Raw genomic sequence first — 55,261 nt, 5'->3', positions numbered from 1 at the left:
TGTCGTCGGCAGCGGGCTGGAGGTCGACCCAGGCCTGGTTCGGGTCGGCGGCGGGCAGGCCGGCGCAGCCGGTCAGAGCCAGCACAGCGCTGGCGGCAAGCATCGTACGCATGGCAAAACTCCGGGCAGGCAGGATAGTCTTGGGCCGATGAGCACTTGAGCGAGACATCCCTGCACATGGTTCGAATTTTTTTCTGGTTGCGCTCAAGCCCCGGGGCACTCGACCGCGTTTTCCGCGGGTTGGTTCCCGTGCTGCTGCTCGGGCTGCTCAACGGTTGCACCAGCCTCGGCTACTACAGCCAGCTGGCCAGCGGGCAATGGCAGCTGCTGCGCGCGCGCGAGCCGGTGGCGGTGCTGGTGGCCGACCCGGCCACCCCCCCTGCCCTGCGCCAGCACCTGGCGAAAGCGCAGCAGGCACGCGCTTTTGCCAGCAGCCACCTTAAGCTGCCGGACAACCGCAGCTACCGGGTGTACGCCGATATCGGGCGCCCGTTCGTGGTGTGGAACGTGTTCGCCACCCCGGAGTTTTCGCTGGAACCGCATACCTACTGCTTTCCCATCGCCGGTTGCGTGGCCTATCGCGGCTACTACAGCCAGGGTGCGGCGCGCGGGGCGGCGGCGTTGCAGAAGGCGCAGGGGCAGGATGTGTATGTGGGCGGGGTGGAGGCCTATTCGACCCTGGGCTGGTTCGACGACCCGATTCTCAATTCGATGCTGGGCTGGGGCGACGAGCGCCTGGCCACGGTGATCTTCCACGAACTTGCGCACCAGCGCGTGTACGTGAAGGACGACACGGCGTTCAACGAGTCGTTTGCCACCTTTGTGGAGCAGGAAGGTTCGCGCCAGTGGCGCGCGGCCCGCGGGCTGGCGCCCTTGCCGCAGGGTGGAGCGCGCCAGCGTGACGAGTTCGTGGGGCTGGTGCTGGCCAGCCGCGAGCGGCTCAAGACATTGTATGCACAGCCGCTGGACGAGGCAGCGATGCGCGCGGGCAAGCAGGCCGAGTTCGAGCGCCTGCGCAGCGAGTACCGGGTGCTGCGCGATACAAGGTGGCAGGGCGACAAGCGCTATGACGCGTGGATCAACGCGCCGATGAACAACGCCAAGCTGCTGCCGTTCGGGCTGTATGATCAGTGGGTGCCTGCGTTTGCAGCGTTGTTCCGGGAGGTTGGCGGAGATTGGGCGGTGTTCTACCAGCGGGTCGAGGCCTGGGGGCGGTTGCCGTTCGAGCAGCGCCAGCAGGCCCTGGAAAGCTCCGCCGGCAAGGCCGGCTCCTACAACGCTTCGCACCCCCTGTAGGAGCCGGCATTGCCGGCGAAAAGGCCCTCAGGACCGCATGAAGGCCCGATGCAGCTCGCCCAGCGTGTCGAAATGATACGCCGGCTGCTCTGCGGTCAATTCCTCGCGGCTGCCAAACCCGTAGCCCACCGCCACTGCTTCCAGCCCGTTGCTGCGCGCGCCGATCAGGTCGTGCTTGCGATCGCCGATCATCAGCGTCTGCGCCGGGTCCAGGTTTTCTTCGGCCAGCAGGTGCGCAATCAGCTCCACCTTGTTGGTGCGCGTACCGTCCAGCTCGCTGCCGTAGATGACCTTGAAATGCCGGGCAAAATCGAAGTGCCGGGCAATCTCGCGGGCGAACTCCCAGGGCTTGGAGGTGGCGATGTACAGCGTGCGCCCCTGCGCCTGCAGCCCTTCGAGCAGCTCGCTCACGCCTTCGAACACGCGGTTCTCGTACAACCCGGTGACCTTGAAGCGCTCACGGTAGAAGTTCACCGCCTGCCATGCCTTGGCCTCGTCGAAGCCGTAGAACTGCATGAACGCCTGCAGCAAGGGCGGGCCGATGAAGTGTTCCAGGCGGGCCAGGTCCGGCTCGTCGATGTCCAGCTTGGCCAGGGCGTACTGGATGGAGCGCGTGATGCCTTCACGGGGGTCGGTGAGTGTACCGTCGAGGTCGAACAGAATGGTTTGCTGGTGCATGACAGTCTCGAAAAAAGGGGGCTGTGGATAACTCACTCGGGCTGGTCGAAGCCTTCGGCCAGGTGCAGGTCCTTGAGCTTCACGTAGTTGGCGGCGCTGTAGGGGAAGAACGCGCGTTCCTTGTCGGTCAGCGCCCGTGCCTGCTTCACCGGGCTGCCCACGTACAGGAAACCGCTCTCCAGCGTCTTGCCCGGCGGTACCAGGCTGCCGGCACCGATGATCACCTCGTCCTCGACCACCGCGCCGTCCATGATGGTGCTGCCCATGCCGACCAGAATGCGGTTGCCCAGGGTGCAGCCATGCAGCATGACCTTGTGGCCAATGGTCACGTCATCGCCGATCAGCAGCGGGTAGCCGTCGGGATTGAACGGCCCGGCATGGGTGATGTGCAGCACGCTGGCGTCCTGCACGCTGGTGCGCGCGCCGATGCGGATGCGGTGCATGTCGCCGCGGATCACCGTTAGAGGCCATACCGAGCTGTCCTCGCCGATCTCGACATCACCCAGCACCACTGCGCTGCGGTCGACGAAGGCGCGGGCGCCGAGACGCGGAATGTGTTGCTGGAAGCTGCGGATGGCCATGAATAGTGTCTCTCTGTAAGGCTGATAGCTGCGGTCAGCGTCGATTGTAATTAAGATGGAGCGGTGTTTCTTCTGCCAAGGTGTTTAACCGTGAGTGCGAACAACCCGCTTCTGCAGTCTTATGACCTGCCGCCCTTCTCGGCGATCCGTGCCGAGCATGTGCTGCCGGCGATCGAACAGATCCTGGCCGACAACCGCAGCGCCATCGCCTCGATCCTGAAAACCCAGGGCCAGAACCCCACCTGGGCCGGCCTGGTGCTGGCCATGGACGAACTCAACGACCGACTGGGTGCCGCCTGGAGCCCGGTCAGCCACCTCAACGCGGTGTGCAACAGCGCCGAGCTGCGCGAGGCCTACGAGGCCTGCCTGCCGGCCCTGAGCGCCTACGCCACCGAAATGGGCCAGAACCGCGAGCTGTTCCAGGCCTATGAAGCGTTGATCGCCAGCCCCGAAGCCGCCGGCTTCGATGTGGCGCAGAAAACCATCCTCGAACATGCCCTGCGTGACTTCCGCCTGTCGGGTATCGACCTGCCGGCCGACCAGCAGAAGCGATATGCCGAGGTGCAGAGCAAGCTCTCGGAGCTGGGCAGCCGTTTCTCCAACCAGCTGCTCGACGCCACCCAGGCCTGGACCAAGCACGTCACCGACGAGGCCGCACTGGCCGGCCTGACCGAATCGGCCAAGGCGCAGATGGCGGCCGCCGCGCAGGCCAAGGGCCTGGATGGCTGGCTGATCAGCCTGGAATTCCCCAGCTACTACGCCGTGATGACCTACGCCCACGACCGTGCCCTGCGCGAAGAACTGTACGCGGCCTACTGCACCCGCGCCTCGGACCAGGGCCCCAACGCCGGCCAGTTCGACAACGGCCCGGTGATGCGCGAGATCCTCGACCTGCGTCAGGAGCTGGCCGAGCTGCTGGGTTATGCCAACTTCGCCGAGCTGAGCCTGGCCACCAAGATGGCCGAGTCCAGCGACCAGGTGCTGAGCTTCCTGCGTGACCTGGCCAAGCGCAGCAAACCCTTCGCCGCCCAGGACCTGGCCCAGCTCAAGGCCTACGCCGCCGAGCAGGGCTGCCCGGACCTGCAGAGCTGGGACAGCGGTTTCTATGGCGAGAAGCTGCGCGAACAGCGTTACAGCGTGTCGCAGGAAGCCCTGCGTGCCTACTTCCCGATCGACAAGGTGCTGTCGGGCCTGTTCACCATCGTGCAGCGCCTGTACGGCATCGAGATCGCCGAGGTGAAAGGCTTCGATACCTGGCACCCGGACGTGCGCCTGTTCGAGATCAAGGAAAACGGCCAGCACGTGGGGCGCTTCTTCTTCGACCTGTACGCCCGCGCCAACAAGCGCGGCGGTGCCTGGATGGACGGCGCCCGCGACCGTCGCCGCACGGCCGATGGCAGCCTGCAGAGCCCGGTGGCCAACCTGGTGTGCAACTTCACCCCGGCCGCCCCGGGTAAGCCGGCACTACTGACCCACGATGAAGTCACCACCCTGTTCCACGAGTTTGGCCACGGCCTGCATCACCTGCTGACCCGCATCGAGCATGCCGGGGTATCCGGCATCAATGGCGTGGCCTGGGACGCGGTCGAGCTGCCGAGCCAGTTCATGGAGAACTGGTGCTGGGAGCCCGAAGGCCTGGCGTTGATCTCCGGTCATTACGAAAGTGGCGCTGCCCTGCCGCAGGACCTGCTGGAGAAGATGCTGGCGGCGAAGAACTTCCAGTCGGGCCTGATGATGGTGCGCCAGCTGGAGTTCTCGCTGTTCGACTTCGAACTGCACGCCAGCCACGGCGATGGCCGCAGCGTGCTGGAGGTGCTCGAAGGGGTGCGCGACGAGGTTTCGGTGATGCGCCCGCCGGCGTACAACCGCTTCCCCAACAGCTTTGCGCACATCTTCGCCGGCGGCTACGCGGCCGGTTACTACAGCTACAAGTGGGCTGAAGTGCTGTCGGCCGATGCCTTCTCGCGCTTCGAGGAAGAGGGTGTGCTCAACGCCGAAACCGGTCGCGCCTTCCGCGAGGCGATTCTGGCCCGTGGCGGCTCGCAGGCGCCGATGCGCCTGTTCGTCGACTTCCGTGGCCGTGAGCCGTCGATCGATGCGCTGTTGCGCCACAGTGGCCTGAGCGAGGACCTGGCGGCATGAGCAAGACCAAGAAACGCTTCATTGCCGGGGCCGTATGCCCGGCGTGCAGCGAGCCGGACAAGCTGATGATGTGGAGCGAAGACGGCGTGCCACACCGCGAGTGCGTGGCCTGCGGGTTCTCCGACACGCTCAACGAACAGGGCCTGTCGGTGCCCAAGGAACTGGGCACCCGCGTCAACCAGGCCGAGGCCAAGGCGCCCCAGCCTGCGGTGCAGACGGTGCAGTTCTTCCCCAATCCGAAGCTGAAGAAGCCCTAGCGGGCCGTGTGGCTGGTGCAGGGGCATACATAGTTAGCCCCTGGCGCACCGGCAACCCTTGAAAGTGACGGGACCTTCCCGTCACTCAAGGAGCTGCCCATGACCAGCAATCCCCTGCTCGCCCCCCTCGATCCGCCAGCCTACGCCGACATCCGCCTGGAACACCTGACGGCGGGCATCGACCAGATCATCCTCGACAACCACAACGCTCTGGCCCGCATCATCCTGGCCCAGCGTGGCCTGCCCACCTGGGACGACCTGGTGATGGCCATCGATGCACTGGATGCACGCCTCAACAACGCCGTTCGCCTGATCGTGCCCCTGTACACCCGCGGCGAGGCCTGGAAGGCCGCCGTGGACGAGTGCTGGCTCAAGACCCAGGCCTATCATCAGGCAAAGCTGCAGAACGCCACGTTGCTGGCGCTCTATCAGCGTCTGGCCGACAGCGCCCACGGTGCGCTGTTCAGTCACGAACGCAGGATGTCGCTGCAGCAGTCGATCAAGGCCTTTCGCCTGAGCGGCGCCGAGCTCGGTGAAACCGAGCGTGCCCGCCTGATGGCCCTGCAAACCAGCATCAGTGCCCAGCGCAACCTGTTCCTCGACAACCTGGCACACGCCACCGGCGCCTGGACCCTGCACATCACCGATGCCCGGCGCCTGCAGGGGGTCGACGCGCTGGAGACCGCCGCCATGGCGCGCAAGGCCCAGGCCAAGGGCCTCGAGGGCTGGCTGGTGACCTTGGAAGAGGCCCCGTGCCTGGCCATCCTGCAGCAGGCCACAGACCGCAGCCTGCGTGAAACCGTGTATCGGGCCTACCATGGCCGCGCGTCGGAGCTGGACGCAGGCCCCGACAACGGCCCGGTGCTGCTGGAGTTGCGACGACTGCGCCATGAGCAGGCGCAACTGCTGGGGTTTGCCAGCTTTGCCGAACTCAGCCTGCAGACCAAGACGGCAGAATCGACGCAACAGGTCACGCGGTTTCTGCAGGACCTGAGCACCCACAGCGCCGCCTGGCGTAGCGCCGAAACCGCGCGGTTGCGGGCCTTCGACCAGCAGGCGCGCCTGGGTGGCCTGCAACCCTGGGACATCGCCTTTTACGCGCAGCGCGCGCATCGGCACCCGCTGGCGCTGTCTGGCGAGGAAATGCGTGGCTACTTCCCGCTGGAGCAGGTGGTGCTGGCCATGACGCAGCTGGCCGATACCCTGTTCGGCGTGCAGATCACACCGTCCAGCACGTTGCAGGCCTGGCATGCGGATGTGCGGTGCTTCGAGGTAACCCAGGGCCATGCGCTGGTGGGGTACCTGTACATGGATGCGATCACCCGCCCGGGCAAGGAGGACTACGCCTGGAGCCTGCGGGTATGGAACCGCCACGTGGATGCCGAGGGTCGTTTTCACAAGGGCGCGGCGGCGCTGTTCTGCGCAGTCGAGCGGGGCGACGGGGTTGCCCCACCGTTGCTGACCCACCTGGACCTGCGCAAGCTGTACCACGAGTTCGGTCACTGCCTGCACCAGCTGCTGGTGGCCACCACCGATTACCGCCTGTCCGATATCGACAGCCTGGGGCCGGACGGGATCGAGTTCTTCAGTGAGCTGCTGGAGCGCTGGTGCTGGTCGGCCGAGTACCTGGCCGGTATCTCCCATCACTACCAGACAGGCAAGGCACTGCCGCAGTCCACGGTGCAGGCGTTTCTCGACCAGCAGAAACAGCAGCAAGGGCTCACGTTTGCCCGAGACCTGGCAATGGCGCGCCTGGACCTGCACCTGCATGGCGAGACCTACCCGGCTGCTGCGCAAAGCCTGCAGCAGCAGGTGGTGGAACAGTTCGACGCAGTGCTGCCCTGGCCGCTGGGCGATTTCGAGCGTCCGGCCCAGGCCTTCGATCACCTGGCCAGCGGCTACGAGGCGGGCTATTACAGCTACCTGTGGTCACGGGTCTACGCGATCGATGCCTTCGCCCGGTTCGAAGCCGAAGGCGTGCTCAACCCGGCCACCGGGCGTGCCCTGCTCGAGGCCATTGTTGCCCCGGGGGCCGGGCGCTCGATCACGGCAGGGTTCAAGGTGTTTCGCGGGCGTGACGTGAGCCCCCTGCCGTTTCTGCAGTGGCATGGCCTTAACCCGTAGCCACGTCGGGCGCCGAGCGGTGCTGGAGGTTCTGGTGGCGATGCAGTACTGTATATAAAAACAGTACAGGGGCTCGCCATGTTCACTCCAGCGCCTGTGCGTGGCCGCGGTACCGCGCACAACCCGCACAACCGCTTCGCCCCTGCCCGCTCTGTGGCCGAGGATGATGGCTGGTACCAGGAGGTGCCGCTGACCCAGGGCACCGAAGTCCGCATCGAGACGGCCAAAACCATCATCACCCGTAACACCTCGCCCGACCTGCCCTTCGACCGCTCGATCAACCCCTACCGAGGTTGCGAGCATGGTTGCATCTATTGCTATGCCCGCCCCAGCCACGCCTACTGGGACCTGTCGCCGGGGCTCGATTTCGAGACCAAGCTGATCGCCAAGACCAACGCGGCGGCGGTGCTGGAACAACAGCTGTCGAAGAAAGGCTACGTGTGCGCCCCGATCAACCTGGGGTCCAACACCGACCCGTACCAGCCCATCGAGCGCGAACAGCAGCTGACCCGGCGCCTGCTCGAAGTGCTGCTGCGCTATCGTCACCCGGTCACCATCGTGACCAAGGGCTCGCTGATCCTGCGCGACCTCGACCTGCTGGCCGAACTGGCACAGCAGCGCCTGGTGTCGGTGATGATCAGCCTGACCACCCTCGACGACGAGCTCAAGCGCACCCTGGAACCGCGTGCCGCCGCGCCCAAGGCGCGGTTGCGGGCGATTCGGGTGATGCGCGAGGCGGGTGTACCGGTAGGTGTGCTGTGTTCGCCGATGATCCCGATGATCAACGACAGCGAACTGGAGCACCTGCTGGAGGCGGCCAAGCAGGCCGGCGCGCTGCACGCGGCCTACATGCTGCTGCGCCTGCCGCTGGAGGTGGCGCCGCTGTTCGAGCAATGGCTGCAGGATCATTACCCACAACGTGCGACCCATGTGCTGAGCCTGATCCGTCAGAGCCGTGGCGGCGAGCTGTACGACAGCCGTTTTGGCGCACGCATGCGGGGCGAAGGCGTGTTTGCCGACTTGCTGGCGCAGCGTTTCGACAAGGCCATGCGCCGCCTGGGACTGAACCGGCGTGAAGGCCATGCGCTCGATTGCAGCGCGTTCTGCCCGCCCGGTGGGCAGTTGTCGCTGCTGTAATGCATTAATGGGTAGTTGCCATTAATGCTTTTTTGCTAGTATTCGAGGCCCGCCCTTTTGTTCTGGAACGCCCGTTCTAGAGCCTCCAAATTCAGTTTGAGTTAAGTTTTTCCGCGTAGCGTGAAACGCCAGGCAGCCGCACTGTGCTTTATTGAGCGTGAGCGACATCCAAGCTTCATTGCGTTGTCTGAATCTTGAACCGGTAAAATGGACTTACCTTCAAACCGTCAAAGAGGATCAACAATGAAAGACCAGGACCCCTCTCAAAACGGCCCGGCTGATCAAGCCGAAAGCGCCGATGCCGCACTGAAGCATATCGTCGACGGCTTTTTGCATTTTCATCATGAAGTCTTCCCGCAACAGGAAGAGCTCTTCAAGAAACTCGCCACTGCGCAGAAGCCGCGGGCGATGTTCATTACCTGCGCCGACTCGCGCATCGTGCCCGAACTGATTACCCACAGCTCCCCAGGCGACCTGTTCGTGACCCGCAATGTGGGTAACGTGGTGCCGCCCTACGGGCAGATGAACGGTGGTGTATCCACGGCCATCGAGTACGCGGTGATGGCCCTGGGCGTGCAGCACATCATCGTGTGCGGGCATTCCGATTGCGGGGCCATGCGTGCCGTGCTCAACCCGCAGAGCCTGGAGAAGATGCCCACGGTAAAGGCCTGGTTGCGGCATGCCGAGGTGGCGCGCACGGTGGTCGAAGACAATTGCCATTGCCACAACGAACACGAAAGCATGCAGGTGCTGACCAAGGAAAACGTCATCGCGCAGTTGCAGCACCTGCGTACCCACCCTTCGGTCGCCTCGCGCCTGGCGGCCGGCCAGTTGTACATCCACGGCTGGATCTACGACATCGAAACCAGCGAAATCACCGCCTATGACGCGGTAAGCGACCGCTTCCTGCCCCTGCAGAGCGGCCAGCCGATTCCCTGCGCCACCCCGCGCGGGCGCTACTAGCCACACCTCATTCGCAACAGGGTGACTGAAGGCTGCACGTTCGCGTGCAGCCCAGGTAGTCGGCTGCCTTGAATTTCCATGAATGCCTTGCCGGCCTGCCGGCGGCTTGCGGCTGCCCGCGTGGCGGCGTTACTGCGGCGTGCGGGCCAGCGGAATGGCCCGGCGTGATCGATAGAGGGAGAATCAAGGTGAACATGACGCAATTGAAAGCGGCCATGCCGCGTGAACTGCTGGCTTCGGTGGTGGTGTTTCTGGTGGCGCTGCCGCTGTGCATGGGCATCGCCATCGCTTCCGGCATGCCCCCGGCCAAGGGTCTGATCACCGGCATCGTCGGTGGCCTGGTGGTGGGGTTCATCGCCGGCTCGCCATTGCAGGTCAGCGGCCCGGCAGCGGGCCTGGCGGTGCTGGTGTTCGAGCTGGTACGCCAGCATGGCATGGCCATGCTCGGGCCGATCCTGCTGCTGGCGGGCCTGCTGCAACTGCTGGCCGGGCGTCTGCGTCTGGGCTGCTGGTTCCGGGTCACGGCGCCGGCGGTGGTGTACGGCATGCTCGCCGGTATCGGCGTGCTGATCGTACTGTCGCAGGCGCATGTGATGTTCGACGCCAGCCCGCAGCCTTCCGGGCTGGCCAACCTGACGGCGTTCCCGCAGACCGTACTGCAGGCGCTGACCCCGGAAGGCCCCGGCAATGCCTGGCAGGCGGGTGCGTTGGGCCTGGGCACCATCGCGATCATGTGGGGCTGGGAGCGCCTGCGCCCGCAGCGTCTGCGCTTCGTGCCGGGGGCCTTGCTCGGGGTGGCGCTGATGACCCTGCTGAGCCTGTGGCTGGCGTTGCCGGTGAACCGCGTGGTGGTGCCCGCCAACCTGGCCGAGGCCATCGACTGGCTGCGCCCCGCCGACCTGCTGCAACTGGCCAACCCGCACCTGCTGGTGGCGGCGCTCGCCCTGGCATTCATCGCCAGTGCCGAGACGCTGCTGTCGGCGGCGGCGGTGGACCGCATGCACAGTGGCCAGCGTTCGGACTTCGACCGTGAACTGTCGGCCCAGGGGGTGGGCAACATGCTCTGTGGCGTGCTGGGGGCGTTGCCGATGACGGGGGTGATCGTACGCAGTTCGGCCAACGTGCAGGCCGGTGCGCAGACGCGGCTGTCGGCTATTCTGCATGGGGCATGGCTGCTGGCGTTCGTGGTGGTGCTGAGCAGTGTGCTGCAGCAGATCCCGGTGGCGAGCCTGGCAGGTGTACTGGTGTACACCGGCTTCAAGCTGGTGGACTTCAAGGCGTTCCGCGGGTTGGGGCGCTATGGGCGCATGCCGATGGTCACCTACGCGGCGACCGCACTGGCGATCATCTTCACCGACCTGTTGACCGGCGTACTGCTGGGTTTCGCCCTGACTTTGCTCAAGCTTGCGCTGAAGGCGGCGCGGTTGAAGATCAGCGTCAGCCACCTGGATACGCCGGGGCACCTGGAGCTTCGCTTGAGCGGTGCGGCGACGTTTCTCAAGGTCCCGGCACTCGCCCGGGCGCTGGATAACGTACCGGTATGTACCACGTTGCATGTACCGCTGGCCCAACTCAGCTACATCGACCACGCGTGTCTCGAGCTGCTGGAGGACTGGGGCCGGGCGAATGCGGGCAATGGATCGGTGCTGGTGATCGAGCCGCGCGGGTTGAAGCGGCGCACCGAGGGGCGGGCGCGTATGGCGGCAGGGCTTGGCGCCTGAACGAATCGCCAGCAAGGCTGGCTCCTACACGGGGTGTAATCCTGTAGGAGCCAGCGTTGCTGGCGAAGGCTGCGCCGCCGAGCCGGTCAGGCCGACTGATCCAGCTCCAGCCCCACGCCCAGCTGGCGCGACAGGCACGGCCAGCGCTTCCACGCCGCGCCGGTGTCCGGGCTGCTCAGCTTGTCGCGGTAGGCCTCTACCGATTCAAGCGCGAAGCTTTCGTCGTTGAGCATTTCGTCCACCGAGTGGTGCACCACCTCATCAAGCTGGTTGGCGAATGCCTCGCCGATCAGCTGATGCGCGATCAGGTTGGCCACGGTGGTATCCAGCGGGATCAGTGGCTGCTTGAAATGCTTGATGTACAGGTCGTTCACTTCCTCCACCAGGCGGTGCGCCAGGTAGGCCTCATCCAGCAGGCAGCCCAGGCCGACCTGGCCTTGCATGATCGCCGGCGGCTGCAGGAAATAGGCTTCGGCAATTTTCAGTACCGGTTTGATCTGCGACTCGATGCCCGCCTCGCGCGCCACCGCATTGGCGGCCTCCAGCAATTCGGGTACCTGATCGATGTACGCATCGACAAACCCCACAAGCGCCGCATGCGGGTCTTGCTCAGGCAGGTTGATCGAGGGATGCAGGTGGGGCAGTTGCACTTCAAGTTGCTTTTTCAACTGGCCGGTTTGGACCTCATGTTGACGGGCACGGGTGATCTGCTCGCGCAAAGCGGCGATGTTCATGACAACTCCAGGGACAAGGGAAACACACGGATGACATAAGGTAGCTCGGTTCGAAAAAGAGTTAAGACGGATTTGTCATAAACGATGTGCGTTTATGTCGCTGTAAGGCATATCAAATGGCCATCAACCCCCTCTCGGCGATTTTTTGCGCGGTCCGGGCGGCTGTCTATACTCCGCTTTGAAAGTGATTGGTTGATGAGGCCCGCCTGCTGTCCAGCAGGGGCTCGCCGTCGAAGTTCGCCGTCTTGACGCCGTACCCTTAGCCGTAGGCCCTGCCTCCGGGATAACAAGAATCATAAGGGGAACCCGCAATGATGCGACATCCACATGCCTGGATGGGCCTGCTGTTGTGGTCACTGTTCACGCCGGCACACGCCGCCTGGACCGTGAATATGGCGCCGGGGGCGACTGAAGTCAGCAACGCCGTGTTCGACCTGCACATGACCATCTTCTGGATCTGCGTGGTGATCGGCATCGTGGTGTTCGGCGCGATGTTCTGGTCGATGATGGTGCACCGTCGCTCCACCGGCCAGCAGCCGGCGCATTTTCATGAGCACACCTGGGTCGAGATCATGTGGACGGTGGTGCCGTTCCTGATCCTGGTGGCCATGGCCATCCCCGCCACCAAGACCCTGGTGGACATCTACGATGCCAGCGAGTCGGACGTGGATATCCAGGTCACCGGCTACCAGTGGAAGTGGCACTACAAGTACCTGGGCCAGGACGTGGAGTTCTTCAGCAACCTGGCCACCCCCGCCGATCAGATCCACAACAAGGCACCCAAGGACGAGCACTACCTGCTGGAGGTCGATCAGCCGCTGGTGATCCCGGTGGGTGCCAAGGTGCGCTTTCTGGTGACTGCCGCCGACGTCATCCATTCCTGGTGGGTGCCGGCGTTCGCGGTCAAGCGCGATGCCATCCCCGGTTTCGTCAACGAGGCCTGGACCCGTGTCGAGAAGCCGGGCATCTACCGCGGCCAGTGCACCGAACTGTGCGGCAAGGACCACGGCTTCATGCCGGTGGTGGTGGAGGTCAAGTCCAGGGCCGACTACGACACCTGGCTGGCCGAACGCAAGGCCGAGTCGGCCAAGCTCAAGGAGCTGACCAGCAAGGAGTGGACCCTGCAGGAGCTCAGCGAGCGCGGCGACAAGGTCTACCACACCACCTGCGTGGCCTGTCACCAGGCCGAAGGCCAGGGCCTGCCGCCGATGTTCCCGGCGCTCAAGGGTTCGAAGATCGCCACCGGCCCGATCAAGGATCACCTGAACATCGTCTTCCACGGCAAGGCCGGCACGGCCATGGCGGCGTTCGGCAAGCAGCTCTCGGAAGTGGATATCGCCGCCGTGATCACCTACGAGCGCAACGCCTGGGGCAACAACAAGGGCGACATGGTCACGCCGAAGGATGTGCTGGCGCTCAAGCAGGCCGACAGCCAATGAACCGGGGAGACAGGACATGAGTACAGTCATCGACGACCACGGTCATGCCGCCCATGACCACGCCCACGGCCCGGCCAAGGGCCTGATGCGCTGGGTGCTGACCACCAACCACAAGGACATCGGCACGATGTACCTGTGGTTCGCCTTCGCCATGTTCCTGCTCGGCGGCTCGTTCGCCATGGTGATCCGCGCCGAGCTGTTCCAGCCCGGCCTGCAGATCGTGAAGCCGGCATTCTTCAACCAGATGACCACCATGCACGGCCTGATCATGGTGTTCGGTGCGGTGATGCCGGCCTTCGTCGGCCTGGCCAACTGGATGATCCCGCTGATGATCGGCGCGCCGGACATGGCCCTGCCGCGCATGAACAACTTCAGCTTCTGGCTGCTGCCGGCAGCGTTCCTGCTGCTGGTATCGACCCTGTTCAGCCCCGGTGGCGGGCCGAATTTCGGCTGGACCTTCTATGCCCCGCTGTCGACCACCTACGCACCGGCCAGCGTGACCTTCTTCATCTTCGCCATCCACCTGATGGGCATCAGCTCGATCATGGGCGCGATCAACGTGATCGCCACCATCCTCAACCTGCGCGCACCCGGCATGACCCTGATGAAGATGCCGCTGTTCGTCTGGACCTGGCTGATCACCGCGTTCCTGTTGATCGCGGTGATGCCGGTGCTGGCCGGGGTGGTGACCATGATGCTGATGGACATCCATTTCGGCACCAGCTTCTTCAGCGCCGCCGGTGGTGGCGACCCGGTACTGTTCCAGCACGTGTTCTGGTTCTTCGGTCACCCCGAGGTGTACATCATGATCCTGCCAGCGTTCGGCGCGGTCAGCTCGATCATCCCGGCGTTCTCGCGCAAGCCGCTGTTCGGCTACACCTCGATGGTCTACGCCACCGGGGCCATCGCCTTCCTGTCGTTCATCGTGTGGGCGCACCACATGTTCGTGGTCGGCATCCCGGTGGTGGGCGAACTGTTCTTCATGTACGCCACCATGCTCATCGCGGTGCCCACCGGGGTGAAGGTGTTCAACTGGGTGAGCACCATGTGGGAAGGTTCGCTGACCTTCGAGACGCCGATGCTGTTCGCCATCGCCTTCGTCATCCTGTTCACCATCGGCGGTTTTTCGGGGTTGATGCTGGCCATCGCCCCGGCCGACTTCCAATACCACGACACCTACTTCGTGGTGGCGCACTTCCACTACGTGCTGGTGCCGGGGGCGATCTTCGGCATCTTCGCCTCCGCCTACTACTGGCTGCCCAAGTGGACCGGGCACATGTACGACGAAACCCTCGGCAAGCTGCACTTCTGGCTGTCGTTCATCGGCATGAACATGGCGTTCTTCCCGATGCACTTCGTTGGCCTGGCGGGCATGCCGCGCCGGGTGCCGGACTACAACCTGCAGTTCGCCGACTTCAACATGGTGTCGTCGATCGGCGCGTTCACCTTCGGCGTCACGCAGATCTTCTTCCTGTTCATCGTGATCAAGTGCATCCGTGGCGGCAAGCCGGCCCCGGCCAAGCCATGGGATGGCGCCGAAGGGCTGGAATGGTCGGTGCCCTCGCCCGCGCCCTACCACACCTTCCAGACCCCGCCGGAAGTGAAATGAGGGTGCTGCCATGAACGAGCGCACGTCGCTGCGGCGACTGGTGACGCGGCTGATGCTGCTGACCGTGGTGATGTTCGCCTTCGGCTTTGCCCTGGTGCCGATCTACGACGTGATGTGCAAGGCCTTCGGCATCAACGGCAAGACCGGCGGGCAGTACGCAGGCAGCCAGGTCAGCGACCCCACGCGCTCGGTGAAGGTGCAGTTCCTGTCGACCAATGCCAGCGACATGGTCTGGGACTTCTACTCCACCGCCGACCAGATCGACGTCAACCCGGGCGCGGTGAACCAGATGATCTTCGTGGCGCGCAACCCCACCGACAAGCCGATGACCGCCCAGGCCATCCCCAGCATCAGCCCGGCGGAGGCGGCCGCGTACTTTCACAAGACCGAATGCTTCTGCTTCAGCCAGCAGGTGCTGCAGCCGGGTGAGCGCATCGAGATGCCGGTGCGCTTCATCGTCGACCGCGACCTGCCCAAGGATGTGAAACACCTGACGCTTGCCTACACGCTGTTCGATATCACCGCTCGCCAGCCGCCGGTGGCCCACGTGGCCACCCAGACCGTACAGAGCGCCCGATAAGGAGAACGATCCATGGCTGCTCATCAGCACTACTACGTACCGGCGCAGAGCAAGTGGCCGATCATCGCCACCCTCGGCATGCTGATCACGGTGTTCGGCCTGGGCACCTGGTTCAACGACATGAAGGCCGGCCACGAGGACTCCCATGGCCCGCTGATCTTCTTCGTCGGCGCACTGTGCCTGGCCTACATGCTGTTCGGCTGGTTCGGCGCGGTGATCAAGGAAAGCCGCGCCGGGCTCTACAGCCCGCAGCTGGACCGCTCGTTCCGCTGGGGCATGTCGTGGTTCATCTTTTCGGAGGTGATGTTCTTCGTGGCCTTCTTCGGTGCGCTGTTCTACGTGCGCCACCTGGCAGGCCCGGCGCTGGGTGGGGAAGGTGCCAAGGGCGTGGCGCACATGCTGTGGCCGAACTTCCAGTTCGCCTGGCCGCTGCTGCATACCCCCGACCCCAAGCTGTTCCCACCGCCCAGCGATGTGATCGACCCGTGGCACCTGCCGCTGATCAACACCATTCTGCTGGTCAGCTCCAGCGTGACCATCACCATCGCCCACCATGCCCTGCGCAAGGATCACCGCGGTGCGCTGAAATTCTGGCTGGCGCTGACCATCGTGCTGGGCTTGGCGTTTCTCATCCTGCAGGCCTACGAGTACCACGAGGCCTACACCGAACTGGGCCTGACCCTGCATTCGGGGATCTACGGCGCCACCTTCTTCATGCTCACCGGGTTCCACGGGGCCCACGTGACTATGGGCACGATCATCCTGTTCGTGATGCTGATGCGCATCCTGCGCGGGCATTTCAGCGCAGACAAGCACTTCGGCTTCGAGGCGGCCAGCTGGTACTGGCACTTCGTGGATGTGGTGTGGGTGGGGTTGTTCATCTTCGTGTATGTGCTGTAGCCGCGCCTAGAACGGCGCGTGGGACACCAGTTGGCCGCTGTAGAAACCCCAGGCGACCAGCGCCAGGGTGATGGCGGCCAGGCTGACACGGATTTTCAGGGCGGTGAGCAGGCGGGTCGAGTTGTCATCGTCCTTGACCAGAAAGAACAGGCCGCTGAACAGGCTGATCACGGTCGCCAGCAGCATCAGGACAATCGCGGCTTTGAGCATGGCGGTACTCCGGGGGATGCGATGACTACAACAAGTATAGCGACAGCCGTTGCGGGGCCCCGATGAGGCCGTTCCGCCCCGGCCGGGTGCCGACCCTGGTGGTGATGTTGCTGCTGCCGGGGCTGATTGCGCTGGGCTGCTGGCAGTTGGGGCGCGCCGCCGAAAAGCGCGAGTTGCTGGCCACCTATGCAGAGCGCCGGGTGGCAGCGCCCCTGGCCAGCGAGCAGCTGGCGCAGGCGAGCGACCCGGCCTATCGCCGGGTGCACCTGTATGGCCGTTTCGACCGCACCCACAGTGTGCTGCTCGACAACCGCCTGCGCGACGGCCAGGCCGGGGTCGAGCTGCTGCAACCCTTTCACGACCAGGCCAGCGGCCTGTGGCTGCTGGTCAATCGCGGCTGGCTGCCCTGGCCCGACCGGCGTGTGGCGGTGCAGTTCAGCACCCCCGAGACACCGCTTGCCCTGCAGGCCTGGGTCTATGTGGCGCCGGGCAGCACCTTCCAGTTGCACGCCGACCCGCAAGGGGGCCGCTGGCCGCACCTGCTCACGGCGGTGGATGCCGCGCAGCTGTGGCCGCAGCTGGGCCGCGAGGGCTTTGCCCATGAACTGCGCCTGGAACCGGGACCGGCCAGCTACCGGCTGGACTGGCCAGTGGTGGCGATGGGCCCGGAGAAACACCTGGGCTACGCCGTGCAATGGTTTGCCCTGGCCGCGGCGCTGGTTGCGCTGTACCTCTATTTCGGCTGGCACAACGACAAGGAGAACCACCATGGGCGCCGTCATGCATCCATCCGGCACGTCTGAAGTGCCGCGCCGTCGTTGGCGCGGTCGGTTGCAGCTGATTCTGATCCTGCTGGTGGTGGTGGGGCCGATGATGCTCGCCACCGGCATGTACAAGCTGCAGTTCTGGGTGCCGGAAAGCCGCAGCTACCACGGCGAACTGATCGGCAACGGCCAGGGCCGCGCCGAGCTGGGGGTCGCGACCGACGAGGCGCGCTGGCAACTGCTGGTCAGCACCCCTGGTGACTGTGACGCAGACTGCCAGCAACTGGTGTACCTGGCGCGTCAGGTACAGATCGGCCTTGGCCGCGACGCCGCCCGTGCCAGCCACGCGCTGGCCGCCGGGCAACCGTTGAGCGAGGCGTATCAGGCCAGGCTTGCGCGCGAGTACCCGCAACTGCAGCGCTATGCGCTGGAGCTGGCGCAGTACAGCAGGGCCGCCGGGAGCCTGAAGGGCGCGCAGCTGTGGATCGTCGACCCCCACGGCAACCTGGTGTTGCGCTACAACGCACGGGTCAAGGGCAAGGACCTGCTCAACGACCTGCGCCATCTGCTCAAGCTGTCCAACATCGGCTAGGAGGCACGCACCATGGCCAGACCCGGATACCGCCTCGCCGTGTCCGCCACCTTCCTCGCGCTGGTGGTGGTGCTGCTGGGGGCCTATACCCGCCTGACCCACGCCGGCCTGGGCTGCCCCGACTGGCCGGGCTGCTACGGCTTCATCAGCGTGCCCAAGACCGAGGCGCAACTGGCACATGCCGAACGCCACTACCCGGACACGCCGGTCGAGGCCCACAAGGGCCGCAACGAGATGGTGCACCGTTACTTTGCCGGCACCCTGGCGCTGGTGATCGCCATGCTGGCGGTGCAGGCGCTGCGTCGGCACGGGCACAACGGCCAGCCGTACCGCCTGCCGCTGCTGCTGTTGGCGGTGGTGTTCTTCCAGGCCGCGTTCGGCATGTGGACGGTCACCCTCAAGCTGTGGCCGCAGGTGGTCACGGCGCACTTGCTGGGCGGCTTTGCCACCCTGAGCCTGCTGTTTCTGCTGAGCCTGCGCCTGTCGCGCGCGTTCATGCCCCTGCCCGGCCTGCCGCTGCGGCTAAGGCGCCTGGCGGCACTGGCGTTGCTGCTGGTGATCGGGCAAGTCGCCCTGGGCGGCTGGGTGAGCGCCAACTATGCCGCGGTGGCCTGCGTCGACCTGCCGACCTGTCACGGCCAGTGGTGGCCCGAGGCGGATTTTGCCAACGGCTTTCACCTCACCCAGCACATCGGCCCCAACTACCTGGGCGGACAGCTCGACAGCGAGGCGCGTACCGCCATCCATATCACCCACCGCCTGGGGGCGCTGCTGGTCACGCTGGTGTTGCTGACCCTGGCCTGGCAGCTGCACGCTATCGGCCTGCGGCGCCTGGCCAGGCTGGTGCTGCTGGCGCTGGCGGTGCAGGTGGGGCTGGGCATCAGCAATGTGGCGTTCGGGCTGCCGCTGGCGGTGGCGGTGGCGCACAACGCCGGTGGCGCGGCGCTGCTGCTGACGCTGGTGCTGGTCAACTACCGCACGCGCCTGGCCACGCAGCCCAAGGCGCGCAGGGTCAGCCAGGGCTGGCGCCTGACGCCGCTGCGCCCGGTGGGCGTGGTGCATTATCTGGGAGAGAACCCATGGCAACGCTTCTGAACCCCGCGCGCCAGCAGGCGCTGTGGCGCGACTACCTGGAGCTGACCAAGCCCAAGGTGGTGGTGCTGATGCTCATCACCTCGCTGGTGGGGATGTTCCTGGCCACCCGCGCGGGCGTGCCATGGACGGTGCTGGTGTTCGGCAACCTGGGCATCGGCCTGTGTGCGGGTGCCGCGGCGGCGGTCAACCATGTGGTGGACCGGCGCATCGACGCACTGATGGCGCGCACCCACAAGCGGCCGCTGGCCGAGGGGCGCGTCGCACCGCTGGCGGCGCTGGCGTTCGCCTTGCTGCTGGCGGTGCTGGGCATGGTGCTGCTGCTGAGCTTCACCAACGCACTGACCGCCTGGCTGACCCTGGCCTCGCTGCTGGGCTATGCGGTGCTCTACACCGGCTTTCTCAAGCGGGCCACGCCGCAGAACATCGTGATCGGCGGGCTGGCCGGGGCGGCGCCGCCGCTGCTGGGCTGGGTGGCGGTGACCGGGCATGTGGGCGCCGAGCCCCTGTTGCTGGTGCTGATCATTTTCGCCTGGACCCCGCCGCACTTCTGGGCCCTGGCCATCCATCGCAAGGAGGAGTACGCCAAGGCCGATATCCCGATGCTGCCGGTGACCCACGGCGAGCACTACACCAAGCTGCACATTCTGCTGTACACCGCCGCCCTGCTGGCGGTGAGCCTGTTGCCTTACGTGATCCACATGAGCGGGCCGCTGTACCTGGCCTGCGCCGTGGTGCTGGGCGGGCGCTTCCTGCACTGGGCCTGGGTGTTGTACCGTGGCAGTCGGCCGCACGCGGCGATCAGGACCTTCAAGTACTCTATCGCGTACCTGTTCCTGCTGTTCATCGCGCTGCTTGTTGACCATTACCTACTGTTGAACCTATGACTCGAACCCAGAAAACCGTTTTCATCCTCGTTGCCCTGGTCGCACTGATTCTCGGGCTTACCATCAACAAGGTGCTGAGCAATCGCAGCCAGGGCGACCCCACGGCGCTGATCGATGCCGGGATCATCCTGCTGCCGCAGAGCCGCCAGGTGCCGGCGCTGCAGATGACCGACGAGAACGGCCAGCCGGTGGTGCTGGACCAGCTCAAGGGCAAGTGGTCGCTGCTGTTCTTCGGCTACACTTTCTGCCCGGACATCTGCCCGACCACGCTGGCGCAACTGCGGCAGGTCAAGAGCGAGCTGCCCAAGGAGGCGGTGGACCGTTTGCAGGTGGTGCTGGTGAGCGTCGACCCGAACCGGGATACACCGGCGCAGTTGAAGACGTACCTGGGCTACTTCGACAAGGATTTTCGCGGGGTGACGGGGTCGCTGGAGGATACGCAGAAGCTGGCCAATGCGGTGAGCATCCCGTTCATTCCGGCCGATACCAGCAAGCCGAACTACACGGTCGATCACAGTGGCAACCTGGCGCTGCTCGGGCCGGATGGTACCCAGCGCGGGTTCATTCGGGCGCCGTTCAACAACCAGAAGCTGGTGGCGCAGTTGCCGGGGCTGGTCAAGCGCGACTGAAAGCTTCGCGGGTCAAGCCCGCTCCCACAGGTACAACCCTGGTTTCAAGGGCGGTGGAGAACTTGTGGGAGCGGGCTTGACCCGCGATGGGCTGCGTAGCAGCCCTTGGCATTTCTGAATCAGAACGCTGGCTTGACCGCGCCCTTGTACTTCTCTTCGATGAACTTCTTCACTTCAGGCGTGTGCAGTGCTGCTACCAGCTTCTTCACCGCGTCCGAATCCTTGTTGTCCTCGCGGGTCACCAGGATGTTCACATAAGGCGAATCGCTGCCTTCGATGACCAGTGCGTCCTTTTCAGGGTTGAGCTTGGCTTCCAGCGCATAGTTGGTGTTGATCAGCGCCAGGTCGACCTGGGTCAGCACGCGCGGAATGGTGGCAGCTTCCAGCTCACGGAATTTCAGGCCCTTGTCGTTGCCGGTGATGTCCTTCACGGTCGACAGGATGTTGGTGTTGTCCTTGAGCTTGATCACGCCAGCCTTGTCCAGCAGCAGCAAGGCACGGCCGCCGTTGGTGGCGTCGTTGGGGATGACCACGGTGGCGCCCGATGGCAGTTCGTCGAGCTTCTTGAGCTTGTTCGAATAGGCGCCCAGCGGCTCCAGGTGCACGCCGGCAACGCTGACCAGGTGAGTGCCCTTGGCCTTGTTGAACTCGTCCAGGTACGGCTGGTGCTGGAAGAAGTTGGCATCCAGGCGCTTCTCGGCCACCTGCACGTTGGGCTGGACGTAGTCGGTGAACACCTTCACCTTCAGGTCCACGCCTTCCTTGGCCAGCGCCGGTTTGACGAACTCGAGGATCTCGGCGTGCGGTACCGGGGTGGCGGCAACAGTCAGGGTCTCGGCCGCGTGGGCAGAGAAGGCCGCGACGGCGGCAACAGCAGCAAGCAGTCTTTTCATCTAATCGCTCCTTGTGAGGGCCGTTCCGGCCCCCGGCGCGTCGGCGTGGCCGACCCTTGGTTACTTACGGGAAAAATGCACAACCAGTTTGTCGCCGACACTCTGCAGAACTTGAACCAGCACCAGCAGCAGTACCACGGTGACTACCATCACGTCGGTCTGAAAGCGCTGGTAGCCGAAGCGGATGGCCAGGTCACCCAGCCCGCCGGCACCCACCACACCCGCCATCGCGGTGTACGACACCAGGGTGATGGCCGTCACGGTGATGGCTGCGAAGATGCCCGGCCGCGCTTCGGGCAGCAGGGCGTTCATGATGATCTGGCGCGTGGTGGCCCCCATCGACTGGGTGGCCTCGATGATGCCGCGGTCGACCTCGCGCAGGGCGGTTTCCACCAGTCGCGCGAAGAACGGCGTGGCACCGACCACCAGTGGCGGGATGGCCCCGGCCACGCCCAGCGAGGTGCCGGTGATGAGCACGGTGAACGGGATCATCACGATCAGCAGGATGATGAACGGCAGCGAACGCAGCACGTTGACCACCAGCGACAGCAGCGCATACACACGCTTTTCTTCGAACAGCTGGCGCGGGCCGCACAGAAACAGCAGCACGCCCAGTGGCAGGCCCAGCAGTACGGTGAACAGCAGCGAGCCGAACAGCATGATCATGGTATCGATCGTGGCCAGCCAGATTTCGGCCCAGTCGATGTTGGCAAAGAAACTCAGGGCGTCCATCAGCGCAGTACCTCCATATGAACATCTGCCGCAATGAAGCGGGCAAATGCCGCCTCGATGTCGCCACCGGTGATGGCCAGGGTCAGTTGACCGTAGGGGGTGTCCTTGATGCGGTCGATACGCCCGGCGAGGATGCTGTAGTCCACCCCGGTTTCACGGGCCACGGTGCCCAGCAGCGGCGCATAGGTGGCGTCGCCCTGGAAGGTCAGGCGCACGATGCGCCCCGGTACATGGGCAAAGTCGTCGCGCTGTTCGCTTTCGTCGACCTGCTCGTCTTCCTGCACGAAACGCTTGGTGGTCGGGTGCTTGGGGTGCAGGAACACCTGCGCCACCGGGCCCTGCTCGACGATCTGCCCGGCGTCCATCACTGCCACCTGGTCGCACACCCGGCGGATCACGTCCATCTCGTGGGTGATGAGCACGATGGTCAGCTTCAGCTCGCGGTTGATCTCGGCCAGCAATTGCAGCACCGAGGCGGTGGTTTGCGGGTCCAGGGCGCTGGTGGCTTCGTCGCACAGCAGGATCTTGGGCTTGGTGGCCAGGGCGCGGGCGATGCCGACGCGCTGCTTCTGGCCGCCGGACAGCTGTGCCGGGTACTTCCTGGCATGCTCGCTCAGCCCTACCCGGGCCAGCAGCTCGCCGACGCGCTGGTCGATCTCGGTGCGTGACATGCGCCCGGCCAGGGTCAGCGGCAGCGCCACGTTGTCGGCCACGGTCTTGGAGGCCAGCAGGTTGAAGTGCTGGAAGATCATCCCGACCTGCTGGCGGAAGCGGCGCAGGTCGTTGGCGTTGAACGCCGTGACGTCTTCGCCGTCGACGATGATCTTGCCGCCGCTGGGGGCCTCGAGGCGGTTGATCAGGCGCAGCAGGGTACTTTTGCCGGCACCGGAATGGCCGATCAGACCAAACACCTGGCCGTCTTCGACGCGCAGGCTGGTCGGGTGCAGCGCGGGGATGTCCCTACCGGCGACGCGGTAGGTTTTATGGACTTGTTGAAACTCGATCACGTAGCGAACCTTGTGGGGCGCATGAAATAGGGTCAGCTGTTAGCCGGGGGGCGCATTTTAGCCTGTTCGTATATAGGTTCTTAGCATTTATTTCGTGTTTGACCAACGCTTGAGGAATAACGCGATCAGTGGTTGCTCGCTGGTCATTCGAAAGGAACGCCCGGCACTCCTGTCAGTCACTACCTGAAGAGCCCCATCCAGGGGCCCCGCGTACGATGATGAGGAGTTGCAGACCCATGCCCAGCAAGAAGAATGCGCCCCAGGAAAGTCAACTCGCCGGCGCCCAGACGCCCGACAAGGCCAATACCAACGCCAAGCTGCAGAGCCTGGAGCCGTTTCGCAGCGATGCCACCGGCCAGGCGCTGCGCACCAACCAGGGGGTCAAGGTTGCCGACAACCAGAACACCCTCAAGGCCGGTGACCGCGGCCCCTCGCTGCTTGAAGACTTCATCATGCGCGAGAAGATCACGCATTTCGACCATGAGCGCATTCCCGAGCGCATCGTGCATGCCCGCGGCACCGGCGCGCATGGCTACTTCCAGGCTTACGAGTCGCATGCCGCACTGACCAAGGCCGGCTTCTTGCAGGACCCGGACAAGATCACCCCGGTGTTCGTGCGCTTCTCCACCGTGCAGGGGCCGCGTGGCTCGGGCGACACGGTGCGCGACGTGCGCGGCTTTGCCGTCAAGTTCTTTACCGATGAGGGCAACTTCGACCTGGTTGGCAACAACATGCCGGTGTTCTTCATTCAGGACGCGATCAAGTTTCCCGACTTCGTGCATGCGGTCAAACCCGAGCCGCACAACGAGATCCCCACCGGCGGTTCTGCCCACGACACCTTCTGGGACTTCGTCTCGCTGGTGCCCGAGTCGGCGCACATGGTGATCTGGGCGATGTCCGACCGCGCGATACCGAAAAGTCTGCGCACCATGCAGGGCTTTGGCGTGCACACCTTCCGCCTGATCAACGCCGAAGGCGTGGCCAGTTTCGTCAAGTTCCACTGGAAGCCCAAGCAAGGTGTGCATTCGCTGCTGTGGGACGAGGCGCAGAAGCTGGCGGGCAAGGACACGGACTATCACCGCCGCGACCTGTGGGAAGCGATCGAGACCGGCAACTACCCGGAATGGGAACTGGGCGTGCAGATCGTGCCCGAGGCCGACGAGCATAAGTTCGAGTTCGACCTGCTCGACCCGACCAAGATCATCCCCGAAGAGCTGGTGCCGGTGACGCCGCTTGGCAAGATGGTGCTCAACCGCAACCCGGACAACTTCTTTGCCGAAATCGAGCAGGTGGCGTTCTGCCCCGGTCATATCGTGCCGGGCATCGACTTTTCCAACGACCCGCTGCTGCAGGGCCGGCTGTTCTCCTACACCGACACGCAGATCAGCCGCCTGGGTGGCCCGAACTTCCACGAGATCCCGATCAACCGGCCCGTGGCACCCAACCACAACGGCCAGCGCGATGCCCAGCACCGTACCACCGTGCACAAGGGCCGGGCGTCCTACGAGCCCAACTCCATCGATGGCGGCTGGCCGAAGGAAACCCCGCCGGCGGCGCAAGATGGCGGCTTCGAGACCTACCCCGAGCGCATCGAGGCGCACAAGGTGCGCCAGCGCAGCCCCTCGTTCGGCGATCACTTCTCCCAGGCGCGGCTGTTCTTCCAGAGCATGAGCCCGACCGAGCAGGAGCACATCATCAGTGCCTACAGCTTCGAGCTGGGCAAGGTGGAGCGCGAGCATATCCGTGCCCGTGAGGTGAACGAGATTCTCGCCAACATCGACCTCAAGCTGGCGGCGCGGGTAGCGCAGAACCTTGGCCTGCCGGCGCCCAAGACCGGCACCGTGGACGTCAAGCCTCAGTCGCTCAAGGCTTCGCCGGCGCTGAGCCAGATGAACCTGCTGGGCGAAGGCATCAAGGGGCGCAAGGTGGCGATTCTGGTGGCCGATGGCGTGGATGCCACGCTGGTGGACCCGCTGGTGAAGGCGTTGCAGGCCGAGAGCGCCCAAGGCGTGCTGCTGGGGCCGACCTCGGCGCCGGTGAAAACCGCTGCCGGCAAGACCCTGGCAGTAGATGCCTCGATGGAAGGCATGCCGTCGGTGGTGTTCGATGCGGTATGGATCGCCGGTGGCAAGGCCAGCCTGCAGGCCCTGAGCGGCGATGGCGTGGCGCTGCACTTCGTGCTGGAGGCCTACAAGCACCTCAAGCCGCTGGGTACCGACAGCGATGCCAAGGCCGTGCTCGACAAGCTGGGCCTCAAGGCGGATGAAGGCATGGTGGTGGGCAGCGATCAGAAGGCCTACAAGGCGTTGATCGCGGCGATTGCCAAGCACCGGGTGTGGTCGCGGGAAGCGGCCGCCAAGGCCATTCCGGCGTAGTCAAAAAGGCCGGCTCCTGCAGGAGCCGGCCTTGCCGGCGAAGAACGCACCGCCGACATCACTCGGCGCGCCGCGGCGTAAGCACCACCTGCGCCGGCTGGTTGCGATGAATCTCGTGGGCCTGCTGCAAGGCGAAGCTCGCATCGCGCTTGCTTACCCGCTTGGCCAGCAAGGTCTGTAGCCACGGCGCGTCATCACGGCGCGGCACCTGGAACACCACGTCACACTGGTAATTCACCACATCGGTGGCGATGTCATCCAGTTGTCGGCGAAGTTCTTCTATTTTCGTGATTTTCAACGCCACTACGGTGCTCGGCGCCGTGGGGTCGATGACTTTTGCCGGCGGCTTGGCTTCCGCCGCCTTGAGCGCGGCCTCGGCCTTGTCCAGCTCGGCCTTGCGCGCCTGGGTGATGGCGCCATTCACGCCGCCGGTCAGCGCCGGGGCCTTGGGCATCAGCGCACGGGCACGTGCCAGCGCGGTGGCTGCGGCATTCACATCGCCCTTCTGCAGCACGATCTGGCTGCGCTGCAGGTAGGCTTCGGCCAGCTGGCGCTGCATGGGTTCGAGGCGTGCATCGTCCGGCGACTGGGCCTGCAAGGTGGCCAGCTGGTCTTCGGCGGTGGCCAGCTCGCTGCTGGCGATGTTCTGCTCCAGCAGCTGCCAGGCATCGGGCTGCGCGGGCGGCGGCGGATCGACCGGCGCGCTGGAACAGGCGGCCAGCAGCACGGAAAACGCGGCAAGGAGCAGATAACGGGAGGCGAACGGCTTCATTCCTGCGACTCTCTATTTGCGCAAAAAGCGAGCAAGTCTACACCCAGCGCGCTGGCGCGAAAATAACTCTTCAGGATGTAGCGGCGATTAAAATGTCGCAGGGCGCGACCCTGTCGGCCGCACCCTGCCCATGGGGCTGCGCGCTCAGCGCCGGGGCAGCGCCAGGCTCACCAAGAATAGCACTGCCGCACACACCACGATGGATGGGCCGGCCGGGGTGTCCTTGAACCACGACAGGGCCAGCCCGCCACACACCGCCACTACGCCGATCAGGCTGGCGCCCAGCGCCATCTGTTCCGGCGAGCGCGCATGCCGCTGTGCGGCTGCGGCGGGGATGATCAGCAGCGAGGTGATCAGCAGCACGCCGACGATCTTCATCGCCACCGCGATCACCACCGCGATCAGCAGCATCAGCGCCAGGCGCAGCGCAGCCACCGGCAGGCCTTCGACCCGGGCCAGTTCCTCGTGCACGGTCACCGCCAGCAGCGGACGCCACAGCGCCACGATCAGCAACAGGACCAGCGCACTGCCGCCCAGGATCCACGCCAGGTCGCCCGGGCTGATCGCCAGCAGGTCGCCGAACAGGTAGGCCATCAGGTCGATGCGCACATCGTGCATGAAGCTCAGCACCACCAGGCCCAGCGACAGCGTGCTCGGCGCGAGAATCCCCAGCAGGGTGTCGGAGGCCAGCGGCTGGCGCTGCTGCAGGGTTACCAGCAACAGCGCCAGCAACAGGCAGCCGACGGTCACCGCCAGCGTCGGGCTGACGTCCAGCACGAAGCCCAGGGCCACGCCCAGCAGCGCCGCGTGGGACAGCGTGTCGCCGAAATACGCCATGCGCCGCCACACCACGAACGAGCCCAGCGGGCCCGCCACCAGCGCCAGGGCCAGGCCTGCAAGCAGGGCATACAACAGAAAATCAGCCATGCTTGCAGTGGTCTCCGTGTACATGCCCACCAGGGGCCGGGGTGACCACCGACCCGTGCAGGTCGTGGGCGTGGTCGTGATGATGGTGGTAGATCGCCAGGCTTGGCGCGTTGTTGCCGAACAGCTCGACGAAGGCCGGGTCGCCGCTGACCTGCTCCGGGTGGCCCGAGCAGCACACGTGGCGGTTGAGGCACACCACCTGATCGGTGGTGCTCATCACCAGGTGCAAGTCGTGGGAAACCATCAGCACGCCGCAGCCGTAGCGGTCGCGCAGGCGCGTGATCAGGCTGTAGAGCTCGGCCTGACCGGCCACGTCGACGCCCTGTACCGGCTCGTCGAGCACCAGCAGTTCTGGCTTGCGCAGCAGCGCGCGGGCCAGCAGCACCCGCTGCATCTCACCGCCGGACACGGTCTGGATGGGGCTGTCGATGACGTGTTCGGCGCCCACTTCGTTGAGGGCCGCCAGTGCTGTCTTACGGTCAACGCCCGGCACCAGGCGCAGAAAGCGCAGTACCGACAGCGGCAAGGTGGCGTCCACCTGGATCTTCTGCGGCATGTAGCCGATGCGCAGTCGCGGCTTGCGCCATACGCTGCCGGTATGCGGCGCCAGCAGGCCGAGTACGGCGCGCACCAGGGTGGTCTTGCCGGCGCCGTTGGGGCCGATCAGGGTCACGATCTGCCCGGGCTCCACGCACAGGTCGATGCTGTCGAGCACGGCCTGGCCGCCGAAGGTGACGCCCACCTGCTCGAGGCGGATCAACGCGTTGCTCATCAGGCGCTCCGGCAGGTGCCGCACAGACCGACCACTTCGACGGTCTGGGTCTCGACACTGAAACCCACATCATTGGCGCTGGCCACGATGGCGTCGCTGATGGAGGCTTGCTCCAGTTCGATTGCCACGTGGCATTGGCGGCAGATCAGGAACTGGCCCTGGTGGGCATGCTCGGGGTGGCTGCAGCCCATGAAGGCATTGAGCGACGCAATGCGGTGCACCAGGCTGTTTTCCAGCAGGAAATCCAGTGCGCGGTACACGGTGGGCGGTGCGGCGCGGCGGCCGTCCTGCTCGCTGAGCACGGCAAGGATGTCGTAGGCGCCCAGCGGCTTGTGGCTTTGCCATACCAGCTCCAGCACGCGGCGGCGCAGGGCGGTCAGGCGCAGGCCCTGACGCGCGCACAGCGCATCGGCCTCGGCCAGCGCGCTGTGCACGCAGTGGGAGTGGTCGTGGGGACGGTTGGCCAGCGGGGTATTGGGCATGGGCAGCGACGGTTCTGTTGAGAGACGTTATTATGTTACCCGTTCCTGCCCCGATGAGTGCCTATCGTGTCCCGATTTTTTGCCCTTTTTGTCGCTTTTGTCACAAGCAGCCTGTTGATGACCCCGGCGCAGGCCGAGGTTCAGGTGCTGACCAGCATCAAGCCGCTGCAGCTGATCGCCGCAGCGGTGCAGGACGGTGTCGGTACGCCGGATGTGCTGCTGCCACCGGGCGCTTCGCCGCACCATTACGCCTTGCGCCCTTCCGATGTGCGCAAGGTGGGCCAGGTGGACTTGCTGTACTGGATCGGCCCGGACATGGAGGGTTTTCTGCCCCGTGTGCTGGGTAGCCGCAGCAAGCCGACGGTGGCGGTGCAGAACCTGCCGGGCCTGACCTTGCGCCATTTTGGCGAGGACAGCCATTCCCACGCGCAAGACGCCGACGAGCACGACCATGACCACCGCCCAGGCAGCCTGGATGCGCACCTGTGGTTGTCGTCGGTGAACGCGCGGGTGATTGCGGCGAAGATGGCGGCGGACCTGGGCGCGGCCGATCCGCAGAACCAGGCGCGCTACACCGCCAACGCCAAGGCATTCGGCGAGCGCCTGGATGCACTGGATGCGCGGCTCAAGGCGCGGGTGAGCGCTGTTGCGGGCAAGCCGTACTTTGTCTTCCATGAAGCCTTCGATTACTTCGAGGCGGCCTACGGGCTCAAGCACACCGGCGTGTTCAGTGTGGCGGCGGAGGTGCAGCCGGGCGCGCAGCACGTGGCCGCGATGCGCAAGCGCCTGCAGGAAGTGGGCAAGACCTGTGTATTCAGCGAGCCGCCGCTGCGCCCGCGGCTGGCCGAAACGCTGACAGCGGGGTTGCCGGTGACGCTGGCCGAGCTGGATGCGCTGGGCGGCACGATGCCAGCGGATGCCAATGGCTATGAGCGGTTGCTGGAGAACCTGGGGAATGGGTTGGCGGGGTGCCTGGAAAAGCTCTGACCCACTGATCTGTAGGAGCCGGCCTTGCCGGCGAAGGGCTGCGCTGCAGCCCAACGGCTCCGCCGGCAAGGCCGGCTCCTGCCTAGAGAGGCGTGGCTCAGTTACAACGCGAACGGCAGGGCGATGTCCACCTGCCGACGCGCCGCCAGGCGCACCTCGAAATCCGCCGGGTCGTGAATCAGCACGTCCATCCCGGCAAACGACTCGGCCGCAATCAGCCGCGACAGCCAGAACCGCACGCAGGCCACCCGCAACATCACCGGCCACAGGTGTGCCTCGGCTGCGGTGAACGGGCGCAGCGCGGCATACGCACCGAGCAACGCCCGCGCCCGCGGCGGGTCGATCTGCCCGGCATCGTCGCAGCACCAGTCGTTCAGGGTGATCGCCAGGTCATACAGCATCGGCCCGGAGCACGCATTGTAGAAATCGATCAGCCCGGTCAGGTGGGTGCCTTCGAACAAGGCGTTGTCGCGGAACAGGTCGGCGTGCAGGTTGGCCCGCGGCAGCGCCATGATCTGGCCCTGGTGCGCGACGATCTCGTCCAGGCAGCCCTGCAGCAGCGCCTGTTGCGTCGGGTTCAGGCGCGGCATCAGTTCGGCGCCGGTCGCCAGCATCCAGTCCAGGCCACGGTCGGTCTTGCGCTCCAGCACCTTGTGCTGGGTCGCGGTGTGCAGGTGGCCGAGCAGTTCGCCCACCTGTACGCAATGCTGGTTGTTCGCCACCTTGATGTGCTTGCCCGGCAGGCGCGGCTGCAGCAGCGCCGGCTTGCCGGCCAGCTCGCGCAGGGCCACGCCGTCGCGGGTGCGCAGCGCGTAGGGCACCGGCAGGTCGGCCTCGTGCAGCACGTCGAGCAGTTCGATGAAGAACGGCAGGTCCTGGATCGGCCCGCGTTCGACCAGTGTCAGCACGAACTCACCCTGTTCGAGGCTGACGAAGAAGTTGCTGTTCTCGGTGCCGGCGGCAATTCCCTGGAAGTCCCGCAGGCGACCCAGTCCATAGGGCGCCAGAAAGGTTTCCAGCTCGGGCCGGGTCAGTGGGGTGAAGACAGACATGGTCAAAAACTGCTCATTCGGGCACTTCCCGCAGGAAGTGCCAGGTGGATGGTAGGGGCCCGCATTACCACTCGAAGATTTTCCAGGAAGGAATCAGCATGTCGGGTTGGTCGGAACGGATGAAGTTGCCTTCCGAGCCGTCTGCGCGCACCAGAAAGTAAGGCTTGCCCCCTTTGGGGGTGACCTTGATGGCATACAGGAAACCGTTCTGGCGGTATTCCTGGATGGTCTTGTCGCCTTCCGTGCGAATGGTTACATCCGGATCGGCCGAAGGCGCTTCATCCGCCGCATTGGCTACCAGTGGAGCGGCAGCCAACACACCGAGCAGCAACAGGCGATTTAGTCTACGCATGATAACCTTGTCCCTTTGTCGTCAATGTTCCGGACATTCTAGCGCCGGGCCCGTTGAAAAGGTTGATTCTGCTCATGAGCCAAGCTCCCCTCGTCCTGGTGGACGGTTCGTCCTACCTGTACCGCGCGTTCCACGCGCTGCCACCGCTGACCAACTCCAAGGGCATGCCCACCGGCGCGGTGAAGGGTGTGCTGAACATGCTCAGGAGCCTGCGCAAGCAGTACCCGGACAGCCCCTTCGCGGTGGTGTTCGACGCCAAGGGCGGCACCTTTCGCGATGAGATGTACGCCGAGTACAAGGCCAACCGGCCGAGCATGCCCGACGACATGCGTGTGCAGATCGAGCCGCTGCACGCCAGCGTCAAGGCGCTGGGCTTCCCGCTGCTGTGCGTGGAGGGGGTCGAGGCCGACGACGTGATCGGCACCCTGGCCCGCAGCAGCGCCGCGGCGACCCGCCCGGTGGTGATCTCCACCGGTGACAAGGACATGGCCCAGCTGGTGGATGCGCACATTACCCTGGTCAATACCATGTCGGGCTCGTCGATGGACATCGAGGGCGTGAAGGAGAAGTTCGGCGTCGCACCCGAGCAGATCATCGACCTGCTGGCGCTGATGGGCGACTCATCCGACAACATCCCCGGGGTCAAGGGCGTGGGCGAGAAGACCGCCGTCGGCCTGCTGGTGGGCGTCAATGGCGGTATCAAGGAGCTGTACGAGAATCTCGACCTGGTGCCGAGCCTGCCGATCCGCGGGGCCAAGACCCTGCCGGCCAAGCTGCTGGAGCACAAGGAGCTGGCGTTCCTGTCGTACCAGCTGGCCACGATCAAGGTCGACGTGCCGCTGGAGGTCGGGCTGGACGACCTGCACCTGGGCGAACCTGACCGCGAAACGCTGCTGCAGCTGTACACCGAACTCGAGTTCAAGGGCTGGATCGACGAAGTTCAGCGCGAGAACAAGCGCCTGGAGCTCGCCCCGCCCCCTGCCGCCACACCCGACGCCGAGGCGCCCCCGGTGGCCGTTGCCGAGCCGGTAGCCCCTGTCGAGGCCGCCTATGAAACCATTCTGGACAAGGCACGTTTCGACGTGTGGCTGCAAAAGCTCAAGGACGCCGAGCTGTTCGCATTCGATACCGAAACCACCGGGGTCGATGCACAGCAGGCCCAGCTGGTCGGCCTGTCGTTTGCGGTCAAGCCCCATGAGGCCGCCTACATCCCGCTGGCACACGACTACGAAGGCGCCCCGCAGCAGCTGGACCGCGAGCTGGTGCTGAACGCGCTCAAGCCGCTGCTGGAAGACCCGAACAAGGCCAAGGTCGGGCAGCACGCCAAGTACGACATCAACATCCTGGCCAACTGCGCGGGCATCACCGTGCGTGGGGTGGCCTTCGACACCATGCTCGAATCCTATGTGCTGAATTCCACGGCCACCCGCCACGACATGGACAGCCTGGCCAAGAAGTACCTGGACCACACCACCATCGGCTTCACCGACATTGCCGGCAAGGGTGCCAAGCAGCTGACCTTCAACCAGATCCACCTGGACAAGGCCGGCCCCTACGCCGCCGAAGATGCCGACATCACCCTGCGCCTGCACCACAAGCTGCACGCCGAGCTGGCGGCGCTGCCAAGCCTGGCCAGCGTGCTGAGCGATATCGAGATGCCGCTGGTGCCGGTGCTGGCGCGTATCGAGCGCGAGGGCGCGCTGGTGGATGCCGACCTGCTCAGGATCCAGAGCGGCGAGCTGGGCGACAAGATGGACGCGCTGGAGCGCGAGGCCATCGAGCTGGCGGGCGAGCCGTTCAACCTGGGTTCGCCCAGGCAGCTGGGCGCCATCCTTTATGACAAGTTCGGCCTGCCGGTACTGAAGAAGACCCCCAAGGGCCAGCCGTCGACGGCTGAAGAAGCCCTCGAGGCGCTGGCCGAGGAAGGCTTCCCGCTGCCCAAGGTGCTGATGCAGTACCGCTCCATGAGCAAGCTCAAGAGCACCTACACCGACCGCCTGCCCGAGCAGATCAACCCGCGTACCGGGCGCATCCACACTTCCTACCAGCAGGCGGTGGCTGCCACCGGCCGCCTGTCGTCCAGCGACCCGAACCTGCAGAACATCCCGGTGCGTACCGCCGAGGGCCGGCGCATTCGCCAGGCCTTCATCGCGGCGCCCGGCTACAAATTGCTGGCGGCGGACTACTCGCAGATCGAGCTGCGCATCATGGCCCACCTGGCCAAGGACGAGGGCCTGCTCAGCGCCTTCCGCAACGGCCTGGACGTGCACACTGCCACCGCGGCCGAAGTGTTCAAGGTGGAGCTTGGCGACGTGACCTCCGACCAGCGGCGCAGCGCCAAGGCGATCAACTTCGGCCTGATCTACGGCATGGGCGCAAAGAAGCTGGGCAAGGATATCGGCGTCGACAGCAAGACGGCCAAGGCCTACATCGACGTGTACTTTGCCCGCTACCCGGGCGTGCGCGACTACATGGAGCGCACCCGCAAGCAGGCGGCCGACCAGGGCTACGTGGAAACGCTGTTCGGGCGGCGCCTGTACCTGCCGACCATTCACTCCAACCGTCCGCAGGAGCGCGCTGGCGCCGAGCGTACCGCGATCAACGCGCCGATGCAGGGCACCGCAGCTGACATCATCAAGCGCGCCATGGTCACGGTGGACAACTGGCTGGCGAGCACTGCGCTGGATGCCCGGGTGATCCTGCAGGTGCACGACGAACTGGTGCTGGAAGTGCGCGAGGACCTGGTGGAACAGGTGGCGCAGGAGATTCGCGTGCACATGAGCGGTGCCGCGCAGCTGGATGTACCGCTGGTGGTGGATGTGGGCGTGGGGGCGAACTGGGACGAGGCGCACTGAAAAGCGTGCTTGGCGCCTACCAGAAACAGAAATTTGCTGCGGCATAAGGTCGCGGCAATTTCTGCTTTTTCGGCCTATGGAAAATAGTTTCCCGCGCCGAGGAACTAAACCGGTGAACCACGACTCAGAGTAACTGAATGGCTGGTGAAGCCCTTCGATGCTCCTATGTTGTGTTAAGTGTTGGCAGATATCTGGACCCCGCCCTAGCGGTCCGGAACTTGAACCCCGAACTTCCCCCTCCCCATACGAAGTCCGGGGTTTTTTTTGCCCGGCATTTGCCGGGCAGCCCTTATTCTGCGGGCTTGTCCGGCAGTTGCAGCCAGCGAGCCAGTACCGTGTAGGCCTCTTCCAGCCCCTGGCGCTTGGGCGCCGAGAACAGCTGGATGGTCACGCTGTCGCCCCAACCCTTGCGGATTTCGGCCTGTACCTTGAGCAGCGTGCCCTTGGCCGCGCCGAAGGTCAGCTTGTCGGCCTTGGTCAGCAGGATGTGCATCGGCATGCCGCTGGCCACGGCCCAGTCGAGCATCATCTTGTCGAAGTCGGTCATGGGATGGCGCACGTCCATCATCAGGATCAGGCCCTTGAGGCTCTCCCGGCTGCCCAGGTAGGCCTCCAGGTGGCGCTGCCAGTGCTGCTTGAGCGGGATCGGCACCTTTGCATAACCGTAGCCCGGCAGGTCGACCAGACGCCGATCGTCGTCCAGACTGAAGAAATTCAACAGCTGGGTACGCCCCGGGGTTTTCGAGGTGCGCGCCAGGCTCGCGTGGGTCAGGGTGTTGAGGGCGCTGGACTTGCCGGCGTTGGAGCGGCCGGCAAAGGCCACTTCGAAACCTTCGTCGTCCGGGCACTGGTCGACTTTGGCGGCACTGAGGGCGAATTTGGCCTGCTGGCAGAGTCCGAGGATGGGGTTTTTGACTTGCATGGTATTTCCGATTGGGCGTTGCTCGAGGGGGTCTCGGCAAGCGGTGTCGTTTCCGTTTCAGGCACGGGAGTATATAATGCCCCAGTTTTTGTGTGCGCATTATCCCAGCGTAGGAGGATGTGCACGGGAGCTGCTTGACCAAGCTTGCGCAGTAGACGCAGTGCAGCCCCAACCCTGAAAGGGTCGTATTCGGCGCTCAGGCTACACAGGATCCCTACAGCGTGGAAGTCACGCCTGACATAAGGGACCGCAGAGGCTGTCGAAGCAGCTCCCCAGGGTTTCAAGGCTATGCCGCCGCGTGGTTTGTGCATGGACTGCAGTAACGAGGACGATCAGGCCACCCTGACCGGGTGAGTCAACAAGACAGGTTGCCTCGATACATAACTCTTTCACCCTTAGCCGTAGTTGGATTAGCTGATGAACAAACTATTCGTGAGTCTGCTGTTGACCTTAGGCATCACCGGGGCTGCCAACGCTGCCGGCAATATCGTTGGGGATGCTGCTGCCGGTCAGGCAAAAACCGCTATATGTGGCGCGTGTCACAACCCCGACGGCAACAGCATGGCGCCGAATTTCCCGAAACTGGCCGGCCAGGGCGAGAAATACCTGGAGAAGCAACTGCACGACATCAAGTCGGGCAAACGTACCGTGCTGGAAATGACCGGCATGCTGGCCGCGTTCAACGATCAGGACCTGGCCGATATCGCGGCCTATTTCGCCAGCCAGAAAGGCAGCGTGGGCGCCGCCGACCCGGCGCTGGTCGAGCGTGGTCGCGCACTGTTCAACGGCGGTGATCTGGAAAAAGGCCTGCCGGCCTGCACCGGTTGCCACTCGCCCAACGGCGCAGGCATTGCCGCCGCCGGCTTCCCGCACCTGGGTGGTCAGCACGCAAGCTACGTGGCCAAGCAGCTGACGGACTTCCGTGAAGGCAACCGCACCAACGATGGCGATGCCACCACCATGCGCACCATCGCCAGCAAGCTGAGCAACAAGGACATCGACGCGTTGTCCAGCTACATCCAGGGCCTGCACTGAGCCCCGGTTTAACGCTGGGTTAATACAGCGGCGCAAAAATGAAAAGGGTGGCCCGGGCCACCCTTTTTTGTGCCCGCTGCCGTTACACTAACGAACTCGGGCCTGCCCCGGCCTGTCTGAACCCAGGTCGCGACGAGGCGACACATCACTGCTCAGGAGTAACGCATGCGTAATCTGATTCTCGGCGCCGCGCTGGTCGCCGCCAGCGCCTTCGGTATGACGGTCCAGGCCGCAGACCCTGTGATCGCCGGCAAGGAATATGTCGAGCTGAGCAACCCGGTACCGGTGTCCCAGCCTGGCAAGATCGAAGTGGTCGAGCTGTTCTGGTATGGCTGCCCGCATTGCTACAGCTTTGAACCGACGATCAACCCGTGGGTCGAAAAGCTGCCTGACGACGTGAACTTCAAACGTATTCCCGCCATGTTCGGCGGCCCATGGGACGCCCACGGGCAGATGTTCCTGACCCTGGAAGCCATGGGCGTGGAGCACAAGGTGCATGCGGCCGTGTTCGATGCCATCCAGAACCAGCGCAAGCACCTGACCAAGCCTGAAGAGATGGCCGACTTCCTGGCCACCCAGGGTGTGGACAAGGACAAGTTCCTGGCCACCTTCAACTCGTTCGCCATCAAGGGACAGGTCAACCAGGCCAAGGAACTTGCCAAGCAGTACAACATCAAGGGCGTTCCGAGCATGGTCGTCAACGGCAAGTACACCTTCGACCTGGGCACCGCAGGTGGCCCGAACGGCGTACTGAACGTTGCTGACCAACTGATTGCCAAGGAACGCGCCGCCAAATAAGAGGCGAAACTATGCGCCGCTGGAAATCCGAGCGCCTCGTCGGCCTGCACGAACCGCAGGTCAACGAGCACCATATCGATGCAAGTGGTCTACCGTCCGACGGTCGCTTGCGTCTGCTCAGCTTCAACATCCAGGTAGGCATCAGCACCGAGCGTTACCGGCACTACCTGACCCGCAGCTGGCAGCACCTGCTGCCGCACATGGGGCGTGCCGGCAACCTGCAGAAGATCGGCAACCTGCTGGGCGACTTCGACCTGGTGGCCCTGCAGGAAGCCGACGGCGGCAGCCTGCGCTCGGGCTACGTCAACCAGGTTGAACACCTGGCGCAACTGGGTGCTTTCCCCTACTGGTACCAGCAGCTCAACCGCAACCTCGGGCGCCTGGGCCAGCACAGCAACGGCGTGCTCAGCCGCCTCAAGCCGCAACTGCTCGAAGACCACCCGCTGCCCGGCCCGGCCGGCCGCGGTGCGATCCTGGTGCGGTTCGGTGAAGGCGAGGATGCGCTGGTGGTGGTGATGATGCACCTGGCGCTTGGCGCGCGAACCCGTGCGTTGCAGCTGGGCTACATCCGCGAGCTGATCGGCGGCTATCGTCACCAGGTGCTGATGGGCGACATGAACACCCATGCCACCGACCTGTTGCAGCACTCCCCGCTGCGCGACCTGGGCCTGATTGCGCCGCAGGTCGAAGCGACCTTCCCCAGCTGGCGACCACAGCGTTGCCTTGATCATATTCTGCTCAGCCCGAGCCTCACCCTGGAACGGGTCGAGGTGCTGTCCCAGCCGATTTCCGACCATCTCCCCGTGGCGGTCGAGATTCGTTTGCCTGATGCCCTGACTGTCGATACCCTTCCGGCCTTGCGTTAGTCCCCTTATCTGCGGACCTTGGCATGACCGACGAAGCTCAACGCTGGAAAGAAAAATACCTCAAGAGCATCGAGCAGCAGGAAAAGCTCGAACGCCGGTGGGACGCCCGTCTCGACCTGCTGCGCCGCGGCCTGGTGCGCAGCACCCTGGCGGCCGAAGGCAGCGACCGCGCGGTAGACCAGTGCATGAAGGAAATGCGCGAGGTCATCCGTACCGACAACATGGACGCCGCCCTGGCCGGGTTGATCCCGCGTCTGGAAAAGGCCGTGCTCGATTCCGAGCAGCGCCGTGAAACCCGGATCGCCCAGGTAGGCACCGCGCTCAACGCGCTGGTGGCCCAGTTGCAGAAGCTGCCGTTGCCCAGCGAGGTCAGCCGACCGCTGAAGAAATTTGCCAAGCAGCTGGATGCGCGGGCCAGCCAGTCACGCGAGATGCCGTTGCTGCTGAGCGAGCTCAGTGGCTTGCAGGGCAAGGCGCTGGCGGTGCTGGAGCACCCTGAAGAGGCGAGCAAGCCGGGGTTTCTGCAGCGCTTGTTTGGCGGGCGTGAAGAAGAGACGCAGGTCGCTCAACCCGAAACGCAGGCCCTGGAGCCGGTGGCGCAAGCAGCGGTCGAACCTGTGCATGAGCAGCCTGCGCCGGCTGCGGCGGATGTGGATGAACTGCAGCCGTTGCCCGAGCCCCAAGCCTTGGTCGACACAGAGGACGCCGAGGCTGCTGCGCAGCCCATCGCCGGCAATGCCGGCTCCTACACTGTAGGCGCCAGCCTTGCTGGCGAAGAGGCCCCAGCGCTCACACCACCACCCACGCCTGCCCCGGTGCTGACCGAGCACGCGGACGCTGTCGAAGTCGATGGGGCACCCGAACCCACCCCCGAAGAACTCCTCTACGCCCTCCCCGACGGCACCGAGCCTTCCTATAGCTCCGTCGCCACCCATATCGAGCAGACCCTGCTCGGTTTGCTCGACGACCTGACCCTGCCCGAACGCCACAAGCCCCAGGCCCTGGCGGTGCGTCAGCGCCTGGAGCACGGGCTGAACTGGTACGAGCTGCTGCCGGTGCTGGATGACCTGGCGGTACTGATGCTGGCCATCACCGACAGCGGCCAGCATGAATTCGAAGCCTACCTGCAACAGCTCAACGAGCGCCTCGAGACGTTCCAGAGCCACCTGCAGGAGGCCAGCGAAGGGCATGCCGACAACAGCTCCGTCGCCCGCGACCTCAATACCCAGCTGCGCGAACAGGTCGATGGCCTGCAAAGCAGCGTGCAGGGCGCTGCCGACCTCGACAGTCTCAAGCACATCCTCGAGAACCGCCTCGAGGGCCTGCTCGGCACCATGGACGAGCACCAGCATCAGCGTGACCTGCGCGAGCAGGAACTGGCCAGCCGCCTGCAAGGCCTGGCCGAGCGGGTCGCGAGCATGGAGCAGGAAGCCCTGGGCTACCGCGAGCACCTTGAAGAACAGCGCCAGAAGGCCCTGATCGACCCGCTCACCGGCTTGCCCAACCGCGCCGCCTGGGCCGAGCGCCTGGAGCAGGAAATGCTCGCCTGGCAGGAAAACGGCGGCCACCTGCTGATGGCCATGCTCGACCTCGACCACTTCAAGCGCATCAACGACAGCTACGGCCACCAGGCCGGCGACAAGGTGCTCAAGATCGTTGCCAACGAGCTGCGCAAGCGTCTGCGCAGCCGCGATTTCATCGCCCGCTTCGGCGGCGAGGAGTTCGTCCTGCTGGTGCCGCAGACCGCGCTGGGTAGCGGCATCGAGCTGGCCGAGACGCTGCGCGGCGCCATCGAAGCCTGCCCGTTCCACTTCAAGGGCGAACGGGTGACCATCACCCTGTCCATCGGCATCACCGCGTTCCGCTCCGGCGAGCGCAGCGACGCAGTGCTCAAGCGCGCCGACGAGGCGCTGTACCGCGCCAAGCACCTGGGTCGCAACCGCGTCGAACAGGGGTGAACGGGTTTGCGCAGGATACGTTATGCTATTGCATTACCGACTGCCCAGGCCCTGCCCCATTTCCATGAAAGCCTTCCTTACCGCGCTTGTGATGCTGACATTGGCCGGTTGCGCCACTGGCCTGAAGATCGACCGTAGCCACCCCTCGGTCAACCAGGACAACCGCATCCAGTTCGTGGTGCTGCATTACACCAATGCCAACCTCGAGCGCTCGCTGGCCCTGCTGACCCACGGTGAGGTCAGCAGCCATTACCTGATCGGCGACAACCCGGCGACCATCTATCAGCTGGTGGATGAAAGTCGTCGCGCCTGGCATGCCGGCGACAGCCAGTGGGAGGGCCGGACCTGGCTCAACTCCACTTCCATCGGCATCGAGATCGTCAACCCGGGCTTCACCGACACCCCCACCGGGCGCGTGTGGCACCCCTACAGCGAGGCGCAGATCCAGGCGCTGATCGTACTGCTCAAGGACATCGTGCAGCGCAACGGCATCCAGCCGCGACACATCATCGGCCACAGCGACATCGCGCCCCTGCGCAAGCTCGACCCGGGCCCGATGTTCCCCTGGAAACGCCTGGCCGACGCCGGCCTTGGCGTCTGGCCCAATGCTCAGGCGGTGGTGCAGCAGCGCGCGCGCTTTGACGTCAACCCGCCAAGCATCACCTGGTACCAGCAGCAACTGGCGCGCTTTGGCTACGCCATCGAGCAGACCGGCGAGCTGGACGTGAGCACCCGGCATGTACTGGCAGCGTTCCAGATGCGCTTTCGGCCACAGCTGTTCGACGGCCAGCCGGATGCCCAGACTGCCGCGATTCTGCAGGTGCTGAACAGCCAGCGCTGAGCGGTACCGCCCAACGGGCAGGCTGATTCGTCCGGCAGTTGCTATACCTCATGGTATTCAACGGGATGATTCTTGATGTCGCCTGCCCTTGCCACGTTGCGTCGCCTCCTCTATCGACCCTGGCTGCTGGCCACGCTTGCGGCCACGGCGAGTGCAATCCTGTTGCTGCTGGCCAGCCTCGGCGTGGCCATGCACCAGGTGCAGCAGCGCGAAAGCGCGCAGATGAACGCCAAGGGCGAGCGCTTTCTCGAACGCCTGGAGCAGATCTTCGGCCAACTGCGCGAAAGCGTCGACGCCCTTCAGGCACAGCCCCTGCGCGGGTGCAGCAGTGCGATGCAGGCAGCCTTGCAGCAGGTGACCTTCGACAACCGCTTCGTGTTCGAGGCCACTTACCTCGACGGCACGCAGTCGTGCTCCAACCGGCTGGGCAGCAGCAACTTCGACCCGCTGCGGGCACCGGACATCCAGGGCCCCACCTACAGCTACTGGCTCAATACCACCACCGAACCCGACGACAACCGCGCCGCACTGGTGCTGGGGCGTGGGCACTTTCGCGTGTCGACGTCGCGCGGGCACCTGACCGACGTGGTCGACCTGCCGCCCGGTGGCAGCCTGCTGGTGGTGCTCGACCACGGCGCGCGTGCCGTGCCGGTCCTGGGCCCGGAGCAGCCTTGGCCGCCCGGCGACCAGTGGCCGCCACCGCCCAGGGTGGACCTGATGGAACTGCCCGATCGCCTGGTATACCGCATGCCCACCAAATCGCCTGACTACCAGCTGGTGCTGATCACCCCGCGCGAAAGCCTGTCGCTGAAGATGAACGGCGTGCTCTGGCTGCTGTTCCCCGGCAGCCTGCTGCTGGCCTGGTGCATCGGCTGGCTGGTGCTGCAGCTGGTGCGCCAGAGCCGTTCGATGAGCTCGGAGCTGCAGGGCGCGCTGCGCCGTGGCGAAATGCAGGTGCTGTATCAGCCGATCTTCGAGCTGGCCAGCCGGCGCTGCGTGGGCGCCGAGGCCCTGGTGCGCTGGCGTCGCCCCGACGGCACGCTGACCAGCCCCGACCTGTTCATCCCGCTGGCGGAGAACACCGGGCAGATCCGCCAGATCACCGACTTCGTGCTGCAGCGTGTGCTCGAACAGCTGGGCCAGCTGCTGCGCGCCAACCGCCAGTTGTATATCTCGGTGAACCTGGCGGCGTGCGATGTGATGGTGCCGCGCATCGGCCGGGTGGCGGCGCGCCTGCTGGCCTTGCACCATGTGTCGGCCAGCCAGATCGCCTTCGAGGTCACCGAGCGCGGGCTGATCGACGTGGTGGTGGCGCGGGACAACCTGCAGGCCTTGCGGGCGGTGGGGCACCAGGTGCTGATCGACGACTTCGGTACCGGCTATTGCAGCCTGGCCTACCTGCAGACCTTGCCGGTGGACTGCCTGAAGATCGACAAGGCGTTCATCGATGCCCTGGGGCACGACGCGGCCAGCAGCGGCGTGGCCCCGCACATCATCCGCATGGCCCACGCCCTGCAGTTGCGGGTGATCGCCGAGGGTATCGAGTACGAGGACCAGGCGTTGCTGCTCAACAGCGAGGGGGTCAACTATGGCCAGGGCTGGTTGTTCGCGCACCCGCTCAGTGCGCGCCAGTTCGTCGAGCTGGTGACCCGGGGGCGGCGGCTGGGGCCGCGGCGGATCGATGACGAGGCGTAGCGCCCCTTCGCCAGCAAGGCTGGCGCCTGCAGGCGAAGGCGGTTACACCGGCAGCGCCATGTAGAACTGCGTGCCCTGCCCTGGCCGTGAGTACACGCCCATGCGCCCGCCATGCAACTGCACGATCTCTTTGCACAGTGCCAGGCCGAGCCCGGCACCGCCTTTCTTGCGCCCAACCTGTACGAAGGGCTCGAAAATCCGCCCCTGCTGGCCATAGGCAATGCCTTCGCCATTGTCCTCGATACTGATGATCACCCGTTCGGCATGCCGCCGGGCATTGAGGCGGATACTGCCCGCCACCGGCGTATGGCGGATGGCATTGTCCAGCAGGTTGTCCAACACCCGGTCCAGTTGCGCCGGGTCGGCCTGGATGCGCGGCAGTGGCGCGGCAAGCTCCACGCGCAACTCGATCTGCTTGTCGGCCAGCGCCGTTGCGAAGCGCTCGCGGGCCCGCGACAGCAACTCGTCGATCGCGCAGGGTTGCAGTTCGAGCTTCTGCAAGCCGCTCTGGTAGCGCGAAAAGTTGAGCAGGTCGTTGATCAGCTGGGTCAGCCGCTGCATCTCCTCGCCAATGGTGTCGAACAGGTCCGCCTCGCGGCTCTCGGCTGGAAACGTCAGGCGCTCGCGCAACAGGCCGAAGGCCATGTGCATGCCGGTCACCGGGGTGCGCAACTCGTGGGAGGCGCGCAGCACGAACTCGCTGCGCACCCGTTCGAAGGCGCGCTGTTCGGTGACGTCGTGCAGCACCATCACCGCGCCCAGGATCTGCCCCTGTGGATGGCACACCGGGGTCAGGCTGTAGGCCAGCAGGCGGGTTTCTTCATCTATTTCCAGGCTCAGGTCGTCCGGCACGCGGTCCAGGCTGCCGCCCCGCAATATCAGGCGCAGCTGGTCGTCCAGCTCCGGGCGTTGCAGCGCCTTGCCCAGGCCCTGGCCCAGGCGGCTGGCGTCCCAGCCCAGCTGGCGCTGGGCCACCGGGTTGAGGTGTTCCAGATGGCCTTCGCGGTCGATGATCAGCAGGCCGTCGTCGATGCTGTCGAGCACCGCCTGCAGGCGCTGCTGGCCGGCCAGCAGTTCGTCGACATTGGTGGCCTGATGCTTGCGCAGTGCCTCGGCCATCAGCCCGAAACGGCGGGTGAGCTGGTTGATCTCCACGGCCGGGGTTACCGGCAGGGTGACCTCGAAGTTGCCCTGGCCGATCTGGTCGGCGGCCTTGGCCAGCGCCTCGATCGGCTGGCCGAAGCGGCGTGCGATGCCGTGGGCAGTGATGAAACCCAGCACCAGCACGGCAAGCCCGAGCAGGCCCAGCATGCTGGAGACCAGCAGGGCACGTTCGCGGGCCTTCTGTTCACTGTGGTTGATATGCGCCAGGGCCTGCTTGTGCGAGTCGATCAGGTCGGTGCGCAACTGGTTGAAGGCTTCGCCCAGGGGTTGGTCCGGGCCCAGGTTGCGGCTGGGCTCGGGGCTGTCGCGAAAGGCCTTGAGGAAGGCCTGGTAATCACGGTTGGCGGTACTGAAACCCGCAAACCCCTCGGCCTGGCGTTCATGGCTCAGGCCCTCGTCGAGCAGTTGCTGAAACTTGTCCTGCAGCGGTTGCAGCGCCTGCACCTCGCTGTCCGGGTCCAGCAGCAGGGACAGCTGTTCACCCAGGTTCTGACGCAGCTTCAGGCCCAGGTCGAGGATGTAGGAGTTGTCGCTGATCAGCTTCTGCTGCGAGCTGGCCATCTGCTGCACGCTGACCAGGCCCAGAATCAGGCCCAGCAGGGCCACGGTGATCAGCGCCGAGATGCTGAGAAAAAGCCGCGTGCGCAGCTTCATCGCCAGCTTCACAGGTTGTACTGCTTGCGCTTGCGGTACAGCGTCGAGGCATCGATGCCCAGTGTCTTGGCGGCCTGGTCAAGGGTGTCGCTGGTGGCCAGCACTGCACCGATGTGCGCGCGCTCCAGCTCGTCGAGGCTCAATGCAGCCCCCACCCGCGGCGCGTTGCTGGTGGGTTGTTCGGCCATGCCCAGGTGGCTGACCTCGACCCGCTCCTGCGGGCAGATGATGCTCGCCCGTTCGATCACGTTGCGCAGCTCGCGAATGTTGCCCGGCCAGCGGTAGTTGAGCAGCGCGGCGCGGGCCTCGTCGCTGAAACCTCGGGCGGGGCGCGCGTATTCCTTGACGAAGCGGGCCAGGAAGCGGTCGGCCAGGGTCAGGATGTCTTCGCTGCGTTCGCGCAGCGGCGGCAGGTGCAGGGTAATCACGTTCAGACGGTACAGCAGGTCTTCGCGAAAACGCCCGTCGCGCACCATGTCCTCCAGGTTGAGGTTGGTGGCTGCCAGAATCCGCACGTCGGCGCGGCGCGTGACCGGGTCGCCGACCCGCTCGTATTCCTTGTCCTGGATGAAGCGCAGCAGCTTGGGTTGCAGGGTCAGCGGGAAGTCGCCGATCTCGTCGAGAAACAGCGTGCCGCCGTCGGCCTGGTTGACCCGGCCCAGGGTGCTTTCGCTGGCCCCGGTAAATGCCCCGCGACTATGGCCGAACAGCTCGCTTTCCATCAGTTCGGCCGTCAGCGAAGGGCAGTTGATGGTCACGCAGGCCTTGCGCGAGCGTTTGCTCCAGCCATGAATGGCACGTGCCAGCTCGCCTTTACCGGTACCGGACTCGCCAAGGATCAGAATGTTGGCGTCGGTGTTGGCCACCTGGCGCGCGGTTTCGAGTACCACCATCATGGCCGGGCTGTGGGAATCCAGGCCGTCCTTGGGTTTGCGCACTTCCCCTTCCAGGGCCTCCAGACGCGCCGAGAGCTGGCGCACCTCCAGTTGTTTGGCAGTGGCCAGGCGCAGCTGGTCGGGGCTGCACGGTTTGACCAGGTAATCGGCGGCGCCGGCCTGGATCGCATCGACTGCGGTGTCGACCGCCGAATGCGCGGTCACTATGACCACGCGCATCCATGGCGCCTGGATACGCATCTGCGCCAGTACGTCCAGGCCGTTGTCTTCGCCCAGGCGCAGGTCCAGAAAGCACAGGTCGAACACCTGGCGCTGCAACAGGGTTTCGGCCTGGGCGGCGCTGTTGGCCGTGGCCACGCTGTAGCCTTCATCTTCCAGGCAATAGCGGAAGGTACGCAGGATTGCGGACTCGTCGTCTACCAGCAGAATGCGGCCCTGATGTTCCGTGGCAGATTCCATTTTCCTACGCTCCTTTAAGAATGTTCTTGGTTAGTCTCGGAAAAATCGGGCAAGTTGCATGGTCGATTCTGATTGATTCCGCGCCCTGCATGCTAGCTCCCTGCTGCGAATATGACTAACTCATTGAAAATAATGAGTTTGTTTATTTTTTGAGCACTGGCACAACGATTGCGATGATGTTCCTTCTGACCAACAGGAGGCTTCATCATGCGTGCAATACGCCCGTTGGCAGTTCTGACTGCCGCACTTCTGCTCACCCCGCTGGGTGTCACCAGCGCCTCGGCGGCCGAACCCGGCCTGCAGCAGGCCCGTCAGGAAGGCGCCTTGCAGACCGCCCTGACGCTCAACCGACTGCTCAACCCGTTCAAGATCGAAGTGGCCATCCAGGGTCAGACCGCCCGCCTGCAGGGCGAGGTGGAAAACGAGGTGGAGCGCGAGCTGGCGGCGCAGGTGGCACTGGCCACCGCCGGCATCGAGCAGGTCGACAACCAGTTGCAGGTCAACCCCGAGCTGGTGGATGAAACCCTGCAACGGCGCGCCTATGCCCAGCGCCTGGAGGACGCCACCCTGGGGGCGGTTATCCGCGCCCGCCTGCTGTGGAGCAGCCAGACCCAGGGCCTGCCCATCGAAGTCGACAGCCGGGCCGGGGTGGTCACCCTGCGTGGCCGGGTGACCAGCGCAGAGGCCAAGCAGATGGCCGGCAGCGTGGCGGCCTCTACCGATGGCGTGTACCTGGTCAACAACCTGATCAGCCTGGGCGTGAGCGACCCGGCCCAGGCCCGCGAGCAGGCCGCTGCGGCAGCGGCCGAGGTGCAGAGCGACGCGTGGATCAACGACAAGGTGCAGACCAGCTTCTTATATAGCCGCAACCTGGACGGGCCCAACATCAAGGTGGCGACCCAGGAGGGCGTGGTGCGCCTGTCCGGGGAAGTCATGAGCAACGAGCAGAAGACCATCGCCCAGGAGATTGCCCGCCAGATCCGCGGCGTGCGCGGGGTGGACGCCGACATGCTCAAGGTGGCGATCAAGGTGGAGGGCTGATCGTGCAAATCGCACGAGGCCCTGGGGGGCATCGTGCAGGATGCGTCCTGCAGCTGCCCTCAGTACATACCTAAGATGTTGATTTATAAGCGTTTTATTTGATTTCAAAAGCTGGCATGCAGGCTGCAATGACTCTATCAGTCAATAACAACGATGCAGCAGAGGAGCCCGGCATGAACCTGTTAACCGCCGCCCTAGTGCAGATTTCCCCGCTTCACGTACGCCAGTTGCTGTTTCTCTGCCTGGCGGCGCTTCTGACCCTGGTTGCAGGGCAGATGTACAGCATCTGGCAGTCCAAGCAGATCGCCAACCAGATGTCCGTACAGGCTTATCACGTGGCCCATGTGCAGGCCACGCGTGCTTCGATGCTGGAAGCCAGGACCGCGCCACGTACCCACTCGGTCGATGCGGCCACCGTGGAAACCGTCGTGCCGCAGGAACGCTGGGTGTTCTGACCGAGCAATGCCCCACATCTGACACAACCGCTTTCAAAAACGGTAAGGAGAAACACCATGTTAAGTTGGGCCATCACCTTCCTGATCATCGCCATTGTCGCTGCCGTACTGGGCTTCGGTGGTATCGCCGGCGCCGCTACCGGTATCGCGAAGATTCTCTTCATTGTCTTCCTGGTACTGTTCGTCGCTTCCTTCTTCTTCGGTCGTCGCGGTAGAGGTTGACTATGAAAGGGACGCTCTACAGAGCCCTGGCAGGCGCCCTGATGGTGGGGGCCTGTACAGCGGCGATGGCGGCCAATGACGGCCAGGTCCGGACCAGCCAACTGCTTGGTTCGGACCCCGAGTACCGGGAAACCTGGCAGAAAGTGGTCAAAAAGCAGGAGCGGCTGCCCGATTGGGTCATCAACCTCAGTGGTGCTTCCACCGAGCAGATGACGGCGATCGAGGAAGACGGCGACAAGTATCTGGTCGGCCCCTTGTGCGAGACCGAGCAGAGCTGCGACAGCAGCCGTCTTATCGTGGCCTTCAGCTGGGACAAGGATGAGGCATACGCGCTGTGGGTCCAGGTACCCGCCGGCCTGCCTGCCGACAAGTCACCCAGCCGTCACACCGACAAGCGTTGGTTGGGCGAGCCGAATGACGGCATGAAACAGATGCTCGAAGAGCAGCTGAAGAAAGACCCGAACTACTACTGAGTGTCGCCGGACGCATCAGTATCACCATGGAAGCTGAACCTTTTGCCTGTTCCAGTTTCTATGCTGCGCCCGCTCGAGGAGAGCGGACGCATGACCAGGGGGCCGGGCTGCTCTGATTGCTACAGGATCGGAGGGGCCTAGGGGTACAGGGAGTACCTCCTTCATGGGCCGGGTCAGGGTGGTAAACGGCAACACAGTCGTGGACCGGGGTCGCATGCCGCCAGGGCAGCCCCCGGTCAGACTTGTGCACCCGGCGCAAGCCTGATGCATTTCCCCGCTTGAAAGTGACAGATCGGCCAGACGGCTGACCACCCATCAAAAAAATTCCTGACTTCTTTGACCTGCCAAATGACGTTTTTCACGCATTCGGATTGTCGAACAACGCTGTTTTGCCGGTTTGTGGATACCGCTGTATCGGCCTAATCATGGCGCTTTGGCCTTATTCGGGATTCCGAACGGGTAGGTTTTCTGCCGCTGGGACGTCCGTTTCATGCCAAAAAGATCATGCCGATTCGGCATAGGGTAGTCATTTACGGCATTAGACTCAGTGCGCCTGCATCGGAATAGTTGCGCCTTTTTCGCTGGTCCGAGCGCCCCTTGCGCTCACTTGCGGTGACCTTCTACGGCGCATTGCCTGCACCATGAAAACTCCAGGGAATCGCTTTAAGCGGCTCTAGAATGCAGGTTTCAAGGCAGTGACCGTGTCCACTTGAACAAAGGGTAACGACATGAAGAAGGCAAAACTAAGCCTCGCCTGGCAAATCCTCATCGGTCTGGTATTGGGGATCGCCATCGGGGCGCTGCTGAACCATTTCAGTGCAGAAAAGGCATGGTGGATCAGTAACGTCCTGCAACCGGCAGGTGACATCTTCATTCGCCTGATCAAGATGATCGTCATCCCGATCGTGATTTCGTCGCTGGTCGTGGGTATCGCCGGGGTTGGCGATGCGAAGAAACTTGGCAGTATCGGCCTCAAGACCATCATCTATTTCGAGGTGGTGACCACCATCGCGATCGTGGTCGGCCTGGTGTTGGCCAACCTGTTCCACCCGGGCGCCGGCATCGACATGAGCACCCTGGGCACCGTGGATATCTCCAAGTACCAGGCCACCGCCGCCGAGGTGCAGCATGAGCATGCGTTCATCGAGACCATCCTCAACCTGATCCCGTCGAACATCTTTGCAGCGCTGATGCGTGGCGAAATGCTGCCGATCATCTTCTTCTCGGTACTGTTCGGCCTGGGCCTGTCGAGCCTGCAGGCAGACATCCGCGACCCGCTGGTGAAAACCTTCCAGGGCGTGTCGGAAGCCATGTTCAAGGTCACCCACATGATCATGAACTACGCCCCGATCGGCGTGTTCGCCCTGATTGCGGTGACCGTGGCCAACTTCGGTTTCGCCTCGCTGCTGCCGCTGGCCAAGCTGGTGCTGCTGGTGTACTTCGCCATCGCCTTCTTCGCCTTCATGGTGCTGGGCCTGATCGCCCGCCTGTTCGGTTTCTCGATCCTGAAACTGATGCGCATCTTCAAGGACGAGCTGATCCTGGCCTATTCCACCGCCAGCTCCGAGACCGTGCTGCCGCGCGTGATCCAGAAGATGGAAGCCTACGGTTCGCCCAAGGCCATCTGCAGCTTCGTGGTGCCGACCGGCTACTCGTTCAACCTGGACGGTTCGACCCTGTACCAGAGCATCGCGGCGATCTTCATCGCGCAGCTGTACGGCATCGACCTGTCGATCAGCCAGCAACTGCTGCTGGTGCTGACCCTGATGGTCACCTCCAAAGGCATTGCCGGTGTGCCGGGCGTATCGTTCGTGGTGCTGCTGGCGACCCTGGGCAGTGTGGGCATCCCGCTCGAAGGCCTGGCGTTCATCGCCGGTGTCGACCGCATCATGGACATGGCGCGTACCGCCCTGAACGTGATCGGCAACGCCCTGGCGGTACTGGTCATCTCGCGTTGGGAAGGCATGTATGACGATGCCAAGGGCCAGGCGTACTGGAACTCGCTGCCGCACTGGCGCAGCAAGACCCCGGCGCCGGCTGGCGAGACCGCTCAGCACTAAGCTGCTGACGGCCTGAAACACAAGAGCCCCGACCCGTCGGGGCTTTTTGTTGCCTGCCAGAAGCTTCGCCGGCAAGGCCGGCTGCTACAGACGACGCCGAACCTGTAGGAGCCGGCCTTGCCGGCGAATGGGCCGCCGCCGTTTATGGCGTCTGCCTACCCACCCCGCTATCATGCGCTCCAACTTGCAAGGGAAACGACCAATGCTCAACGGCCTCTGGCTCGGCTTTTTCGTGGTGGCCGCCCTCTCCGCACTGGTGCAGTGGCTGGTGGGTGGCAACGCGGGCATCTTCGCCGCCATGGTCGAGAGCATCTTCGCCATGGCCAAGCTTTCGGTCGAAGTCATGGTGCTGCTGTTCGGTACCCTGACCCTGTGGCTGGGCTTTCTGAAGATCGCCGAAAAGGCCGGTATCGTCGACTGGCTGGCCAAGGTACTCGGCCCGCTGTTCCGTCGCCTGATGCCCGAGGTACCGCCCGGCCACCCGGCGCTGGGCCTGATCACCCTGAACTTCGCCGCCAACGGCCTGGGCCTGGACAACGCCGCCACGCCTATCGGCCTCAAGGCCATGCGCGCCCTGCAGGAGCTCAACCCCAGCTCAACCACGGCAAGCAACGCGCAGATCCTGTTCCTGGTGCTCAATGCCTCGTCACTGACCCTGCTGCCGGTGACCATCTTCATGTACCGCGCCCAGCAAGGCGCTATGGACCCGACCCTGGTGTTCCTGCCGATCCTGCTGGCCACCAGCGCCTCGACCCTGGTGGGCCTGCTGTCGGTGGCGGTGATGCAGCGCCTGCGCCTGTGGGACCCGGTGGTGCTCGCCTACATGGTGCCCGGCGCGCTGCTGCTGGGCGGCTTCATGGCGCTGCTGGCGGGCCTGTCGGCCACCGCGCTGGCCACCCTGTCGTCGATCCTGGGCAACCTCACGCTGTTCGGCCTGATCATGCTGTTTCTGCTGATCGGCGCATTCAAGCGGGTGCCGGTGTACGAAACCTTCGTCGAAGGTGCCAAGGAAGGGTTCGACGTAGCCAAGAGCCTGCTGCCCTACCTGGTGGCGATGCTGTGCGCGGTCGGCGTGCTGCGCGCCTCGGGGGCGCTGGAGTTCGGCCTGGACGGCATTCGTCATGTCATCGAATGGCTGGGCTGGGACACGCGTTTCGTCGATGCCCTGCCCACCGCGCTGGTCAAGCCGTTCTCCGGCAGCGCGGCGCGGGCCATGCTGATCGAGACCATGCAGACCCACGGGGTGGACAGCTTCCCGGCACTGGTGGCCGCGACCATCCAGGGCAGCACCGAAACCACCTTCTACGTACTGGCGGTGTATTTCGGCGCCGTGGGTATCCAGCGCGCACGCCACGCCGTGGGCTGCGCGCTGCTGGCCGAGCTGGCCGGGGTGCTGGCGGCCATCGCGGTGTGCTACTGGTTCTTCGCCTGAGCCACGGTCCAGTCCACCAGTTGCGCCATCAGCCGGTCGGTGGCCTGGCCGAAGCCGCCGACCACCGCCGGTACCTGTGTCTGCGCCACCGGCTGGCGCACCTCGAAGCTGTGGCTGGCCAGCACGCGCTGGGTACGCCCCTGCACCAGTCGCGCATCCAGGCGCACCACTACTGCCAGCCCGGCATCGCTGTACTCGCTCTGGAACGCCTGCAGTTCGCCGACGATCTCGTAGTCGGCCTGCAGGTTGGCGTCGTCGGCACTTACCCGCTGTACCCGGCCATCGCGCTGGAAGGCGTCGAGCATGCGGTTGCGCAGCAGTGCCGGCACCGGGTCGGCCCAGCGTGCACCCTTGTAGCTGCTGATCAGGTCGCCTGCCGGCACCACGGCAATGCGCGGTGTGCCGAGGATCTCGCTGGCCAGCGGCTTGTTGATACGCAGGGTCCAGGCCACGGGTGCGGCGTTGCTGCGCACCGGTTGCGCCGCCGGCAGGCGGTACACGTCGGCCGGCTCCGCCTTGGGCAGGATCGAGCAGGCGCTGCTCAGGCTCAGCAGCGCGGCCAGGGCGAGGGTGCGGCAGGGGCGGCTCATGGGGTGAACTCCTTGTTTTTGTCGCGGCCCAGCAGGTAACCGCTGGGGTTGGCCTCCAGGCGCTGGGAGATGCCCTTCAAGGCAGTCAGGGTATCGCGCAGTTCGCGGATCGCCGGGGCCAGTTCGTTGAAGCCCTGGGCGCCGCTGGTGATCGCCTCGCGGTTGTCGGTGAGCAACGCGTCGATGGTGGCGGTGCTGCGCGCCAGTGACTGCATGGCCTGGTCGGCGCTGTTGACGATCTGCTTGCCGTCGCTGCCGAGCAGGCTGTTGGCGTTGCGCATCAGCTGGCTGGTCTGCTCCAGCGCCGCGCCGGCCTGCTTGCCCACCTGGGCCATCTGCTGGATGGCCAGGCGGATGTCGTCGCGCTGCCCGGCAATCGCGCCGGTGGTCTGCTCCAGGTTGGCCAGGGTGGCGCCCAGGCGGGTGGCGTTCTCTTCGGAGAACAGCCGGTTGGCGTTGTGCAGCAGCAGGTTGATGTTGGTCACCAGGTCGCTGCTGTTGTTGAGCAGGCGCGCAATCGGCGATGGCGAGGCGACGATCACCGGCAGCCGGCCGCCCTTGCCTTCCAGCGGCGGGCTCTGCGGGGTGCCGCCGCTGAGCTGGATCAGCGAGGTGCCGGTGACGCCGGTCAGGGTCAGCTTGGCCTGGGTGTCCTGCTTGATCGGGGTCTCGGCGCTCAGGCGGATCTGCGCCAGCACCCGGCGGGGGTCGTTGGGGTCCAGGCGCAGGCTGATCACATCACCTACCTTGATCCCGCTGTACTGCACCGCACTGCCCTTGGACAGCCCGGTGACGGCCTCGTTGAACACCACCTCGTAGTCCTTGAAGGTGCTGTCGACGCTCGACTTGGCCAGCCACAGGCCGAACAGCATGGCGCCGGCCACCACCAGCACGGTGACCAGCCCGATCAACACATGGTGCGCGCGGGTTTCCATTTCAGTTCTCCTTGAGCGCTGTGGCGGCCTGGTAGGCCGCACGGCCGCGCGGGCCATGAAAATAGTCGTGAATCCACGCGTCGTCGGTTTCCGAGACCTGGTCGATGGGGCCGGCCACCAGCACCTTCTTCTGCGCCAGCACGGCCACGCGGTCGGTGATGGTGTAGAGGGTGTCCAGGTCGTGGGTGATCAGGAACACGCTCAGGCCCAGCGCATCGCGCAGGGTCAGGATCAACTGGTCGAAGGCGGCCGCGCCGATCGGGTCGAGCCCGGCGGTGGGCTCGTCGAGAAACAGGATGTCCGGGTCCAGCGCCAGGGCGCGGGCCAGGGCGGCGCGCTTGATCATGCCGCCCGACAGCGACGCGGGGTATTTGTCGGCCGCCGACAGCGGCAGCCCGGCCAGGGCCAGCTTGACCCCGGCCAGGTGCTCGGCGTCGGCGCGGCTCAGGCCGGCATGTTCGATCAGCGGCAGTGCGACGTTCTCGGTGACGGTCAACGACGAGAACAGCGCGCCCTTCTGGTACAGCACGCCGAAGCGACGCTCCACCTGCGAGCGCTGCTGGTCGCTGGCCTGGCTGAGGTCCTGGCCGAAGATCCTCACCGTGCCTTCGTTGGGCCGGCGCAGGCCGACGATGCTGCGCAGCAGCACCGACTTGCCACTGCCCGAGCCGCCGACCACGGCGAGGATCTCGCCGCGGTACAGGTCCAGGTCGAGCTGTTCGTGCACGCTCTGGGTGCCGAAGCGGTTGCACAGGCCCCGCACCTCGATGACCTTCTCGCGGCTTGCCTCACTCACCAGCTCATCTCCATGAAGAACAGTGCGAACACCGCATCCAGCACGATCACCACGAAGATCGACTGGACCACCGCCGAGGTGGTGTGGGCGCCGACCGATTCGGCGCTGCCGGTCACCTTGAAACCTTCCAGGCAACCGATGGCCGCGATCAGGAAGGCGAAGAACGGCGCCTTGGCCAGGCCCACCAGGAAGTGCTGCACGCCGATGTCGCTTTCCAGCAGCGACAGGAACATCGCCGGCGAGATGTCCAGCGACACCGCGCACACCACGGCGCCGCCGATGATGCCGCACAGCATCGCGACGAAGGTCAGCAATGGCAGCGCGATCAGCAGCGACAGCACCCGCGGCATCACCAGCAGCTCGACCGGGTCCAGGCCCAGGGTGCGGATCGCATCGATTTCCTCGTTGGCCTTCATCGAGCCGATCTGCGCGGTGAAGGCGCTGGCGGTGCGTCCTGCCATCAGGATGGCGGTAAGCAGCACGCCGAATTCACGCAGGAACGAGAACGCCACCAGGTCGACGGTGAAGATGCTCGCGCCGAAACTGGCCAGCACCGTGGCGCCCAGAAAGGCCACCACCGCACCCACCAGAAAGGTCAGCAGCGCGACGATGGGCGCCGCGTCCAGGCCGGTCTGTTCGATGTGCGCGACCACGGCGGTCATGCGCCAGCGCCTGGGTTGCAGCAGGCGCCGGGCCAGGGTGGCGATGATCAGGCCGATGAAGCCGAGCAGTTGCCGGGTGTCTTGCCACAGCACGTCGACTGCCCGGCCGATGCGGCACAGCAGTTGGGTCAGCACGGACGTTTCCGGCTGGCGCTCTGGCAGGCAGTAGTCCTGAAGCGAGCAGTACACGGTGTGCAGCAAGGCGCGGTCGGCGGCCGACAGCGGGCTGGCGTGGTCATCGGCCAGTTGCCCCAGGCGCTCGGCACCCAGCAGTTCGACCAGCAGCGAGGCGCCGGCGGTGTCCAGCTTGCCCAGCTGGGCGAGGTCGACCTGGGCGCTGGCATCGTACTGGCCGTGCAGGGCCTCGGTGCTGCGCTTGAGCGGCGTGTAGTTGGCCAGGGTCCAGTCGCCGGCGATGCGCAGGCAGGCCGGGCTGCGCGTGGTATCGAGGGTGGCGCTGGCGGGGGTGACGGTGGTGGTCATAGGCTCCAGACAGTCCGGCAGGCGCTCCAGTGCGCCGGGTCAGAGCATAGCGTCACTTGGCGACGGATGCTTGACCGTCATCAACCACCTCGAAGCGCAGCACGCCGATCACCTGGCCGTCTTCGGTGAGCACGCGCACCTGCCAGTGCCCGACCGGGTTGCTGGGGAACACCTGCTTGTGGGTCCAGGCGCGGTAGCCTTCCTTGCGCCCGCCATTGATGTTCAGGGCAATGCGGTCGACCTCTTTGCCGTCCTGTTTCCATACGTGGTAGATGCGTTCGTTGAGGCCGCGCGGGGCCTTGATCGCGGTATAGGCATAGAGCCCGGCGCTGCGGATCTGGCTGGCGCTGACCTGCTCCAGGCTGTCGCCGGGGGTGCGGTTCTGCAGCTGGGTGCTGATGGCCACTTCGGTCATCCACAGTGTCGCCGGCGGCACCCACGAGCGCAGCAGCCAGCCGCTGCCGCCAACGGCCAGGGTGACCAGCACCAGCATGGCGGCACGGCGCCAGTGATTGATCGGGAAGCTGCTGGCCAGGCTCGGGAACGACAGCAGCATGGCGATGCCCAGCGCCAGCTTGAAGCTCTGCGACGTGGTCAGGTGCAGGATGATCGGCAGCGCCGTGAGCAGCGCGGCGAACAGGGTCAGGGTGTGCAGGGCCAGGAACAGCCAGCGGCGCGGCGCCAGCCAGCGGTAGTACAGCGGGTCGACGATCGACACCAGCCCGGCGCCGGCCAGCAGGCCGGTGAACACCAGCTGGCCGCTGTTCCAGGTGGTGGTGACGAAGAAGAACGGCAGCACGAAGAACAGGCTTTCCTGGTGGATCATCTGCGTGGCGTAGCGCAGCAGCGGCTGCGGGATCTCGCGCTTGAACAGGCGGGTGAACAGCTGGGTGAAGGTGTTCTCGAACATCAGCCACAGCCAGCTCACCAGCAGCAGGATGGCGACCCAACTGGCCAGGCCTTCCTGACGGTCTACCAGGATGAAACTGCCGATACCGGAAATGAAACCGCCGAGGGCGATGACCCCCGGGTAGCGCTTTATCAGGTCGATCAGGCGCAGGAGAAGTGCGGGCATGGTGGGGCGTTCGCTGGGTGAGGTAAAAATCTGTTACAGGATACGCTGCTTGCTGCGCTTGTAGGAGCCGGCGTTGCCGGCGAAGGCCGTTACGCGTTCGGCGTGGCTGCGCGGTGCGGCATTCGCCGGCAACGCCGGCTCCTACATCCGCGGTAGCGTCAGCGGCGCCGCCGCCATAGCAGCATGCCCGCCAGCAACACCCCTAGCC

53 protein-coding genes and 1 pseudogene (1 of these 54 cut by a window edge) are annotated in these 55,261 nt (G+C 64.9%); 32 read left to right on the top strand and 22 right to left on the bottom strand.

Features of this window, described 5'->3' with window-relative positions; translation table 11 throughout:
* A protein-coding gene (locus JZZ72_RS02740) for a PA0061/PA0062 family lipoprotein (protein ID WP_054916040.1) crosses the window boundary here: on the bottom strand, window positions 1–112 show its 5' portion. 302 nt of this gene lie to the left of the window's left edge; only the first 112 of its 414 coding nucleotides appear in the window; it begins with the start codon at window positions 110–112; its stop codon lies beyond the left edge, outside the window.
* Window positions 113–177: 65 nt separating this feature from the next.
* On the opposite strand from JZZ72_RS02740, the gene JZZ72_RS02735 reads away from it, so the two are divergent.
* Entirely contained in the window at window positions 178–1,296 is a 1,119-nt protein-coding gene (locus JZZ72_RS02735; RefSeq protein WP_210014042.1) for an aminopeptidase, read from the top strand.
* A gap of 27 nt (window positions 1,297–1,323) precedes the next feature.
* Here JZZ72_RS02735 and JZZ72_RS02730 read toward each other — a convergent pair whose 3' ends face one another.
* A complete protein-coding gene (locus JZZ72_RS02730) occupies window positions 1,324–1,974 on the bottom strand; it encodes an HAD family hydrolase (protein ID WP_054916038.1) in 651 nt (216 codons plus the stop codon).
* Between the two features lie 32 nt (window positions 1,975–2,006).
* Entirely contained in the window at window positions 2,007–2,555 is a 549-nt protein-coding gene (locus tag JZZ72_RS02725) for a gamma carbonic anhydrase family protein (protein ID WP_043862269.1), read from the bottom strand.
* A 90-nt stretch (window positions 2,556–2,645) separates the two neighbouring features.
* On the opposite strand from JZZ72_RS02725, the gene prlC reads away from it, so the two are divergent.
* The 6 genes from prlC (at window position 2,646) to JZZ72_RS02695 (ending at window position 10,899) form a co-directional block, all read left to right on the top strand.
* Window positions 2,646–4,697: an oligopeptidase A gene (prlC, locus tag JZZ72_RS02720; RefSeq protein WP_043862270.1), complete on the top strand. Its 2,052-nt coding sequence runs from the start codon at window positions 2,646–2,648 to the stop codon at window positions 4,695–4,697.
* Window positions 4,694–4,954, top strand: coding sequence for a YheV family putative zinc ribbon protein (locus JZZ72_RS02715; RefSeq protein ID WP_043862271.1), 261 nt, complete (start codon window positions 4,694–4,696; stop codon window positions 4,952–4,954). Before prlC ends, JZZ72_RS02715 begins: the two co-directional genes overlap by 4 nt.
* 99 nt (window positions 4,955–5,053) lie before the next feature.
* On the top strand, window positions 5,054–7,078 hold the full coding sequence (locus tag JZZ72_RS02710; RefSeq protein ID WP_116052453.1) for a M3 family metallopeptidase: 2,025 nt from the start codon (window positions 5,054–5,056) through the stop codon (window positions 7,076–7,078).
* A gap of 78 nt (window positions 7,079–7,156) precedes the next feature.
* Window positions 7,157–8,215 (top strand): PA0069 family radical SAM protein, encoded by a 1,059-nt coding sequence (locus tag JZZ72_RS02705; RefSeq protein ID WP_043862273.1) that lies wholly within the window; start codon window positions 7,157–7,159, stop codon window positions 8,213–8,215.
* A 243-nt stretch (window positions 8,216–8,458) separates the two neighbouring features.
* The gene (locus JZZ72_RS02700; RefSeq protein WP_043862274.1) at window positions 8,459–9,178 is read left to right on the top strand and encodes a carbonic anhydrase; all 720 of its coding nucleotides are present in this window, start codon (window positions 8,459–8,461) and stop codon (window positions 9,176–9,178) included.
* A 194-nt stretch (window positions 9,179–9,372) separates the two neighbouring features.
* Window positions 9,373–10,899: a SulP family inorganic anion transporter gene (locus JZZ72_RS02695; protein ID WP_210014016.1), complete on the top strand. Its 1,527-nt coding sequence runs from the start codon at window positions 9,373–9,375 to the stop codon at window positions 10,897–10,899.
* 86 nt (window positions 10,900–10,985) lie between these two features.
* Here the strand turns inward: JZZ72_RS02695 and JZZ72_RS02690 are convergent, their stop codons facing one another.
* A complete protein-coding gene (locus tag JZZ72_RS02690) occupies window positions 10,986–11,633 on the bottom strand; it encodes a hypothetical protein (RefSeq protein ID WP_054916034.1) in 648 nt (215 codons plus the stop codon).
* Between the two features lie 311 nt (window positions 11,634–11,944).
* Between JZZ72_RS02690 and coxB the strand changes: the two genes are divergently transcribed.
* From coxB to JZZ72_RS02670, 4 genes are read left to right on the top strand one after another with little or no spacing between them, the layout of a single operon-like run.
* The gene (coxB, locus tag JZZ72_RS02685) at window positions 11,945–13,072 is read left to right on the top strand and encodes a cytochrome c oxidase subunit II (protein WP_043862277.1); all 1,128 of its coding nucleotides are present in this window, start codon (window positions 11,945–11,947) and stop codon (window positions 13,070–13,072) included.
* Between the two features lie 16 nt (window positions 13,073–13,088).
* Window positions 13,089–14,681 (top strand): cytochrome c oxidase subunit I, encoded by a 1,593-nt coding sequence (ctaD, locus tag JZZ72_RS02680; RefSeq protein ID WP_210014015.1) that lies wholly within the window; start codon window positions 13,089–13,091, stop codon window positions 14,679–14,681.
* Between the two features lie 10 nt (window positions 14,682–14,691).
* The gene (locus JZZ72_RS02675; protein ID WP_043862279.1) at window positions 14,692–15,261 is read left to right on the top strand and encodes a cytochrome c oxidase assembly protein; all 570 of its coding nucleotides are present in this window, start codon (window positions 14,692–14,694) and stop codon (window positions 15,259–15,261) included.
* 12 nt (window positions 15,262–15,273) lie between these two features.
* Window positions 15,274–16,161: a cytochrome c oxidase subunit 3 gene (locus tag JZZ72_RS02670; protein ID WP_116052455.1), complete on the top strand. Its 888-nt coding sequence runs from the start codon at window positions 15,274–15,276 to the stop codon at window positions 16,159–16,161.
* Between the two features lie 6 nt (window positions 16,162–16,167).
* Here JZZ72_RS02670 and JZZ72_RS02665 read toward each other — a convergent pair whose 3' ends face one another.
* Window positions 16,168–16,371 carry a twin transmembrane helix small protein gene (locus tag JZZ72_RS02665; RefSeq protein ID WP_043862281.1) on the bottom strand — a complete coding sequence of 68 codons (204 nt, stop codon included), beginning with the start codon at window positions 16,369–16,371 and terminating at the stop codon, window positions 16,168–16,170.
* A 62-nt stretch (window positions 16,372–16,433) separates the two neighbouring features.
* On the opposite strand from JZZ72_RS02665, the gene JZZ72_RS02660 reads away from it, so the two are divergent.
* The 5 genes from JZZ72_RS02660 to JZZ72_RS02640 are packed head-to-tail and all read left to right on the top strand — an operon-like array spanning window position 16,434 to window position 20,335.
* On the top strand, window positions 16,434–17,174 hold the full coding sequence (locus JZZ72_RS02660) for an SURF1 family protein (RefSeq protein ID WP_054916032.1): 741 nt from the start codon (window positions 16,434–16,436) through the stop codon (window positions 17,172–17,174).
* Window positions 17,140–17,727, top strand: a complete 588-nt coding sequence (locus JZZ72_RS02655) for a hypothetical protein (protein ID WP_210014014.1) — start codon at window positions 17,140–17,142, stop codon at window positions 17,725–17,727. The genes JZZ72_RS02660 and JZZ72_RS02655 overlap by 35 nt, the downstream gene beginning before the upstream one ends.
* A gap of 12 nt (window positions 17,728–17,739) precedes the next feature.
* Window positions 17,740–18,822, top strand: a complete 1,083-nt coding sequence (locus tag JZZ72_RS02650; RefSeq protein ID WP_210014013.1) for a COX15/CtaA family protein — start codon at window positions 17,740–17,742, stop codon at window positions 18,820–18,822.
* On the top strand, window positions 18,807–19,706 hold the full coding sequence (cyoE, locus tag JZZ72_RS02645) for a heme o synthase (protein WP_043862285.1): 900 nt from the start codon (window positions 18,807–18,809) through the stop codon (window positions 19,704–19,706). Before JZZ72_RS02650 ends, cyoE begins: the two co-directional genes overlap by 16 nt.
* The gene (locus tag JZZ72_RS02640; RefSeq protein WP_043862286.1) at window positions 19,703–20,335 is read left to right on the top strand and encodes an SCO family protein; all 633 of its coding nucleotides are present in this window, start codon (window positions 19,703–19,705) and stop codon (window positions 20,333–20,335) included. The genes cyoE and JZZ72_RS02640 overlap by 4 nt, the downstream gene beginning before the upstream one ends.
* A gap of 119 nt (window positions 20,336–20,454) precedes the next feature.
* On the opposite strand, the gene JZZ72_RS02635 is transcribed toward JZZ72_RS02640, so the two are convergent.
* The 3 genes from JZZ72_RS02635 to JZZ72_RS02625 are packed head-to-tail and all read right to left on the bottom strand — an operon-like array spanning window position 20,455 to window position 22,967.
* A complete protein-coding gene (locus JZZ72_RS02635; RefSeq protein ID WP_043862287.1) occupies window positions 20,455–21,228 on the bottom strand; it encodes a MetQ/NlpA family ABC transporter substrate-binding protein in 774 nt (257 codons plus the stop codon).
* 60 nt (window positions 21,229–21,288) lie between these two features.
* Window positions 21,289–21,960 carry a methionine ABC transporter permease gene (locus tag JZZ72_RS02630; protein ID WP_043862288.1) on the bottom strand — a complete coding sequence of 224 codons (672 nt, stop codon included), beginning with the start codon at window positions 21,958–21,960 and terminating at the stop codon, window positions 21,289–21,291.
* Window positions 21,960–22,967: a methionine ABC transporter ATP-binding protein gene (locus tag JZZ72_RS02625; protein WP_104571738.1), complete on the bottom strand. Its 1,008-nt coding sequence runs from the start codon at window positions 22,965–22,967 to the stop codon at window positions 21,960–21,962. Before JZZ72_RS02625 ends, JZZ72_RS02630 begins: the two co-directional genes overlap by 1 nt.
* A gap of 218 nt (window positions 22,968–23,185) precedes the next feature.
* Between JZZ72_RS02625 and katE the strand changes: the two genes are divergently transcribed.
* Complete coding sequence (gene katE / locus JZZ72_RS02620) at window positions 23,186–25,342, top strand: catalase HPII (protein ID WP_116055263.1); 2,157 nt, start codon at window positions 23,186–23,188, stop codon at window positions 25,340–25,342.
* A gap of 58 nt (window positions 25,343–25,400) precedes the next feature.
* Here katE and JZZ72_RS02615 read toward each other — a convergent pair whose 3' ends face one another.
* The 4 genes from JZZ72_RS02615 to zur form a co-directional block, all read right to left on the bottom strand.
* Complete coding sequence (locus JZZ72_RS02615; RefSeq protein ID WP_043862291.1) at window positions 25,401–26,114, bottom strand: PA5502 family lipoprotein; 714 nt, start codon at window positions 26,112–26,114, stop codon at window positions 25,401–25,403.
* Window positions 26,115–26,258: 144 nt separating this feature from the next.
* The gene (gene znuB, locus JZZ72_RS02610) at window positions 26,259–27,041 is read right to left on the bottom strand and encodes a zinc ABC transporter permease subunit ZnuB (RefSeq protein ID WP_043862292.1); all 783 of its coding nucleotides are present in this window, start codon (window positions 27,039–27,041) and stop codon (window positions 26,259–26,261) included.
* A complete protein-coding gene (gene znuC, locus JZZ72_RS02605) occupies window positions 27,034–27,813 on the bottom strand; it encodes a zinc ABC transporter ATP-binding protein ZnuC (RefSeq protein WP_043862293.1) in 780 nt (259 codons plus the stop codon). Before znuC ends, znuB begins: the two co-directional genes overlap by 8 nt.
* Window positions 27,813–28,295 (bottom strand): zinc uptake transcriptional repressor Zur, encoded by a 483-nt coding sequence (gene zur / locus JZZ72_RS02600; RefSeq protein WP_043862294.1) that lies wholly within the window; start codon window positions 28,293–28,295, stop codon window positions 27,813–27,815. Before zur ends, znuC begins: the two co-directional genes overlap by 1 nt.
* A 66-nt stretch (window positions 28,296–28,361) precedes the next feature.
* Between zur and JZZ72_RS02595 the strand changes: the two genes are divergently transcribed.
* Window positions 28,362–29,282: a zinc ABC transporter substrate-binding protein gene (locus JZZ72_RS02595; protein WP_054916026.1), complete on the top strand. Its 921-nt coding sequence runs from the start codon at window positions 28,362–28,364 to the stop codon at window positions 29,280–29,282.
* 101 nt (window positions 29,283–29,383) lie between these two features.
* On the opposite strand, the gene JZZ72_RS02590 is transcribed toward JZZ72_RS02595, so the two are convergent.
* Window positions 29,384–30,334, bottom strand: a complete 951-nt coding sequence (locus JZZ72_RS02590; RefSeq protein ID WP_100634956.1) for a homoserine kinase — start codon at window positions 30,332–30,334, stop codon at window positions 29,384–29,386.
* 64 nt (window positions 30,335–30,398) lie between these two features.
* Complete coding sequence (locus JZZ72_RS02585; protein ID WP_043862296.1) at window positions 30,399–30,686, bottom strand: DUF2782 domain-containing protein; 288 nt, start codon at window positions 30,684–30,686, stop codon at window positions 30,399–30,401.
* Between the two features lie 74 nt (window positions 30,687–30,760).
* Between JZZ72_RS02585 and polA the strand changes: the two genes are divergently transcribed.
* Window positions 30,761–33,541: a DNA polymerase I gene (polA, locus tag JZZ72_RS02580; protein WP_100634941.1), complete on the top strand. Its 2,781-nt coding sequence runs from the start codon at window positions 30,761–30,763 to the stop codon at window positions 33,539–33,541.
* Between the two features lie 289 nt (window positions 33,542–33,830).
* Here polA and yihA read toward each other — a convergent pair whose 3' ends face one another.
* Complete coding sequence (yihA, locus tag JZZ72_RS02575) at window positions 33,831–34,463, bottom strand: ribosome biogenesis GTP-binding protein YihA/YsxC (protein ID WP_054916024.1); 633 nt, start codon at window positions 34,461–34,463, stop codon at window positions 33,831–33,833.
* 267 nt (window positions 34,464–34,730) lie between these two features.
* Here yihA and JZZ72_RS28195 point away from each other — a divergent pair.
* The 7 genes and pseudogenes from JZZ72_RS28195 to JZZ72_RS02545 all read left to right on the top strand — a co-directional run.
* Window positions 34,731–34,817, top strand: a pseudogene (locus JZZ72_RS28195) (cytochrome C); the annotation flags it as partial.
* Between the two features lie 63 nt (window positions 34,818–34,880).
* Window positions 34,881–35,498, top strand: a complete 618-nt coding sequence (locus tag JZZ72_RS02570; RefSeq protein WP_210014012.1) for a c-type cytochrome — start codon at window positions 34,881–34,883, stop codon at window positions 35,496–35,498.
* Window positions 35,499–35,663: 165 nt separating this feature from the next.
* Window positions 35,664–36,296, top strand: coding sequence for a thiol:disulfide interchange protein DsbA (gene dsbA / locus JZZ72_RS02565; protein ID WP_043862300.1), 633 nt, complete (start codon window positions 35,664–35,666; stop codon window positions 36,294–36,296).
* Between the two features lie 11 nt (window positions 36,297–36,307).
* Complete coding sequence (locus JZZ72_RS02560) at window positions 36,308–37,162, top strand: endonuclease/exonuclease/phosphatase family protein (protein WP_043862301.1); 855 nt, start codon at window positions 36,308–36,310, stop codon at window positions 37,160–37,162.
* 23 nt (window positions 37,163–37,185) lie between these two features.
* Window positions 37,186–39,120: a GGDEF domain-containing protein gene (locus JZZ72_RS02555; protein WP_054916022.1), complete on the top strand. Its 1,935-nt coding sequence runs from the start codon at window positions 37,186–37,188 to the stop codon at window positions 39,118–39,120.
* A 64-nt stretch (window positions 39,121–39,184) separates the two neighbouring features.
* Window positions 39,185–39,961: an N-acetylmuramoyl-L-alanine amidase gene (locus JZZ72_RS02550; protein WP_210014011.1), complete on the top strand. Its 777-nt coding sequence runs from the start codon at window positions 39,185–39,187 to the stop codon at window positions 39,959–39,961.
* Between the two features lie 75 nt (window positions 39,962–40,036).
* Window positions 40,037–41,656 carry an EAL domain-containing protein gene (locus JZZ72_RS02545; protein ID WP_210014010.1) on the top strand — a complete coding sequence of 540 codons (1,620 nt, stop codon included), beginning with the start codon at window positions 40,037–40,039 and terminating at the stop codon, window positions 41,654–41,656.
* Between the two features lie 42 nt (window positions 41,657–41,698).
* Here the strand turns inward: JZZ72_RS02545 and JZZ72_RS02540 are convergent, their stop codons facing one another.
* Together JZZ72_RS02540 and algB are read right to left on the bottom strand one after the other, a co-directional pair.
* Window positions 41,699–43,474 carry a KinB sensor domain-containing domain gene (locus JZZ72_RS02540; RefSeq protein ID WP_173925029.1) on the bottom strand — a complete coding sequence of 592 codons (1,776 nt, stop codon included), beginning with the start codon at window positions 43,472–43,474 and terminating at the stop codon, window positions 41,699–41,701.
* An 8-nt stretch (window positions 43,475–43,482) separates the two neighbouring features.
* Entirely contained in the window at window positions 43,483–44,829 is a 1,347-nt protein-coding gene (algB, locus tag JZZ72_RS02535) for a sigma-54-dependent response regulator transcription factor AlgB (RefSeq protein ID WP_043862306.1), read from the bottom strand.
* Between the two features lie 207 nt (window positions 44,830–45,036).
* Here algB and JZZ72_RS02530 point away from each other — a divergent pair, with 207 nt between their 5' ends.
* The 6 genes from JZZ72_RS02530 (at window position 45,037) to JZZ72_RS02505 (ending at window position 50,512) form a co-directional block, all read left to right on the top strand.
* Window positions 45,037–45,870 carry a BON domain-containing protein gene (locus tag JZZ72_RS02530; protein WP_210014009.1) on the top strand — a complete coding sequence of 278 codons (834 nt, stop codon included), beginning with the start codon at window positions 45,037–45,039 and terminating at the stop codon, window positions 45,868–45,870.
* A gap of 173 nt (window positions 45,871–46,043) precedes the next feature.
* A complete protein-coding gene (locus JZZ72_RS02525) occupies window positions 46,044–46,325 on the top strand; it encodes a hypothetical protein (protein ID WP_043862308.1) in 282 nt (93 codons plus the stop codon).
* A gap of 57 nt (window positions 46,326–46,382) precedes the next feature.
* Window positions 46,383–46,547 (top strand): DUF1328 domain-containing protein, encoded by a 165-nt coding sequence (locus JZZ72_RS02520; protein ID WP_009401691.1) that lies wholly within the window; start codon window positions 46,383–46,385, stop codon window positions 46,545–46,547.
* 2 nt (window positions 46,548–46,549) lie between these two features.
* On the top strand, window positions 46,550–47,020 hold the full coding sequence (locus tag JZZ72_RS02515; protein ID WP_058542001.1) for an inhibitor of vertebrate lysozyme family protein: 471 nt from the start codon (window positions 46,550–46,552) through the stop codon (window positions 47,018–47,020).
* 728 nt (window positions 47,021–47,748) lie between these two features.
* Window positions 47,749–49,080, top strand: a complete 1,332-nt coding sequence (gene gltP / locus JZZ72_RS02510; RefSeq protein WP_054916020.1) for a glutamate/aspartate:proton symporter GltP — start codon at window positions 47,749–47,751, stop codon at window positions 49,078–49,080.
* A 202-nt stretch (window positions 49,081–49,282) separates the two neighbouring features.
* Window positions 49,283–50,512: a nucleoside recognition domain-containing protein gene (locus tag JZZ72_RS02505; protein WP_043862311.1), complete on the top strand. Its 1,230-nt coding sequence runs from the start codon at window positions 49,283–49,285 to the stop codon at window positions 50,510–50,512.
* Here JZZ72_RS02505 and JZZ72_RS02500 read toward each other — a convergent pair.
* From JZZ72_RS02500 to JZZ72_RS02480, 5 genes are read right to left on the bottom strand one after another with little or no spacing between them, the layout of a single operon-like run.
* Complete coding sequence (locus tag JZZ72_RS02500; RefSeq protein WP_078481270.1) at window positions 50,494–51,102, bottom strand: ABC-type transport auxiliary lipoprotein family protein; 609 nt, start codon at window positions 51,100–51,102, stop codon at window positions 50,494–50,496. The two genes, JZZ72_RS02505 and JZZ72_RS02500, sit on opposite strands and share 19 nt — an antisense overlap.
* A complete protein-coding gene (locus tag JZZ72_RS02495; RefSeq protein WP_043862313.1) occupies window positions 51,099–52,037 on the bottom strand; it encodes an MlaD family protein in 939 nt (312 codons plus the stop codon). Before JZZ72_RS02495 ends, JZZ72_RS02500 begins: the two co-directional genes overlap by 4 nt.
* 1 nt (window position 52,038) lies before the next feature.
* The gene (locus JZZ72_RS02490; RefSeq protein WP_043862314.1) at window positions 52,039–52,833 is read right to left on the bottom strand and encodes an ABC transporter ATP-binding protein; all 795 of its coding nucleotides are present in this window, start codon (window positions 52,831–52,833) and stop codon (window positions 52,039–52,041) included.
* Window positions 52,830–53,987, bottom strand: a complete 1,158-nt coding sequence (locus tag JZZ72_RS02485; protein ID WP_210014041.1) for an ABC transporter permease — start codon at window positions 53,985–53,987, stop codon at window positions 52,830–52,832. The genes JZZ72_RS02490 and JZZ72_RS02485 overlap by 4 nt, the downstream gene beginning before the upstream one ends.
* 43 nt (window positions 53,988–54,030) lie before the next feature.
* Entirely contained in the window at window positions 54,031–55,053 is a 1,023-nt protein-coding gene (locus JZZ72_RS02480) for a DUF5924 family protein (protein ID WP_054916017.1), read from the bottom strand.
* Between the last annotated feature and the right edge of the window lie 208 nt (window positions 55,054–55,261).

The organism is Pseudomonas palmensis (genome assembly GCF_017848315.1).
Lineage (GTDB): Bacteria > Pseudomonadota > Gammaproteobacteria > Pseudomonadales > Pseudomonadaceae > Aquipseudomonas > Aquipseudomonas palmensis.
Note: the sequence above shows the minus strand (reverse complement) of the source record. Positions and strands in the feature narration are given on the sequence as shown.

Coding starts and splice junctions, on each gene's coding strand:
- JZZ72_RS02730 (WP_054916038.1), bottom strand. CDS start 1,974: ATGCACCAGCAAACCATTCTGTTCGACCTCGACGGTACACTCACCGAC.
- cyoE (WP_043862285.1), top strand. CDS start 18,807: ATGGCAACGCTTCTGAACCCCGCGCGCCAGCAGGCGCTGTGGCGCGAC.
- JZZ72_RS02615 (WP_043862291.1), bottom strand. CDS start 26,114: ATGAAGCCGTTCGCCTCCCGTTATCTGCTCCTTGCCGCGTTTTCCGTG.
- JZZ72_RS02735 (WP_210014042.1), top strand. CDS start 178: ATGGTTCGAATTTTTTTCTGGTTGCGCTCAAGCCCCGGGGCACTCGAC.
- JZZ72_RS02560 (WP_043862301.1), top strand. CDS start 36,308: ATGCGCCGCTGGAAATCCGAGCGCCTCGTCGGCCTGCACGAACCGCAG.
- JZZ72_RS02690 (WP_054916034.1), bottom strand. CDS start 11,633: ATGAACATCGCCGCTTTGCGCGAGCAGATCACCCGTGCCCGTCAACAT.
- JZZ72_RS02555 (WP_054916022.1), top strand. CDS start 37,186: ATGACCGACGAAGCTCAACGCTGGAAAGAAAAATACCTCAAGAGCATC.
- JZZ72_RS02675 (WP_043862279.1), top strand. CDS start 14,692: ATGAACGAGCGCACGTCGCTGCGGCGACTGGTGACGCGGCTGATGCTG.
- JZZ72_RS02585 (WP_043862296.1), bottom strand. CDS start 30,686: ATGCGTAGACTAAATCGCCTGTTGCTGCTCGGTGTGTTGGCTGCCGCT.
- JZZ72_RS02570 (WP_210014012.1), top strand. CDS start 34,881: ATGAACAAACTATTCGTGAGTCTGCTGTTGACCTTAGGCATCACCGGG.
- polA (WP_100634941.1), top strand. CDS start 30,761: ATGAGCCAAGCTCCCCTCGTCCTGGTGGACGGTTCGTCCTACCTGTAC.
- JZZ72_RS02640 (WP_043862286.1), top strand. CDS start 19,703: ATGACTCGAACCCAGAAAACCGTTTTCATCCTCGTTGCCCTGGTCGCA.
- algB (WP_043862306.1), bottom strand. CDS start 44,829: ATGGAATCTGCCACGGAACATCAGGGCCGCATTCTGCTGGTAGACGAC.
- JZZ72_RS02515 (WP_058542001.1), top strand. CDS start 46,550: ATGAAAGGGACGCTCTACAGAGCCCTGGCAGGCGCCCTGATGGTGGGG.
- JZZ72_RS02665 (WP_043862281.1), bottom strand. CDS start 16,371: ATGCTCAAAGCCGCGATTGTCCTGATGCTGCTGGCGACCGTGATCAGC.
- JZZ72_RS02520 (WP_009401691.1), top strand. CDS start 46,383: ATGTTAAGTTGGGCCATCACCTTCCTGATCATCGCCATTGTCGCTGCC.
- JZZ72_RS02695 (WP_210014016.1), top strand. CDS start 9,373: ATGACGCAATTGAAAGCGGCCATGCCGCGTGAACTGCTGGCTTCGGTG.
- zur (WP_043862294.1), bottom strand. CDS start 28,295: ATGCCCAATACCCCGCTGGCCAACCGTCCCCACGACCACTCCCACTGC.
- ctaD (WP_210014015.1), top strand. CDS start 13,089: ATGAGTACAGTCATCGACGACCACGGTCATGCCGCCCATGACCACGCC.
- JZZ72_RS02590 (WP_100634956.1), bottom strand. CDS start 30,334: ATGTCTGTCTTCACCCCACTGACCCGGCCCGAGCTGGAAACCTTTCTG.
- JZZ72_RS02700 (WP_043862274.1), top strand. CDS start 8,459: ATGAAAGACCAGGACCCCTCTCAAAACGGCCCGGCTGATCAAGCCGAA.
- JZZ72_RS02655 (WP_210014014.1), top strand. CDS start 17,140: ATGGGCGCCGTCATGCATCCATCCGGCACGTCTGAAGTGCCGCGCCGT.
- yihA (WP_054916024.1), bottom strand. CDS start 34,463: ATGCAAGTCAAAAACCCCATCCTCGGACTCTGCCAGCAGGCCAAATTC.
- JZZ72_RS02650 (WP_210014013.1), top strand. CDS start 17,740: ATGGCCAGACCCGGATACCGCCTCGCCGTGTCCGCCACCTTCCTCGCG.
- JZZ72_RS02715 (WP_043862271.1), top strand. CDS start 4,694: ATGAGCAAGACCAAGAAACGCTTCATTGCCGGGGCCGTATGCCCGGCG.
- JZZ72_RS02505 (WP_043862311.1), top strand. CDS start 49,283: ATGCTCAACGGCCTCTGGCTCGGCTTTTTCGTGGTGGCCGCCCTCTCC.
- JZZ72_RS02635 (WP_043862287.1), bottom strand. CDS start 21,228: ATGAAAAGACTGCTTGCTGCTGTTGCCGCCGTCGCGGCCTTCTCTGCC.
- JZZ72_RS02500 (WP_078481270.1), bottom strand. CDS start 51,102: ATGAGCCGCCCCTGCCGCACCCTCGCCCTGGCCGCGCTGCTGAGCCTG.
- JZZ72_RS02480 (WP_054916017.1), bottom strand. CDS start 55,053: ATGCCCGCACTTCTCCTGCGCCTGATCGACCTGATAAAGCGCTACCCG.
- JZZ72_RS02530 (WP_210014009.1), top strand. CDS start 45,037: ATGCGTGCAATACGCCCGTTGGCAGTTCTGACTGCCGCACTTCTGCTC.
- JZZ72_RS02525 (WP_043862308.1), top strand. CDS start 46,044: ATGAACCTGTTAACCGCCGCCCTAGTGCAGATTTCCCCGCTTCACGTA.
- JZZ72_RS02630 (WP_043862288.1), bottom strand. CDS start 21,960: ATGGACGCCCTGAGTTTCTTTGCCAACATCGACTGGGCCGAAATCTGG.
- gltP (WP_054916020.1), top strand. CDS start 47,749: ATGAAGAAGGCAAAACTAAGCCTCGCCTGGCAAATCCTCATCGGTCTG.
- znuB (WP_043862292.1), bottom strand. CDS start 27,041: ATGGCTGATTTTCTGTTGTATGCCCTGCTTGCAGGCCTGGCCCTGGCG.
- JZZ72_RS02660 (WP_054916032.1), top strand. CDS start 16,434: ATGAGGCCGTTCCGCCCCGGCCGGGTGCCGACCCTGGTGGTGATGTTG.
- JZZ72_RS02495 (WP_043862313.1), bottom strand. CDS start 52,037: ATGGAAACCCGCGCGCACCATGTGTTGATCGGGCTGGTCACCGTGCTG.
- JZZ72_RS02725 (WP_043862269.1), bottom strand. CDS start 2,555: ATGGCCATCCGCAGCTTCCAGCAACACATTCCGCGTCTCGGCGCCCGC.
- JZZ72_RS02540 (WP_173925029.1), bottom strand. CDS start 43,474: ATGAAGCTGCGCACGCGGCTTTTTCTCAGCATCTCGGCGCTGATCACC.
- JZZ72_RS02550 (WP_210014011.1), top strand. CDS start 39,185: ATGAAAGCCTTCCTTACCGCGCTTGTGATGCTGACATTGGCCGGTTGC.
- JZZ72_RS02545 (WP_210014010.1), top strand. CDS start 40,037: ATGTCGCCTGCCCTTGCCACGTTGCGTCGCCTCCTCTATCGACCCTGG.
- JZZ72_RS02710 (WP_116052453.1), top strand. CDS start 5,054: ATGACCAGCAATCCCCTGCTCGCCCCCCTCGATCCGCCAGCCTACGCC.
- JZZ72_RS02705 (WP_043862273.1), top strand. CDS start 7,157: ATGTTCACTCCAGCGCCTGTGCGTGGCCGCGGTACCGCGCACAACCCG.
- dsbA (WP_043862300.1), top strand. CDS start 35,664: ATGCGTAATCTGATTCTCGGCGCCGCGCTGGTCGCCGCCAGCGCCTTC.
- JZZ72_RS02670 (WP_116052455.1), top strand. CDS start 15,274: ATGGCTGCTCATCAGCACTACTACGTACCGGCGCAGAGCAAGTGGCCG.
- coxB (WP_043862277.1), top strand. CDS start 11,945: ATGATGCGACATCCACATGCCTGGATGGGCCTGCTGTTGTGGTCACTG.
- znuC (WP_043862293.1), bottom strand. CDS start 27,813: ATGAGCAACGCGTTGATCCGCCTCGAGCAGGTGGGCGTCACCTTCGGC.
- katE (WP_116055263.1), top strand. CDS start 23,186: ATGAGGAGTTGCAGACCCATGCCCAGCAAGAAGAATGCGCCCCAGGAA.